The sequence below is a fragment of the Saccharospirillum alexandrii genome, assembly GCF_004000275.1.
GTDB classification, from domain to species: domain Bacteria; phylum Pseudomonadota; class Gammaproteobacteria; order Pseudomonadales; family Natronospirillaceae; genus Saccharospirillum; species Saccharospirillum alexandrii.
Genome location: NZ_RCIP01000001.1, coordinates 1,729,571 through 1,770,238, shown reverse-complemented (window position 1 = coordinate 1,770,238; position 40,668 = coordinate 1,729,571). Strand labels below are relative to the sequence as shown.

Genomic DNA, 40,668 nt, shown 5'->3' with positions numbered 1-40,668 from the left:
AGTAGCAGTTAACTTTTTCAAAAGGAACTGTCAGGGAGTTTTTCTGGTTCTTTTTCCAGAAGCAGACGTTTCCAGTGGTTCTGTCGAAAACTACCCAGGTGTCTTCTCCCCCAGTCCGTGTTTTATACATAGAAATTGATAGGGGTAAAAATACCATGCCAGTCAAGATTGAGAAAAATATCGTTCCTTCGTTTGGGAAAGGTACTAAGCTAAAGAACAAGAATAGCAGGAAGAAGAAAGACGATATAATCCCTGTTGCTTGCCAGACTCCATGTGACGAGTCAGCTTGTATTGCCCATTGCTTTCCATCGGTCTTTACATGAAAGGGTGTATGGAAACTGTATACCGGCTGAGGAGTGACCTGTTCTCCTCTCAGTCTTTTGGCTTTTCGGCTAGCACGGGTTAACTGAGTACTTTCATTTGTGCAGCTCCAGTCTGGGTAACGGTATTTAGTTTTACCCATTAATAAATCTGCATACCACATTAGCATTCGTCTATTCCTCAGGTTGGAGAGGCAATTATTTTGAAACTATGTACAACAGCTCCTTCTGCTATAAGCCAAGAATTTTCTGCCGCTGTTTTTTCGTCTACCACCTCTCCATCGATAGTGGCTCTTCCTAGTTCATCTCGCTTAGGAGCAGGAAGAACATAAGGGGTAAGTGCGCCGGGGAAAATTCTTGCGGCCTCACCTTTGGGGTAAGTTTGAACCCGAACCCGAATATTAGTCTCTGTTGATATGTAGCCAAACCCACCACTGAGCGGTGCACCAAAAGTCTTGATTAGGTCTCGGTGAACTCGAATTTTATACGTGGATCCGTTCGCGGCTATTTGTACATTTCCGGGGTTTGCAGAAACCTTAGCACTCGGGTCGTTGCTTAGTAGCGTAATGGTCTCCCATCGGTCTTCCTTGATGTGCCATGCCTGAATGTCGATTTGATAGACTCCGTCGGTCATTAGACCAGGAGTTTGAATGGCGAGTTCACAATACTCCTCATGCTCTACCCAGGTCTCGGCGAAGTGAACACTGGGTTGCAGAAAGAAGCTTGTGCATTCGTGATAAGCCAGGTCGCGCCTGTTCTTCCAGTGTTGGTAGTCTTCATCTTTAAAAATAAGGCCTCCACCGAAGCGCAAATCTGGGTCTTTTCCGAAGGGGCTGTTCTTTAGTAGAGTTTCGGTGGGGGTGTCGATTAAGAAGTACACCAGTGCGAAGCCAGCAGCAATCAACACAAAACCTACAATGTTCAATGCCAGTGCTGCCGCTTGCATAGCTGGTATGGCTGCAATAGCAGTTAAAGCAAAGCCGACAACCGTCATCCCATAAGCTATAGCCGCGTCTCTATCCCCCAACATCCATCGATTGTAGGCATCAATTGATGAAAGTAGAGCACTCAAAACGCCTGCAACAATGTTAGTTCCCGCTGCTATCCGGGTTACCAGGATGCTTTTTCCGAGAATTTTACCATCTACGGGGAGAGTTTGAATAAACTTCCTTTTAGCTGCATCCTTCAGCCGGCTCTCAATCTGTTTGGTCGTCCCATACTTGCTCTCAAATACATACTGGTATGATGTTGCGATTGTTGCGGCGAAGTCGGTTAGCGCGCTGGCCATGTCAATCCTGGCTCTGGTATTTCCAAAATCGTTCATCAGCCTATTCGCTACACTTGCCAAATTATACGCTTCAAACGCTACCATAGCCCCGTTCAATAAGAACAGCTGGTCCATCCGCTGAGCAAAATGTAACTGGGGTTGGCCACTGGTCAGAGCTTTTTCGTAGCCGACAATTGTGGTCTCCAGGCTTGTAATCTTGGTTTCAGCGTCCTTCATTATCTTGGCCAATTCCAATGCTTCAGCCTTGGTTTTGAAGGTTTTTTGCTCATATTCGTATATATCTTGACCGATGCGCTGTATGTGTTGGTCGGCATCGTTGGCGGCTTGTTGAATCACGTCTGCCAATAGCAGGCGGTTAGCGTTCTCAATAACTTTCACCTCAGCTGCTGATCGGGCCAGGCTGGTCGCTTCCTGAGCGAATACGATCTGGATGATCTTGTTCGCGTTGCGGACCTCAGCGGTATCGAGCGTGCTGTGCATGTAAGTTGAAAGATACTGGTGTAACTGCTGAGTATTTTCCAGCGCAAGGTCGGCAGGTACTCGTACTTTTTTATCCGGCCCCAGTTCAAAGTTTACCCAGGGGCCTTGATGGTTTTTTATGTGTTTCGCGGTTGCCAGCGTGGTCTTCATGCGTTGCATTCGACCTGCGGCTGTCATAGCGACATGGCCTTCGGGGAGGCGGTTGTTCAACAGATCGTCGTGGGTGACTTTCAGTGCTTGCAGGTGCTCCCCGGCCAACAATGAATACAGGTTCACGACTTTGGTGTTGTGTTTGAGCGTGCCACCGCTTAGTACTGTGCCCGAGGCTCGCATTTTATTAAGGTTGTTTTCAATGTTGGCCAGAGCATCTGTTACCTGGGTTCGTTGCTGGCGTAACTGGGCTCTTTCAGCTGTGGCCTCCTCCATATACTGTTCAAGATCGATCAGTTCTTTGTCAATCTGGTCGATTCGAGATACCAGACTGAAGCTCTCCATCTGTTTTCCGAGCTCGCTTTGGTTCTGCAGGATGTTCTGTCTTTCGAGCGTTAACTCCTGTTTTCTGGCTCGGGCTTCTTCTAAATATTGCTCTCTTTGCCTAAGTATGGTCTCTTGTTCGGTTTGCTGTGCCTTCAAATTGTTATGGCGCAATTGTAGCTGATCGTATCTATGCTGTTTGCTGTCTCTATCACTACGAGACTCACCTAGCCCCTGTTCCATTTGTTGAGTAGTGCGAACTCCCTCATACGCATTTTCTTTAACTTTGGCGCCGAAGGCATGGGCAGTATGTCCCGAGAATCGCCAGGACTGAATCAGTGCAGAGGCATCCCCGTTGTCTTCTGTCTCTATTGGAGCAGGCAGCATGGTCAAGGCCAGGGTAAAGGTGTGGATGGCTTGAGCGACGAACTCATGCATATCCACAGGGGTTCCATCTATTATAATAGGTGGCCAGTGGGCGTGGTCCTCGCCGTTTAGTCCATCAATGATGCGCCTTATTTTTACCGGGTTTAGAAGCCGGGCTTCAAGGCCCGGCTCGGTCTCGCTGATGCTGAGTGGGTTTTCCGGGTCGGGCCCGCTTTGTGGGAACAGGATGTCAGCCAGAGGGTGTGGAGTTTTGTATTGGTGGCCACCGGTAAGGCGCAACAGGAAGTCAGCGCCCTGATCCCGATCCAGATAGAGGGCGTAGTCGTCCAAGTTGAAAAAGAGGTCTTTATAGGCGTTGGCCACTGGCTGGTTGAAGCGAGCGATTAGTTGCCCCATGAGTTCGGGCAGTAGAAACCAGTGGGCGTTCTCCAGGGTATGGTAGTCTTCCATGGCGGTCAGGAAGGCCGGAGTGTCCATCAGGTCGATTAGGTCTCTGCGGTAATCCAATGCGCTTTGGATAATTTGCTCACAGCCTTCTTTGTTGAGCTGCTCTTCCATGGCTTGCTGGTCCAGCTCTTCACGGTCCTCCACTCGCTGTTCAAGCACTTCGCGCTCTTTCTCGGTTAGATCTGGTTGTTTTAATTGCTGATCAATCGGGGCGAAAAACTGAGTGTTAAAGAGGGCAGCCAAACGGCTGTCGGCCACGGTTTGTATGTGCTCCATCCGGTCTTCAGCGATGCGGTCGATTGTCCAACCACTCGGGTATTGGTGGTCGGCCTGAAGCATGGTGGTAACAGTGGCATCAAGCAAGTCGATCATATCGGATTGGGTACTAGCTAAATACCGCGCATCACCAATCACATCGGGCAGAATTACGCTGGCAATGCCTTTGTCGAATTTGGTGTTGTAGTGTCGGCGCCTCGGGGCGAGTTCTTCGTTGGTTACCAGGCGGATGTTGCTGTCTTCTGGCATGTCTTCAAAGTTGGATTCGGCCGCGCTGAGATCAACGGGCATTAGCCGTGCGGCGCGGGCCTTGGCTGTGTAGTCTGTGCTGTAGGCCGATTCTACGCGTTCGCCCAGCCATTGGCGTGGGTCTTCCGGGTCTACCCCACCGAGCTGGTCGATTCGCTCCCAGCTCCATTGTTCTTCGGAGAAGGCGATTTCGACGATGCTTTCGCTGCCGTTCATATTCCAGGGGAGCACCAGGGTGCTGTCTTTTTGCACGGTGGCGCGACGGCGGTCCAAGCCTTTCTCATAACTCAGGTTTACGTCAATTAACATGTGGCAGTCAGTATCGTACCGGGCTTCCCGCCATAGGTAGCCGTTAACGTAGATGTATACCCAGCCTTCGCGTAGGGGGCCCAGGCCTTCATCGGGTATGTTCCTCAGAAAGGTCACAGGGACCAGTTTGAGGGCGGGATTACTCATGTCTTCGTTAAAGGCGGTGGTGTCGTCGTAGCCGAGCGGAATTTTGTAGTAGTCGTGATGGTCGTCGGTCAGCATGAGCGACAGCCGCTTTCGCCCGGGGGTAAAGTTCTCAAGAATCAGCTCCCGGTGGCGTTCGGCATTGTTCGGGCCGTCGGGGTGGCCGGGCAGGGCGATGCTGGCTGCAGTCATGTGGTAACTCCTTGCGTGCGAAACCCCCGGCTTTTTGCCAGGGGTCACTCCTTACTGAGTGGTTTGGTTCAATGGCCTTCGGCCGATTAGTCGTCGCTTTCCCCAATCAGAACGCCCATGCCTTCACCGGGGTCGCCCTGAATGATGGCGTTGATGCGGTCTGGTCCTTCGGGTTCCAGTTCATGCGGTGCCGTGGGGCGGGTTGGCAGCGGCGGCATGCCCACCGGCTGCATCAGCGGGGAGGGTGGGGTGTTTTTGTTGTTTGAGACCATCATGTCCAGGGCTCGGGTAACGGCCTGGCCTTCGGCAAAAACATTGGCCGAGGCAGAAACGAAAGACGCTTCGCCTTTTATTTTCCCGGAAACTACACCCTTGCGTCGGCCGGGCTGATCACCGGTGCTTTTTTTAAAGACGGATTTGATATGGCACATGGGGTTGCCGTTTACATACACGCTGCCAGCGGTTTTGTCCGCATCGGCCGAGCGCGCAACGTTTGGGTAGGGGATCGGTACCACGGAATTCCCGCTGGGGGTCAGGCAAACGTCGACAGTGTTGAGCGTTCCCTGGGAGCCGGCGTGAACCGCACTGCGTCCATTAATCAATACGTTGTTAGCCACTGAGACCTCCTTGCTTCGGTTGGGCGGCGGGTGTTGCGGTGTGGGGAGTGGAGTCGAGCTTCAGCAGGGTATATTGCTGGTCCGGTGACTGGTGAAACAGCCATTGAGTATCGACGGGTGGGCAGGGCATTTGCCGGCGCCCCAGAGCACACACCACGGCCAGGCCCGGGCCTGCTGCACCGACATAACCAAACCCACTGGATAGTGAGATATGTTGCAGTGCGTCGAATTCGCTGGCCGGTTTAAAATCGCCCAGCCACTGGTGCCAGTTCGCCTGTTGATCGAGGCTTTGGTCGAGGTGAGTGACCAGCCCGTGGCGATAAGGTTGTACGGCGGCCAGCCTGGCATCGCTTGCCGTCAGGTTGGCCAGCGGTTCCGGGTACAGGGTTAGGCGGGCGGTGCCGTTGGAAGCATCGCTGGTCAACCATAGGGCGGTGGCGGCTTCGCCCAGTATCAGGCCATCTGAAAAGTGTTTTATAGCCACCCGGTCGCCAAGCCGGTCGAGACTGGCCTGGTTAATGAGCGAATCGGTACTGAGCCAGACCAGTGAAGTCTCTGCGGCTATCTGCGCCCGGTCTTCCGGTTTGTCCATTTGATAGACGGTGCATAGGCTGCACCAGTCGACGAGGGCCGGGTCGCCCAACGCCATAAAATTATTAACCAGCAGGTCCTGAAAAACGTCGGCCGGGTCTGAACCCCAGTCTTCCCGGTTGAGGCTGCACACCATGGCCGTTGTGGGGGGAATGGGACCATGCCGGTTCCAGAGCTCCGCCAGGGCTTTGGCGGCCAAACGGGCGCAGCGTGCACGACTGTCGATATCGTAGTCACCGTCGGCCGGGAAGGTGTAACAGGGCAAGTCGAGGTCGTCCACCCTAACCGTCAGGCTCTCGCTTTCACTCAGGCCAGGCTGGTTAATATCGCCCTGACGGGTTACCACCGTCGCGTAAATGGTGGCCGGTGTTTTGCCGCCCTGGGTGTAGGCGCTGGCTGCTTTTACCGTCCATTGCAGTTCATCCATAGGCGGCCTCCGGGGTGGCAGAGGTTTCAGCCAGGTGAATTTCAGCCATTAAGCGTTTGGGCAACTGGGTGAAGGCCTTGCGGTACAAAAGGTGCAGGTGCCGCTTTTGGGTGTCGACGAGTAAGGTGTCGGCCTGCAGTGTGATGGGCTCTTCGGTCGTTCGCGTTTTCCAGCGCAGCGCGAGGCTGGGTATTGTCCAGTGAATCGACAGTGGGTGATGTTCGGGCAGGTCTTTGGTCAGACCGGTTAAAGTCAGTTTTGCCTTGCCATGTAGCGGTCTGTCGAACCACTGGTCCCGGGGCGCGCTGTGGTAAGCGGTATCTGGCAGCGGGCCGCTGAACGGGTATTGGCGGGCGGCGGCCTTGTCTTCGTCCAGCGATTTAAACGCTTCTCTTCGGGGGTGCCAGTGTGAGGAAATCGGGCCATACCCTTGTGGCTCTTTTCGTTCCGACGGTTTTTTCATCGGGTGCCGGGGGTGTTCAATCTGGGGAAGCGGGGCACCGTCTATATCGTTTTTTTTCAAGCCCTCACCCAGGTAGCCGCGCCCTACCGGGTTGGCCATATAGGCGTCGTTTTCTTGCTTCGCATTGCGACCGCCGTACGCATATTCGTAACGAATGGGCAGTTCGGTGATGGGGGTCGGTTCGGTAAAGGCTGTGCCAAACAGGGTGCTCTTCCAGGTTCTTGGCCCTACGACTGAAAGCTTTTTTTGCCAGTGAATGCCGTTTTCGGTGCTCAGACTGGCTTCGACATTGAAGCCGGCTCGCGCAGTGCCGCAGTGGGCGCTGGCAAACAACAGGATTTCCGAGCCGTGCTTGAAGGGCACGGTCTCCCGGCAACACGAGGGTCCGTGCTGCTCCGGGTCGTCTTCCGGATAGTCGTACGACTGAGACAGTGGCTCGCTTTCTGGCAGTGGTTCAACCTTCCCGTCCAGGCCGTACTGGTAACTGGCCTTGGCAATGAAGATGGTGGCTGGCTCGCCCTGCGCTGTCCAGCCTGAGGTCAGTTCCTGTTGATAGTAGGGGTGGGGTTGAAGCTGGATCATGCCCGGGCCTCTTGCAGGCGCTGAGCACGTTGCCAGTGACATTCGGTGGGGCTAAGCAGGGTGCTTCCCCGGGTATCCAGCCAGATTGCAGAGGTAACGGGTTCGGTATCGGCACCGAAAAAGCGCCCCAGCTGTGGCCTGAAGGGCCGGTCTGAATGGTTGTGGCCCAGGCACAGACGGCCCGTTGGCTGGTTTACATCCAGCCATTGGCGAGCCGTGTTGGCATCGGCCAGGCGGTCGCCTTTTTCTTTTTTACCCAGCGTAATAGCGGGTACCCGGGGCAGCCGTTCGCCCGTGAAACCGTACCAGGCCCGTTCGGCCAGAGGGTTGGTGTGGGGTTTGGCAAGCAGGTCAATGCAGAAACCGAGGTGGGCGGCATCGCCATGAACCACCAGCCAGAACGGGGGGATGTGCTCGTCCAGCACAGCTTGTTGCAACGGCTGGATGAATTCGCTTGCTCCGCTGGCTGCCGCGGTGCGCCAGGCGTACCGGGAGCCCGGACTGGCAGTGATCCACCGTTGAATCAAATCGATGGCTGCTGGCTGCTTGCCGGTGGCTAGTAATCCGAGGGCCAGCCAGTGCAAGTCTTCCTGCCGGTCGTCGTTTTGAACGCTGTCACGGGCTTCGGGGATCCAGGTATCGAATAAGGTGTCGGACTTCCAGGCCCGGTTTTTGACCAGGCAGGGAATTTGCCCCGGTATGGCCTGGGACCATGAGACATGGGAAGCGTCGGAATCGACGGCTGGCGGTACTTCGTGCAGTCTGCTTTTTAACCACCAGTGTGTGGGGTCGGTAAGGTCGGTCTGCTCGATCAGCGTGTGCAACAGAGGCTGCCAGTTCTGAGCACCGGTAATGTCGATGGCGGTTTGTAAGTCTTCCAACCAGAGCTCTACGCCGGTTTCCAGTAATTGAGCAGCCAGGTGATCGGGGGCTTCACGGAAATCGGGCCGGAACGCAAAAATGCAGAGATTGAGTGCCCGGTTCTCGTCATCGCTCAGGTCTGGCTCGGCGATGGCTTCCTGGAGGTAGCAAAGGTGGCCATAGAGTTTTTGCTCAATACCAAGCAGCAGGTCATATTCGCAGTGCTTTCGCTGCGTTAACCACAATTCTCGGGTTTTAAGCTGTGCTTGTGCCCAGGCGAGGTGAGCAGTGTCCATGAAGTCGTATCCCTGACGGTTTAGTTAAGATGGATTTCTCTTCCCTGGACTACACAGAGTTCTTCTGCTTCGGTACGGATGTTCTTGCCGTTCAGCTCCAGCTGGGTCTCTGCGGTAACCGTGGCTCGCGGGGCTTTCACATCAACCCCTTGCTGGCCAATTTCCACTGCGCTGCCGCCAACTTCAGTTAGTAAACGGGCAATGTGTTCGGGCAGTACCCACTGGGCTAAATCACCCAGGGTGCTGATATGAGGAATGAATTCGTTGTCACCGGTTGAGACGACGTAAGCGACTCTGGCGGTGCCGTCGTCCATCAGGTCGGCCATCACGAGGTCATCAACACGAACCAGGTTGCGACCGGCTTTCTCGGGTGGAACCGCTACCGTTTGCCCATTGATGGACAGCTTTGTGCATCGGCTTTCATGGGTCTCCAGTACGATGGCTTCACACCGGTCTACGACTCGCGCAGAGTGCCCGGTGTGCAATGTGGGTGCAATGGAACGAGGTGCAGTCATAATAGCTCCCTGTTGACTGTATCTGTTGGCCGAATGATGGGTCTGGTTTTTGTGATGGCTGACGTACAAATGCTCCCGTTGTACAAACCATCGACCACAATGACCAAAGAGGGCGAGGGTAGCCAACCTGAGACGCATTGAGAATGCTTGGCGGGTGAATTAAGCGCCTTTTGCGGGGGTGAATACGAGATTTGTGACCGACATCTCTAATAACAGAGGGTCATCAAACCACCAACGCGCGAGGTGTTGTTAGTGAATAGCCAGAGGAGTGAGTGGGTCAATTTTTGTCATTAAGAAGGGCGTCCGTGCCCGTTTGCAGGTACCGGAGTGGCACCTGCATCCATGGGTGTGCGATCAGTTAAAGGTAAACACCCGGAAGCCGGCGTCATCAAGTTCACCGGTTTCCATGTTGTCGCCCGCCAGTTCTTCGGCTTTGGGAGAGGTTTTGAACACCACTTCGGCGTCGCCCCAGCCGGCAAACTGCCAGTTGCCGTCGGCTGACGGGTTGAAGGTGCCCTGCGACAACAAATAATTGGCGATTACATCGCGGTTTTTATCCGGTGCGTCGATAACGATGGTGCTGCCATCCAGGCCCGGGAAGCTGCCACCGCCGCCGGCGCGGTAGTTGTTGGTCGCGATCAGGAACTGCTGATCCGGGTTGATGGGCTCGCCTTCGAACTGAACATCAACGATGCGGTGCTGGTCGTTTACCACGTCGCCATCGTTGTTGTAACGCGGAGGCACCGTCACATCAATGCGGTAGCTGATGCCATCGATCACATCAAAGTTGTAGGTCGGGAAGCTGTCGTCGACCAGCGGTTGTGCGCCGCTGGCATCCGGGTCGATGGTATTGAACTGGCCAGCAGACCGTTCCAGCCATTCGATGACCTGGTCTCCGGTCAGTTTCACCACTTTCAGGTCATTCGGGTAGATGTAAAGGTCCGCGACGTTTTTCAGCGCAATGTCACCGGCTGGCACATCGGTGAAGTAATCCGGGCCACCCCGGCCACCGGCTTTGAACGGTGCGGCTGCCGATAGGATCGGCAGGTCTTCCAGTTCGGTGCCGCGCACGATGTTTTCGACGTACCAGGTCTGGGCGTTGTTCACCACCTGCACCGAGGGGTCATCCTGAACCACGGCAAAGTAGCTGTTGATGCTGGCGGTGGTTTCGCCAACGCGCTGGGCCATGTAGTCGAGCGTGGCCTGGTGGTCGCTGTCGACCGCATCCAGTATGGATTGAACCGGTTCGACCAGTGCAACGGTCTCCCCATTTTCACGGCTGAAAATGGGCCGTGCTTCACTGCGGCTGCCAGCGACGTGCCAGTTGCCGGCTTCGCCCTCGAGCGTCAGGTCGATGATGCCCAGATGGCTGCCCCAGAACCCGGGCATAACGGCCGGTACACCGAAGATGGTGCCGGACTCGTTGTCGACGTTGTCCATATTGTCGTAAGCCGGGCTGCCCGGAAACACCGCATGGGCGTGGCCGAACATAATGGCATCGATGCCCTCAACCTGGGCCAGGTGCCAGGTGGCGTTCTCGTCCATACCCTGGCGTGCCGCATCCGACAAGCCACTGTGGGGAATGGCGACGATGATGTCGGCGCCCTCGGCTTTCATCTGCGGGACAAAGCGTTCAGCCGTTTCGACCATGTCGTGGGCGACGACCAGGCCTTCGAGGTTGTCTTTATCCCAGTTCATGATTTGCGGTGGTACGAAACCGATGTAGCCAATGCTCAGTTCGTGCGGCTGGCCAGCATTGTCGATGACGGTTTTTTCCTGAATCAGGTAGGGCTGGAAGTAGGGCTGATCACTACCATCACCCAGGTCGACCATGACGTTCGATGAAATGTAGGGAAAATTGGCGCCGTTTAGCGCCTTGATCAGAAAATCCAACCCAAAATTGAATTCGTGGTTGCCGATGTTGCCAACATCGTAGTCGAGCAGGTTCATGGCCTTGTAAGCGGGGTGGATTTCGCCCAAGCGCAGCACGTCGCCTTTGGCGACGAAGTCACCCAGAGGGTTACCTTGAATCAGGTCGCCGTTATCGACCAGCACGCTGTTGCCACGCTCGTTGCGGGCAGCGTTGATCAGGGCGGCGGTTCGGGCGAGCCCGACGGTGACGTTCTGGTTGTCGGTGTAGTAATCGTAATCGACGATGTGCATGTGGAGGTCGGTGGTTTCCATCAAGCGCAACTCAACGGTGGCGGCTGAGGCTGTGGCCGCGGCCAGCGCCGTGGCGCCCAGGCCAACGGTTCCGAGGCCCAGTAGCAGTTTATTCATGGCATGAGTCCTTTTTTGCAGGTTCGACAATAAAATCGAGCATCATCACTTTATTGTTGTAACACGGCGGTTTTATGACAGCTGAGCCATAAACTGACCGCCAGGTCAGTATAGGGGGGCAGGGCAAACGAACAACCTCCAATGAGTCAGGGTGGGATGCCGGTCAAACTCGGAACGCTCAGACAGCCGGGTTATTCTGGTAAAGTAACGACGGTGATTTTCATAACGGGAAGGACGGAATAATGCGCTGCATGGCTGAAACGGGGTGGGGTGAACACCATGCGGGATGATAGGGCGGCCACGGCTGACGAGCGTTTTGTGGGGGCAACACTGGCACGCTGGGCGGGTGAGCAACCCACAGCCGTGGCACTGCAATGCCAGTCTCAGTGTCTGTGCTGGTCGGATTTGCACCGTCAGGTAGAGCACCTGGCTAGCCGTCTGCACACCGAATTGGGCGCCAATCGGGCCATCGCACTGGATGTATCGGACCCGCTGCTGCTCATTCTGGCGTTTCTGGCGGTAAGCCGTTCGGGCAACCGGGCCCTGGTGCTGGATACCGGCTGGCCCGATGCGCAACGCGCGGAAATCGACCGCCAGACCCGGCCAGACCGGGTTCTGGACAATGCCCAACTGATGTCATTGCTGGAAAAGACGGATGAAAAACCGGCTCCCATCCCTGAACCGATGCCGGATCAGGCCTTCTATGTGGGCTTCACTTCGGGTTCGACCGGCATACCCAAGGGATACCGCCGCAGCCACGCCTCCTGGCTGGCCAGTTTCGAGCTGAGCCGGAGGTTGTTCGATCTGCAGCCGGGAGACCGGGTAATGGCACCGGGCAGTCTGGCGACGTCGCTACACCTGTATGGCGTTATTCAGGCCTTGCAGGCCGGTATTGGGGTCGTTCTGGTGCCTCGCTTCCGGCCGCGAACCGTGCTTCAGGCGCTCGGCGAGCAGGGTGTTACAGCACTCTATGGCACGCCGACGCAGATCAAATTGCTGCTGCAAACAGCTCAGCGAGATGGGCTGCCACCCTTGCCGGAGTTGCGTCATTTGATCATCAGCGGGGCCAAGTGGCCCGACGATACGCGCCAGGCCCTGCGTCAGCCGTTTCCGAATGCCGGGCTAACGGAATTTTACGGCACTTCAGAAATGAGCTTTATCGCCCTGCATAACGATGAGACCAGAGCTCCCGAGGGTTCGGTTGGCCGCCCGGTGCCCGGTGTTGAGGTGCGCATCGGCCCTTCGGCGCAAACCCCAGTGGCAACCGGAGAGCGCGGTCGAATCTGGGTGCGCAGTGCACTGGTGTTTGATGGCTATGAGTGCGGTGGCGGCGATGAAATTGCCCGCGATGGCGACTGGTTAACGGTCGGCGATCATGGCTATCTGGATGAGCAGGGGCATCTCTACCTGGTTGGCCGCGAAAAACGCATGATCGTCAGCAGTGGCCTGAACCTCTACCCGGAAGAAGTAGAAGCCTGGCTTCTACAGCACCCGGCGGTGACCCAGGCCGCCCTGCTTGGTTTGCCCGATGCCTTGCGCGGCCACAAGATCGCGGCGGTGGTTCAAGCTGATGATGCCAAAGCGTCGGCGGAGTCGTTGCGCCAGCATTGCCGGCAGCGTTTTCCCGTCTCTCAGATACCGAAGGCCTGGTATTTTCTGGAGCAATGGCCCATGACCCAGAGTGGCAAGACGGACTTCGTCGCGCTGGAGCGCTGGCTAACGGTGGTACAGGCCGGTACCGGCCCGGACAAGGCGATACCCTCATGAACCCGGTGTATCTGGTTGCCGCCCTTAGGACGCCGGTAGCCCCGGTTAACGGGGCGTTCAAAACGCTGAGGGTCAGCGACCTTGCCGTGCCGGTTATTCAGGCGTTGTTGGCGCAAACGGGTTTGAACCCGCGCCAGATCGATCAGGTGATACTGGGCAATGCACTGTACGGTGGTGGCAACCCGGCCCGACTGATTGCGCTGGCCGCGGGGCTTCCAGAGTTGGTTCCGGCCATGACCATCGATACCCAGTGCTGCTCGGGTCTCGACAGTCTGCGTCTGGGCGCCCAGGCCATCGCCAGCGGCCAGGCAGACGTGGTACTCGCCGGAGGCGTGGAAAGCACCAGTCGCCGGGCTCTGCGTGCTCATCGCCCGATCAACAAAGACGATTCGCCCGATTTCTATGAACGCCCGGCCTTCACCCCCTGGCCAGACCGCGACCCGGATATGGCCGACAGCGCTGCGCGTCTGGCCCACGAACACGGCATCAACCTCGATCAGCAAAACGCCTGGGCCATCGACAGCCACGCCAAGGCGTTAGCCGCGCAAGACCGGCTAACCAACGAATGCATACCGCTGGCTGGTTTGAACGTAGATGCCGCCACCCGGCCGCTGTCGGAGCGACTGGCCAACCGCACCCCCAAGGTGGCCCAATGGCAAACAAGCGCGGTCAACGTCGCAGGCACGGCCTTGCAGGCAGACGCAGCCGCCCTATGCCTGCTGGTCAGCGAGCGCATGCTGGCAAAATTACCCGCCGGCACCCGCGCCATGCGCTGGGCAACCGACATCAGCGGCGGCGGCCCCGCAGACGCGCCCCCCTGGGCCATCGTACCCGTCGTTCAACGGCTGTTTGAACGCAACGGACTAAGCGCCAAGCATTTCCACCGCATCGAGCTGATGGAAGCCTACGCCGTGCAGGCCATAGTCAACTCCCACCAGCTGGGTTTGCCGCTCGATAAACTAAACCAGGGCGGTGGCGCTCTGGCTAGAGGCCACCCCATTGGCGCCTCGGGAGCCATTCTTGCGGTCAGGGCTTACCACGAGATGGCGCAGGCCCCCAAAGGTAGTCTCGCCCTGGCGGCTATTGCCGCTGCGGGGGGGTTGGCCAGTGCGGTTGTCCTGGAGGCTTAGTTTGTGTTTGTGGCTTTCGTTCGTGTCGGCCACCGGGTAGTGCTATCCGGGGTCGGCGTGAACCCGTCCATGGGGCCTAGGCTTCGGCATCCATGCCTCAGACTACCCCGGATATCACTACCCGGCAGCCGACACTTGGTTTCGTGCNCAGACTACCCCGGATATCACTACCCGGCAGCCGACACTTGGTTTCGTGCCAACACTAGCTTTAAGTTCAACAGCTAGGAAAATGACCGAAGGCTAAGTCGTAAAAGTAATTTGATATTACAGGGGTGCAGGGCGGTTCCCTGCAGCAGCGGGCAGGACGCCCGCGTCCCGTGAAGTGGCACAAGGATGTGCCTCTGAACGGTGGCAGCAGGGAACCGCCCTGTACCCCGGACTCATGCCACCAGGTAATTCAACCACAGTCGAAAACGACAGCCACCAATAAATTCAACCACAGCCGAAAACGAAAACCCTCAGAACCCAAGGAACCGCGTATATTCGTCGAGTGGAGCGCGAGGCGTTTCGAATTGGTTTTCGGGTGCTGACGGGTCGCCGTAGCCGAGGGCCATGCCGCAGACGACGACTTCGTTGTCGGGGAGGGAGAGTTGCTCGCGAATGATGTGTGGGTAGCTGGCCAGGGCGCCTATACCGCAGCTGTCGACGCCTTCGCCTTTGGCTGCCAGGAAGATGGACTGGATGAACATGCCCAGATCCATGTAGCAGCCTTTGCCCATGGCGCGCTCGATGGTGATGACCAGGCCGACCGGGGCGTCGAAGAAGTGGAAATTGCGCCGGTGTTGGGCCAGGCGGCCGGGAATGTCGCGGCGGGCGATGCCCAGGCTGTTGTAGAGGGCGTAACCGACTTCCCGCTGGCGGGCTTTCAGGTAGGCGGGCATGGGTTGGGGGAAGTAGTCGTATTCTTCCGGTCGGGTGTCGGACTGTTCGAAAGCCTCGCAGAGGCGGTCACTGAGCTGGGTCAGTGGCTCGCCAGCGAGCAAATAGGCGAAGCCCGGTTGCAGGTTAGCGCCGCTGGGAGCGCGCCGGGCGCTGGTCAGAATGCGTTCCAGGGTCGCTTTTTCGATGGGTTTGTCGAGGAAGCGGCGGGTGGATCGTCGGTTTTGCAGTGCATCGAACAGGGCGGTCATATCGGGTCGGCTTTGTTAAATTCAGTGGGTGAAGGCTTCGCGTTTGAGCCCGTATTTCTGCATTTTCTGGTTCAGGGTGCGGCGCGGCAGGTCGAGCACCTCCATCACCGCCTTGATGTTGCCTTGGTGGTGGCTCAGTTCGGCGCTAATTAATGCTTTTTCGACCTGTTCCAACCGGGCCGAGAGTGACCCTTCGCCGCTGTGTGCATTGCCCCGGTTGCTGGAACCCAATTGCAGCAGCTCGGATACCGAGACCTGATTAAAGCTGCGCGTCAGCAGATAGCGCTCGGCGGTGTGCCGCAGTTCGCGCACGTTGCCGGGCCAGTCGTGCAGTTCCAGGGCGACCAGGTCCTCGTAGCTGAGTTCCGGCACGGGTATCTGGTTCTGTTCGCTGGCTTCGTGCATGAAGTGGCTGAACAATACGGGAATGTCGCGCGGGCGTTCGCGCAGTGGCGGTAGCTGGATTTCGGCGACCATCAGCCGGTAATACAAGTCTTCGCGAAAGCGGCCTTCGTTGGCGGCCTTGCGCAGGTCTTCCTTGGTGGCGCTGAGGATGCGCACGTTGAATGGAATCGGTGTATGGGAGCCAACCCGAACGACTTCGCGTTCCTGCAGTACGCGCAACAGCTTGATCTGAAACGCCATCGGCATGCTTTCAATTTCATCGAGAAACAGCGTGCCTTTGTGGGCGGCTTCGAATATGCCCTTGCGTTGTTTCTGGGCACCGGTGAAGGCGCCGGCTTCATGGCCAAAGAGTTCACTTTCGAGCAGGTTTTCGGGAATGGCTGCGACGTTGATGGCGACGAAAGGCGCTTGCTGGCGAATGCTGAGCCGATGCAGGCTACGCGCGACCAGTTCCTTGCCCGTGCCGGTTTCGCCGGAGATGATCACATCGGCGTTTACCCGGGCCAGCGCCTGAATGTGCTGACGCAATGTGCGAATCGGGTCAGAATCCCCAATGATGGTGTCGGCCAGTTCGTCATTGTCGGCCTGGGTATGGTGCGGCTGGGTCGCCAGGTGCACCCGGCGTTGCTCGCTGGCCCGCTGAATCATGTCGATCAGGCGGTCTGGCTTGTAGGGTTTTTCAATAAAGTCGAAGGCACCGAGTTTCATCGCCTCCACCGCCTGGGCGATGCCACCATGGCCGGTGATCAGTATCACCGGGATCGAGGGGTCGACGGCCTTGAGCAGGCTCATGCCATCCATGCCCGGCATGCGGATGTCGCTGACCACGACGCCGCCGAAATCGGGGGTCAGCAGCGGCAGGGCAGCATCGGCACTGGCAAAGGTATGAACCTGCACGTCGGCCAGATCCAGCCATTGTTCCAGTGAGGCCAGAACCTCAGGGTCATCGTCGATGATGACGGCCGTAGTGTCGGAAATCATTTCGTTGCCTCGGATTGCAATACTGCGGGGCTAATGGAGTGCGCAAAGCTCAGATGGAAGACGGTACCTTGCCCTTGCTGGCTGTCGACCGTCAGTTCCGCACCCAGGTCGCTCGCCAGATTGTAACTGATCGCGAGCCCGAGCCCCATGCCATCGCCGACGGCTTTGGTGGTGTAGAAAGGTTCAAAGATATGCACCAGCTTGTCGGCCGGGATACCAGGGCCGGTATCGCGAATCGACAGAGTGAGTGGCGTGTCGTTACCCGATTGCGATGAAGCCGAGGTGGCGTGCTCCAGAGTAATGACAATGCGTCGTTGTCTGGCCTCAGCCAGTGCGTCTATCGCGTTGCTGATCAGGTTCACCACAATTTGCTCCAGCATCATGGTATTGGCCTGTACCAGACGATCAGAGTGTATCGAGAGCTGGCAGTCAATGTTGGCGGCCACCAGTCTCGGCCTCAGCAGTTCCAGCGCGTAGCGTATCGGCCCTTCCAGGGTGACCGGTGTCGCGCCGGTATTGCGCTTGCCGGAAAAGATACGTAGCTGACGAGATAGATTCGACAACCGGGTGACCAGATCTTCAATCTTGCCGAGATTGGTGCCAACGGCGTCGAGCTTGCCGCGTTGCAGCAATAAATGGCTGCTGGCAGCGTAGTTCGACAGAGCCGTGATGGGTTGGTTCAATTCATGGGCAATGGCTGACGACATACGGCCCAGGGCTGCCAGCTTCTGGTTCTGGGCGAGGGCTGCCTGAGCCTGCTGCAAGTCGCGGGTGCGCTCTTCCACACGCTGTTCCAGCGCCATATTGGCCTCTTCCAGGGCTTGCTGGGTCGCGGTCAGTTCGGTGATGTCCTGCACCGTCACAATATATTCCCGAGCCGAGCCAACCCGAATCGGGTTCAGGGTGTAGAGCACCGGAAAGCGGCTGCCATCGGTGCGCAAGCCTTCGGCACGGACCGGGGCTTGGCCGTACTGCCCCGGTTGCCAGGGCGTCAGCAACTGACCGGGCCGGTGATTCAGATCGTTTTCCGACAACGCAAAGAGACGACGCGCCTGCTCATTGATGAACAAGGGGCGAAACTGGTCGTCAAGATTCAGCAGGCCCGCATCGGTATTCTGAATAATGGCGCGCTGATGGTGCTCGCGCTCGGCCGTCAGCCGACTGATGGCGCGCTGAGCCTCGGTGCGGCGCCGGCGCTCCCGGTAGTAGAGCAATGCACCGGCCAGGGTGGCGTAGCCAATCAACACCAGGCTCTGTCGGGCGCGAACGCGGGCCTGGGCTTCGGCCAGAGGCTCACGCAGGTGCATTTGCCAGGGGTAGTCGTCGATGTTGGAGGCAAAGACCAGCTGGGTTCCATCGCTTCCGAGATCAAACGTAGACCAGCGTTCCGACTGCCATTCCGTAACCGGTTGCAATTGCTTCACCGGGTCCTGCCCGAACTGCCGGGTGCGGGCGAGCTGGTCCTGATGCACTTCGCTCAGCGGCCGGGTGGCGAAGTAATGCCAGCGCGGTGCCGACGACAGAAAAATGATGCCTTCCTGATCGGTCACCCAAACACTGTCGCCAGAAGCCTGCCAGCTTTGCTCCAGTGGTTGCAGGTTAATCTTGACCACGATGACGCCCAGGATCGAATTGTCGCTGGCTCGCACCGGTGCCGATAAAAACAGGCCCGGAATACCTGAGGTGGCGCCCACCGCGAAATAGAACCCTGGCTTGCCGTTAATGGCATCGCGAAAATAGGGTCTGAAGGCATAGTTGGACCCGACAAAGCTGAATTCGGTCTCGAAATTACTGGACCACTGAGTCATGCCCGTCGGGTCCATCAGGAAAATCTCATCGGCCCCGGCCTGGCGCTTGATGGTGCGCAACAGAATGGAGGTTTCCGTTGAATTCTCGACAGCCGGTTGCTCCGGGTCTCGTTGTGCCAGGGCAGTAACGATACGCGGGTCGTTGGCCAGAATGTGGGGCAGGTACAGGTGCCGGTCGATAGACGCCGAAAGTGAGGTTTCAAAGGCGCCAAGCCGTTGCTGCGCCCGCTCTGACGCCTGGGCGATGTCCAATTGCATCAGGCTGCGCTGAGCCAATACCAGCACCACCAGAACCAGGCCCAGCCCGGCAATCAGCCAGAACGGCAGCGACTTGGCCCAGCGACCGGGTTGTCCGCGTTTTCGTAACGCCTGAAGGGATGCAGTTAGCGGCATGGGTTTTATCGTTGTAGTGCCTGAAGCCCAAGTGTACCGCAATGCCGGAAGGGCGCGAACCTTCTGGTTTGTGGCTGTTATTGGGACTTAACTCAAGTTTCGGAGTTCGCTGAGGTGACAAGCGGCGGCTGCCGGGGTTGGTCCTGTCGGGTAGTTCGCAGCATGGATGCTGCGATCTAGGCCCGAGACGTCGGACCGCCATGGACGGGTTTACGCCGACCCCACAGGGCCAACCCCGGTAGCCGATGCGGACCAATGCCACCCAGCCGCCTCCGAACTCCGAAACTTGAGTTAACAACGACAGGCATAAAAAAACCGCGCCGGAGCGCGGTTTTTCAGTCTGACGTGTTCGATCAGTCGTCGAGGAAGCTGCGGAGGTGGTCGCTGCGCGTCGGGTGGCGCAGTTTGCGCAACGCCTTGGCCTCTATTTGACGAATCCGCTCGCGGGTCACGTCGAACTGCTTGCCGACCTCTTCGAGGGTGTGGTCGGTGTTCATGTCGATGCCGAACCGCATGCGCAGCACCTTGGCTTCGCGCGCGGTCAGCCCCGCCAGCACTTCGCGGGTCGATTCGCGCAGGCCGGTGACGGTGGCCGAATCGATCGGCATTTCCATGGTGTTGTCTTCGATGAAGTCGCCCAGCGAGCTGTCTTCGTCGTCGCCAATCGGCGTTTCCAGCGAAATCGGCTCTTTGGAGATTTTCAACACCTTGCGGATCTTGTCTTCCGGCATGTCCATCCGTTCCGCCAGTTCTTCCGGCGTCGGCTCACGCCCCATTTCCTGCAGCATCTGGCGGGAAATGCGGTTGAGCTTGTTGATGGTCTCTATCATGTGCACCGGAATCCGGATCGTGCGCGCCTGGTCGGCAATCGACCGGGTAATCGCCTGACGAATCCACCAGGTAGCGTAGGTCGAGAACTTGTAGCCGCGACGGTATTCGAACTTGTCGACCGCTTTCATCAGACCGATGTTGCCTTCCTGGATCAGATCGAGGAACTGCAGACCGCGGTTGGTGTACTTCTTGGCGATCGAGATCACCAGACGCAGGTTGGCTTCGACCATTTCTTTCTTGGCACGGCGGGCCCGGGCTTCACCGATGGAAATGCGACGGTGAATGTCCTTGATCTCGCCCAGAGCGATCTGGCTGTTCTTCTGCACATTGCGCAGCTTACGCTGGGCACGGCGCAGTTCCACGTCGTAGCGGAAGGCTTCTTCAGCGAAACGGCTGTCTTCGAGCAGATTGTTCAGCCACTCCTCCTCGGTCTCGTGACCGACGAACATCTTGATGAACTCTTTGCGCGGCATGTTCAAATGGCGCACGCAGATGTTCAGCAGCTTGCGTTCCTGGTCACGAATCTCATCGACGGTCTTCTTGATGATCACCAGCGACTCTTCAAACTGACGCGGAGCCAGTTTGAAGCAGGAGAACGTCATGCCCATGGCGTCTAGCGCGTCGGTCGCTTCTTTGCTGTAACGACCTTTCTTCTCGATCACCTTGGTCGCGGTTTCGAGTTGCTCGGCCAGCAACGTAAAGCGCTCACGGGCGAGCTCCGGATCCGGGCCGCCTTCGTTCTCGTCATCGGTGGAATCGTCGTCATCGTCGCCCGAGCTGTCATCATCTTCGGCTTTCTCTTCGATGATGGCATCGGGCGAATCGGCTGCGGGCGAGGGGTCGGCTTCGTCCGGATCCTGAAAGCTGGTCAGGATGTCGGACAGGCGACCGCCGTCTTCAGTCTGGGTATGGGCATAGGCCGCCAGAATGTTTTCGACAACACCGGGGAAATAGGCCATGGCTTGCATGACTTCACGGGTGCCTTCCTCGATGCGCTTGGCGATCACGATCTCGCCTTCGCGGGTCAGCAGTTCGACTGTGCCCATTTCACGCATGTACATGCGCACCGGGTCGGTGGTGCGGCCCGTGTCGGTTTCGACCGCCGCCAGTGCCGCCGCCGCTTCCTCGGTGGCGTCATCGTCGTCGGTGCTGCTTTCATCGGTCATCATCAATTGTTCGGCGTCAGGGGCCGATTCAAAGACTTTGATGCCGATGTCGTTGATCATCGCAATGATGTCTTCCACCTGGTCCGGCGAGTTAATCTCTTCCGGAAGATGGTCGTTCACCTCGGCGTAGGTCAGATAGCCCTGCTCTTTACCGCGGGCGATCAATTCCTTGAGGCGCGACTGTTGCTGAGATTTTTCAGCCATAGAAACCCTGTAAGTTCAGTAGTGGATCATGCGAAGGCAAATAGCCCTTTAGTTTACCGTAAATCAAAGGGTTAGCCAATTTTTGATCAATGCGGCCTGTCATTGGCTGCATTGAAAGACCTGAGTCAGGTCGGGTTCGTACGCCCACCAGGGAGCGCCAGCAGGACAATGGGCTGTAGACCCTGGCCGAAGTCAGTTTCTGGTCACAGATTTGCCCTGTCACAGTTTGCGTTTCTTCTGCAGCTCTAAAAAGCGCCGCTTGTCTTCCGGAGTGATGGAAGGGTCTCTTTCGATGATGATGCGCCGTTTGAGTGTTTCGTACTCGGCATCAGGTGCCCTCTTGGTTAGGGCGGTTACCAGTTTTTCAAGCTCTGCGCGGGCTAATGTCATCGGGTCGGTGTCGGATGTGTGTTCCTCCAGCCAAAGATAGTCGGATGCCGCAATGGGCGCCAGCGTGTCGCGCAAGCCGTGCTGACACAGGTAGTCGAAGGCATGATAGATATCGGCCCTGGGGGCTTCCTGCAGCAGTCGCACCACGCGGCTGAGCAGCGCCTTGCCCTCTTGTTCGGGCAAATGTTCCAGTTGCTCCAGATTCAGTTCGTTGGCCAGGTGTGGGTGACGAATCAGCCAGGCCAGGCAGCGATGCACCAGACTGAACTGCACGCCCAAATTGGCCCGGCTGGCCGGTTTGGGTCGACCGGAGCCTGTGGTGTCTCCGGCGTAGTCACCAGAGCCGTACTCGGACTCATAATCGTTCATTGGCCCGTCATAACTGGGCATCCAGTCATCCGGCATCGCCAGGTCAGGGTTCTGGTCTGCCGGCTCGGAGCGGGGTTTTACCGGCTCCGGTATCACGGGTTTAACCGGGGCATGAGTCGTCAGAATCTGCTCAACCGACAGGCCAACCAGGTTCGACAACTGCTGCATCAGCAATTGCCGCAAAATACCCTCGGGCATCGGCTCGATCCAGCCTCTAGCCAGGCTGGCCAGGCGAGCCTTGCCTTCCAGTGTGGTCATGTCGGTCTGGGTCTGCAGATGCTGAAACAGAAAGTCGGCCAGGCTTTGTGACTGCTTGACGCGGCGCTGAAACCCTTCAAACCCCTCGTTGCGTACCAGGGTGTCCGGGTCTTCGCCCTCGGGCAGGAACAGAAACTTGGCCTGCTGGCCGTCCCGCACTTCCGGCAGGGCGTTTTCCAGGGCGCGCAACGCGGCCCGGCGCCCGGCTTCGTCGCCATCAAAACAGAAAATGATTTCCGGGGTCAGCTTGAACAGCCGTTGAATGTGAGTCGAGCTGGTTGCCGTACCCAGGGTCGCGACGGCGTTTTTAACCCCAAACTGTGCCAGGGCGACCACATCCATATAGCCTTCGACGATAATGATGTTGTCGAAGTTGCGCAGCGCCTGACGGGCTTCATAAAGGCCGTAGAGCTCGTTGCCCTTGTGGAAAATCGGCGTTTCCGGGCTGTTCAGGTATTTGGGTTTGTCATCGGGCGTTAGTACCCGACCACCGAAGGCGATGGTGCGGCCGCGAATGTCGCGGATCGGGAACATCAGGCGCTGGCGGAATCGGTCGTACTCGCGGCCCTTGTCATTGCGCACCATCATGCCGGTGGCAAGTAGCTGCTCGGCGCTTTGTTCGGTTCCGGCGAAATGCTGGATCAGGTTTTGCCAGCCAGGCGGCGCGTAGCCGATTTGGTAGCGTTGAATAACCTCTTCGCTCAGGCCTCGGCCAAGAACGTATTGCTGGGCTATACTGGCATCCGGGTGGTTGAACAGCTGATGCGCGAAATACTCAGCGCTGCTGCCCATTAAATCGTAGAGCGTGCGGCGTTTGCGTTGCTGGGCTTGCTGGGCCGGGTTTTGTTCTTCGCGTGGCACCTCGACGCCAGCGGCGCGGGCCAGTTCTTCAACGGCTTCGGGAAAGCTGAGGCGTTCGTATTCCTGCAAAAAGCGCAGCGCCGTGCCGGAGGCACCACAGCCGAAACAGTAATAAAATTGTTTTACCGGGTTAACCGAGAAAGAGGGCGATTTTTCGTTATGGAAGGGGCAGCAGGCCCAGTGGTCCTTGCCTTTCTTCTTCAGCGGCACACGATGACCGATGATCTCGACGATGTCGGTGCGTTCGAGCAGGTCATCGATGAAATCGTTGGGAATTAGGCCAGCCATAGGTTCCTCAAAGGGATGTGCATGCGGCGTATCGGGCAATTATATCGGGCATTGCCGGTCGAGCAGAAGGCGTGGTGGATCCGGTTCAGGTCCAGCCTTGGCGTAGCGTTGCAACCGTCTGTTTCGGTCGTAATCACTTGCTAACCGCTTCAAAGGCCCAATTCAGTGGGGGCTTCTGGTGGTCAGTTGACGCCAGTCAGGGTCGGGAAACCCCGGGATCAGCCCAGCCGGGCTTTGATCAGTTTGCTTACTGCGGCCATATCAGCGCGGCCTTGTAATTGAGGTTTCAGAACCCCCATTACCTTGCCCATGTCTTGCATACCCGCAGCGCCGGTATCGGCGATGGCGGTATCAATCAGGGCATTGATTTCAGCTTCCGAGAGCGCCGCCGGGAGAAACGTGGCAATCACCTCCATTTCTTCTCGCTCGATTGCGGCCAGATCATCGCGTCCGGCAGTCTCGTACTGCGCTATGGAATCGCGACGTTGTTTGTTCATCTTGTCGAGAATCGCCAAAACCCGGGCGTCATCGACGTCTACTCGCTCGTCAACCTCTACGCGTTTGAGCTCAGCCAGAATCAGCCGCACCGTACCCAAACGTACCTTATCTTTGGCACGCATGGCGTCTTTCATGGCTTCGGTGATCTGTTGCTTGAGCTCAGACATGTCAGGTCAACCCACTTTTAAAGCGATACTTCTAAAGCGATATTTCGGCAACATCAGGACGGGCAAACAGTGTTATTTGCTCGCTAACCCTGTGCAGAAATCTTAGTACAGCCGTACCAGACGCTTGTTTTCACGCTGCAATTTCTTGGCGTGACGCTTAACCGCGGCGGCAGCTTTACGCTTGCGAACCCAGGTCGGCTTTTCGTAGTGCTCACGACGACGCACTTCAGACAAAACACCGGCTTTTTCACAGGAACGCTTGAAACGGCGCAGAGCGACGTCGAACGGCTCGTTTTCTCTAACTTTAACTGCTGGCATTAAAAAGACCTTTTCAGTGTGGGTTTGACATCTCGTAGCGGGTTCCGGTCGCAGAACCCCCAAATTCGAGGCGCGTGATTTTACGGCCTGAGCCCCTCTCTGTAAAGCCCTATGACGTTCTGACCGGCGTTGACTGATTTCCTTTATGGCACAGCATTCTTTAAACTCCCGCCTCTTTGACATTCAAGTTCCGGAATTCGGGTCGGTTCGGTGGCAGGGGCCCGCGCCGGCCACCTGGGACACCCCCGTGGGGTCGGCGTAGATCTATCCATGGCGGTCCGACGTTTCGGGCCTAGACCGCAACATCCATGTTGCGGACTACCCCACGGGGGTGCCCCAGGTACCCGTCGCTTACTGATTTGGCGAGCCCCGCAACTTGAGTCTAACAGTCACGACCTGTCTGGCGCCGTCCACATCTATATCAGTCAATGTAGATGATATGGCTTATTAGCGCGCTAGCGTCGTTCATCGGGAGTTCGAATGCGCGTTCTGGGAATTGAAACCTCTTGCGATGAGACCGGCGTCGCCCTGTACGATTCTGAACAGGGTTTGCTAGCTCATACGCTGTTCAGCCAGGTGAAGATGCACGCTGAATTTGGCGGTGTGGTGCCTGAACTGGCCTCGCGGGATCATATTCGCAAGCTGGTGCCGCTGATTCGGCATACCTTTGATCAGGCGGGTTTGCCCATGGGGGCCGTTGACGGCGTTGCCTATACCTCAGGGCCTGGTCTGGTGGGTGCCTTGATGGTGGGTGCCGCCCTCGCGCGGTCGCTGGCATGGACCTGGGAGGTGCCCGCACTGGGTGTGCACCATATGGAAGGGCATCTGCTGGCGCCGATGCTGGAACCCAATGCACCGCCGTTTCCGTTTGTTGCCCTGCTGGTCAGCGGTGGCCATACCTTGCTGGTGGATGTACGCGGCGTTGGCGAATACCGCATTCTGGGCGAAACCCTGGACGATGCTGCCGGAGAAGCCTTCGACAAAACCGCCAAAATGATGGGCTTGCCTTACCCAGGCGGGCCCTTGCTCAGCAAGCTGGCGGATAGCGGCACACCGGGTGTGTTCGAATTTCCACGCCCCATGGTCGACCGGCCGGGTATGGATTTCAGCTTCTCGGGTCTGAAAACGGCGGTGCGTAACACCGTGGCGACTCATGCAGTTGAAGAAGCCGTGCCACCCCAGATAATGGCCGATATAGCCGCCGGCTTCCAGGAAGCCGTGGTTGATACGCTCTCCATTAAATGCCGCCGCGCGCTCAAGGAGACTGGGCACCGGTCGCTGGTTATCGCCGGGGGCGTCAGCGCCAACCGGCGGCTGCGTGAAAAGCTGGAGGCGATGGCGACCGAGCGCCGGTGCAAGCTTTACTACCCGCGCCTTGAGTTTTGTACCGATAACGGGGCCATGATCGCCTATGCGGGCTGGCAGCGGCTGAAGGCCGGCGAAACCAGTCCGCTGGCATTGGATATTCGGGCGCGCTGGTCACTGGATGAGCTGGAGGCTGTGCATGGCTGAGAATAGGACAGTTGCAAACCCGGTATCGGACACGGTTTTTCTTGAAGGCCTGCAGGTTGAAACGGTGATTGGCGCCTATGAATGGGAGCGAACCATTCGCCAGACGCTCTGGCTCGATCTGACGCTGGCGTTCGATTGCCGGCCTGCCGGCACCAGCGACGACCTGGCCAAGGCGCTCGATTACGACGCCCTGAGCAAGCACATTCGCGCCTGGGCCGCTGAGCAATCATTTGAGTTGATAGAAACCTTTGCAGAGCGATTGTGCACCCTGATTTACGAATTCGCCGGCATCCGGGACATCCAGGTGCGCATCAATAAACGCGGTGCCGTGGCAGACTGTGCCGGAGTAGGCATTCAAATCAGACGGACTTTTTAACGTGACTCACTCCTCAAGCCCGAGCAGCGCCTCGCCCGTACCGGTTGCCCTGAGCCTCGGCAGCAACATCAATCGCTATCAGCACATCACCCACGCACTTGATGCCCTGAGCGATGCCTTCGGGGCGTTGGTGTGTTCCCCGGTCTACGAAAGTGAGTCGGTTGGCTTTGATGGCAGTAATTTCCTGAATTCGGTGGTGTTGATAACAACGACACTGGGGCTGGATGACATCGGGCCGATCCTCAAGCAGATTGAGGACGACAATGGTCGCTATCGCAACGGCCCCAAGTTTGGCCCGCGAACCCTGGATATTGATGTGCTGACCTACGGCGACCTGGTCGGAGAGCACCACGGTATAGAGTTGCCGCGCCGGGAAACAGGGCGTAATGCGTTCGTACTAAAACCCATGGCCGATATTCTCCCGGATACCCGGATGCCGGGCTCTGACCTGACTTACGCCCAATTGTGGGCAAACTACCCGAAAGAGAAGCAAAAGCTCTGGGCTGTGCCGTTTGAATGGCGGGGTCGAGTGCTGTCTTGACTGATCACACCGAAGTAGCCCTCCCGAACAATTCGCCGCTTGAGCGTCACTCGTAACTCAAGTTTCGGAGTTCGGCTCAGCTCTGAGGTGTTGGCCCGCACCGGCTACCGGGTATGCCTCTGTGGGGTCGGCGTAAATCCGTCCATGGAGCCTAGGCCGCATGATATGAATCCCATCCATGGGATTCACCCTCCGGGCTCGCTCCGCTCCTGCTAAAACGCTCCAGGCGTTTTAGTCCCTGCTGCGGACTTCCCCACAGAGGCATACCCGGCACCCAGTGCTAGTCTCCCATGCGAACACCGAAACTTGAGTTGTAATCTTTACGTCAAGATGACGTCTGGCCCAGGGCTTCCTGCACCAGCGGCCATACATTATCCAGAATGATCGGTTGGGCTTCATCGGTAGGGTGCAAGCCGTCTTCCTGCATTAACTCGCGGTACTGGGCCACGCCTTCCAGCATAAAAGGCAGGTAAAGCACCTCGTGTTCGTCAGCCAGGGTGGCGTACTGTTCAAAAAAGGGCTCGGTGTAGCGAGAACCGAAGTTGGGGGGCAAGCGTATCCCTAACAGGATGACCCTGGCGCCGGATTGCTGGGCCATGTCGATCATCTCGCTCAGGTTGCGGCTGATTTGCGGAATCTGGAAGCCACGCAGGCCATCGTTGGCGCCGAGCTCCAGAATCATGATATCCGGTTCATACTGATCCAGCAGGGCGGGCAGGCGCTCCAGGCCGCCCCGGGAGGTTTCACCACTGATGCTGGCATTGATGACGCTATAGTCTGCGTCGCCCTGATTGAGTTGTTGCTCCAGCAGGGTCACCCAGGTGGCTTCCGGTGGCATGCCATAGCCGGCGCTGAGGCTGTCTCCCATGACCAGCAGGGTATTTGCCTGAACCGTAGCCAGAACACTGACCGCCGCCAGAGCCAGCAGTCGAGTCGCCTTATGGCGTAACCATTGAATACTCAGAAGAGACTCAAACAGCATGAATGATACGTCCACGATTATGATTGAGACCCGAAAGCTTAAACAGGAAGTCACCAGCGGGGAAGGGGCCCTGGTCATCCTGAAGGGGATCGACATGGCGATTTACGCGGGCGAGAGCGTTGCCATTGTCGGCGTATCGGGTTCCGGCAAGTCTACCCTGCTCGGTATGCTGGCGGGTCTCGACCGGCCCAGTAGCGGCGAAGTTTTCCTCGCAGGCACCGAGATTACGGCGCTGGACGAAGAGCAGAGAGCCCTATTGCGTGGCAAACAAGTGGGTTTCGTGTTCCAGAATTTTCAACTGTTGCCGAGTTTGACCGCACTCGAAAACGTCATGCTGCCGCTGGAAGTAAAGGGTGCGAAAGAACCTCAGGTTCGGGCCGCCCAGTGGCTGGAACGGGTCGGCCTGGCGGGCCGGGCAACGCATTACCCACTCCAATTGAGTGGCGGGGAGCAGCAACGGGTGGCGGTGGCGCGAGCCTTTGCCAGCGAGGCGCCTATCCTGTTTGCCGACGAACCTACCGGTAATCTCGACAGCCGTACCGGTGAAAAAGTGGCTGATCTGCTGTTTTCCCTGAACCGTGAGAGCGGTACCACCCTGGTGCTGGTCACTCACGATCCGAAACTGGCGGCCCGTTGTGACCGGCAGTTGGAAATGGAAGACGGCACCCTGCGTGAGGTGGCGCTGGCATGACCTTGTCTGTGAAATCCGACGCACTTGAATCGGGTGCGAGCCAGAGCCGATCGGCGCGATCACTGGCGCTCAAATTGTTGTGGCGTGACTGGCGCAGTGGTGAGCTGAACATTCTGATCGCCGCGCTGATGGTGGCGGTTACCACGGTCACCAGCATTGGCCTGTTTTCTGACCGTATCCGCAATTCCATTCAGGACGAAGCGGGCTCGCTGCTGGCGGCTGATGCTCAGATTCGCAGCCGCAGTGCCATTCCCATTTCTGCAGAACTGCGGCAGCAAGCCGAGTCTGCGGGGCTTGCGACGGCAGATATTGTCACCTTTCAGGCCATGTCGTTTGGCAACAACGATGCGTTGCAGCTGAGTGCCGTTAAGGCCGTATCGCCCGAGTATCCGTTGAAGGGCGAGTTAGTGATCGCTGACCAGCCTTTTGGCGAGGGGCGTTCTGTGCAGACAGGTCCGCCGCCCGGCGAGGCCTGGATTATTTCACGGCTGTTTCTGTCGTTGGGTGTCGACATTGGCGACACCATCGGCGTCGGTGATGCCAATTTACGGGTTACTGCAGCGCTGATCACCGAACCGGATGAAGCCGGCTCCTTTTTCGATTTTAACCCCCGGGTGATGATCAATACGGCCGATGTGGAACAAACCGGAGCCGTGCAGCTGGGCAGTCGTGCCCGGTACCGCTTGTTGCTCGGCGGGGATGTGGAGCCCTTTAAGGCTCAGGTTGAAGACGGCTTGCGCCCGGAGTACCGCTGGGCCGATGTTCGGGACGCCAACGAAGGGGTGACGTCGGCGCTGGACCGAGCCGAGAGTTTTCTGTTGCTGGCTGGCTCGCTCGGCGTGATGCTGGCCGGGGTAGCCCTGGCGCTGGCGTCACGGCGCTACGCCAGTCGTCAGTTGAGCCATGTCGCCTTGCTTAAAACTCTGGGGCTGACCCCCAATGCCATTGCCCGGTTGTATGCCGGTAATCTGCTGATTCTGGGTGTGATTACCGTGTTCGCCGGCCTGGTAGTGGGCTGGGTGCTGCACTGGGCCTTTCTGGAACTGGCCTCTGGCCTTCTGCCACGGGAGCTTGAGCCAGCGGGCTGGCGCCCGCTCTGGATCGGTCTGCTGACCGGTCTGGTCTGCCTGATGGCTTTTGCGTTTCCGCCGGTTTGGGTGTTGCGTCAGGTCCCCCCGGCCAAGGTGCTGCGTTCGGAACTCGAAGGCGGCACCCTAAGCCAGCGCGTGGTGGTGGCCATTGGCGCTGTTGCGGTGGTTGGGCTGGTCTGGTTTTACAGCGGTGATGTGCTGCTGACCGCGGCTCTGTTGGGCGGCGGGCTTATTGCCCTGGCGGGCGTTTCGTTGATGGCCGCTGTACTGATTCGGGTGGTGCGGCGTTATGGCAGTCGGCTGGGCACGACTTGGCGGCTTGGCCTTTCTAACCTGCAGCGCCACAGTAGGCAGAATGCGTTTCAGATCATGGTGTTTTCGATTGCGCTGATGCTGTTGTTCATTCTGACCTTGCTGCGCTCTTCGCTGATCGGCGAGTGGCAGCAGCAATTGCCGGAAGGCGCCCCCAATAATTTTGCGTTCAATATCTTTGAAGACGAAATCGACGGCTTTCAGGGCATTCTGGATGCCAATGACGTACAGCGCGAGCCGCTGTATCCGATGATTAGGGGCCGGCTGACCGAGGTGAATGATGAAGCCCTCACTGACCGGCTGGACCGGTTGCAACCCAGTGGTGACGATTTCCGGCGCGAACTGAACCTTACCTGGTCCGACACTCTGGCAGACGATAATGCCGTCGTAGAAGGTGACTGGTGGGAGCCGGGTGATGCCGAGCGCAATCTGATCTCGGTAGAGCAGGAATTCGCCGAGCAGCTGGAGGTTGGGCTGGGCGATGCGCTGACGTTCACCATCGGAGGGCAGCAGGTAAACGTCACGGTTAAGAGCATACGCTCCGTGCAATGGGACAGCCTGGCACCGAATTTCTATGTGATATTCAGTGGCCCCATTCTGGACGGTGCCGGTGCGGCCTACATTACCAGCTTCTATCTGGATGCCGATCAGAAGCCCTTGTTGGCCGAGCTGCTGCGCCAGCATCCGACCGTCAGCGTGATTGAGGTCGATGCCATCATCAGGCAGATCCAGGACATTGTTGGCCAGGTGACGGTGGCCGTTGAGTTTATTCTGGGGCTGGTACTGGTGGCCGGTTTTATTGTGCTACTCGCCAGTGTTCAGGCGACGCTTGATGTGCGCCTGGTCGAAAGCGCCATTCTGCGCACCCTGGGTGCCCGGGCTGCGCTGGTGCGGGGCGGTCTCTGGATCGAGTTTGCCTCGCTTGGCGCGCTGGCGGGCTTGCTGGGTGCGCTCGGTGCGGAACTTGCCCTGGCTTATTTCCAGACGGAAATGCTGAACCTGAGCTGGACGCCGCATCCCTTGCTCTGGGTAACAGGCCCGGTGCTCGGGGGCGTGGTCATCGGTGTGATCGGGGTTGTCTCGACCCGGCGGGTGATCAAGGTGCCGCCCATGGTGGTGCTCAGAAGCGTTTAAGTTTGGCTCTAGGGCACAGCGGGCCATTGAAATGGCCCGCTGTGCCCTAATCATACCCGCAAAGGCAATTGTCGAGCGGCCGGGCCTGTGTGCCGGTGTCGCAAATCGAACACTCCCTGAACTGTAATGCGTAACCATTAACTTGGTAGACTGTGGCGCCGCGACATGCTGTTTCTGGCGGTCCGGGCTCAGGGCAGTGGCGCCTGTTATTTCATAACCCTGTATCCATCAACCTTCTCAAGGAGATTTCATGAGCGTATTACTGGGTCGCAAGGCCCCTGATTTCACCGCACCGGCGGTTAAAGGCAACGGCGAAATCGTTGACAACTTCAGCTTGAGCCAGTCCATCGAAGGACGCTATGCGCTGGTTTTCTTTTACCCGCTGGACTTCACCTTTGTATGTCCTTCAGAGCTGATCGCGCTGGACAAGCGTGTTGAGAAGCTGAAAGACATGGGTGTTGAAGTCATTTCCGTATCGATCGACTCGCATTTCACACACAACGCCTGGCGCAACACGCCAGTCAATGAAGGCGGTATTGGCCCGGTGCGTTACACCATGGTTGGCGATATGGACCACAGCATCACCAAGGCCTATGGCGTTGAGTCTGAAGGCGGCGACAGCTATTACCCGCCGGGCGTAGCCTTCCGTGCCTCGTTCGTGATCGACAAGCAGGGCGTGGTTCGTGCCCAGCACATGAACGATGAGCCGATTGGCCGCAACATCGACGAGCTGGTTCGCGTGGTTGAAGCACTGCAGTTCTTTGAAGAGAACGGTCATGTTTGCCCGGCCGGCTGGCAGAAAGGCGACGAAGGCATGGTTAACACGCCCGACGGCGTTGCTAACTACCTGGGTACCAACTCTGACAAGCTCTGATCTATAGAGTTACCTGGGAACCCGGCTTATGCCGGGTTTTTTTTGGCTTGCTCCGTGGCAAGTTGTTGAATTGGACTTGGTGGTGGTAGCCCGCGTCGGCTACCGCGGATGCTCCTGTGGGGTCGGCGTAAATCCGTCCGTGGAGCCTAGGCCCCATGATATGAATCCCATCCATGGGATTCACCCTCCGGGCTCGCTCCGCTCATGCTAAAACGCTCCAGGCGTTTTAGTCCCTGTTGCGGACTACCCCACAGGAGCATCCCCGGCAACCACCGCTTACTTCATTGGCGATTTCAGAATGAAACGCCACTGGGGAGTTAGGCCTCATAAAAGACTATAAAGCCGACCAATATGATTCTGAAAATGGTCCAGAAACAGCTGGGTTTTCAGAGGAAGCTGGCGGCTGCGGTAGACCACAGTCAGTTGCTGAGCGACCGGTTTTCCTTCCAGTGTTACCTCCATCAATGCGCCTCGCCGAACGGCGGGTTCGGCCTGGTAACGGGCCAGGCGGGCGATGCCGAGGCCGCGTACGGCAGCCTGCAGTTGCATGTCCGGGCTGTTCAGCACGAGTCGGCCAAATACGGGTTGAACGGTGAGCGTTTGGCCGGTTCGAAATGCCCACTGGGTTTCACCGGTTTGCAGGATGCAGCGGCATTCGCCGAGTTCAGTCAGGGTGGCTGGCCGTTTTTCGGCGCAGTGAGGGGCGATATAAAGACCCTGGGGAATGCTCATCAGGGAGCGTGCTATCCAGTCGCTGTCGGGCAGGGGGGCGTCGTGCAAGATGAACTGGAGGTCGTGGTCGGGCGAGGGTGAGGGGTATTGGCCGCTGTATTGGGTGCAGCTGAGGCTGATGTCCGGGTAGCGTTGCAGGAATTCGCTGATCAGTTCGCCCATTTGGGTGGTGAACAGTTCCTGAGGCATCTGGATCGATAGGGTGCCCTTGGGTTGGCGCTGGTAGGCCAGTACGGACGATTGAATCTCGGCCAGTTCATCGAGAAAGGGGGCGGCGTTGTTGTACAGGCTCTGGCCGGCCTCGGTCAGGTCCATGCGTCGGGTGGAACGCTCCAGCAGGGTGACGCCCAGCTTTTCTTCAAACTGCCGCAACTGACGGCTGAGGGTCGATTTGGGCATGCCGCGCCGGGCCGCCGCAGCGGTGATACTGCCGGCGTTGACGGTATCGACAAAGAGGGACAGGCCATCCAGTTCCATGGTGGGATTCTCTTACCAGGGTGATTGTTCCAAATATGGCATAAAGATGCTCAAAAATACTGTCTAGTATCGAAAATTAAAGCACTTATGATGGGGTCATCAAAGTCATTGCCCTGAAGGGGAAAACAGAATGTCGAATGTGAAATTGCTGAATGCAGACGAATTTAATGCCAATGTTGAAGGTGGTCAGGGTCTGACGCTGGTGGACTTTTACGCCGACTGGTGTGGCCCCTGTAAGATGATAGCGCCGGTGCTTGAAGACCTGGCCAGCGAATACGAAGGCAAGGTTAACGTAGTGAAGCTCGACGCCGATGCCCATCCGGACGTGTTGTCCAAATACGGCGTTCGCGGGCTGCCCACCCTGATGATGTTTGAAAATGGCAAGCCAGTGGGTACCCGTGTCGGCGCTCAGCCGGCCAGTGCACTGAAAGCCTTTATCGGTGAGCATTCCGCTTAATCGATCTTGTTTTACCCAATACTCTCCTTTTTACCGGGCTCTGCCCGGTTTTTTCATTTCCCGTCCTTTATATTAAAGATTCGTTCCCCTCTGGCAAAAAAGCCCGGAAAGCGGTGCTTTCGATTGGCAACTTGATCAACAAGTCGCTAAGTTTCAAACATGTGTTTTATTATCGGCTCGTCCAGGCGGTTTAAGGTGTAGAGTCTGGGGTGAGGGCACGGTTTTTTTACCGATCGGGAGATCATTATGAACCATTTATTGATTCTGGCGTTGGCGGTGGTCGTCAAGCTTGTGATTTTACGCCGCGAAATGGGCGCCATGGCCCTGGTGGTCGGCTTTGCCATCGTGGGCATCCTTGGCTTCATGTGGAGTAGCCCCTGGTTGGGTGCCCTGTTGATTCTGGCGGCCGCGGGCACGGCCATAGGCGGGTTACCGGCGCTGCGCAGCAGCTGGCTGACGCCAAAGCTGTTTTCTATTTTCAAGCAGGTGGCACCCAAGGTCTCGGATACCGAGCGGGTGGCGCTGGAAGCCGGTACCGTCGGCTGGGATGGTGAATTGTTTTCCGGTCGTCCCGACTGGCGAGTGCTGATGGACAACCGCAACAACGGCCTCACCGATGAAGAGCAGGCCTTTGTCGATCATCAGTGCGGTGTGGTCTCCGGCATGTGCAACGCCTGGGACATTGCCAACGAACGCGCCGATCTACCGGCCGATGCCTGGAATTACCTGAAGAAAGAAGGGTTTTTTGGGATGATCATCCCGAAGGAATACGGCGGGCTTGGGTTTTCGGCCAAGGCGCAATCGGCTGTGTTGCAAAAGTTGTCAGTTAACGAGTCGCTGATGGTGGTGGTTGGGGTGCCCAACTCCCTCGGCCCGGGCGAGTTGCTGCTGAAATACGGCACACAGGAACAAAAAGACCATTATTTGCCGCGCCTGGCCGATGGCCGTGAAATCCCCTGCTTTGGTTTGACTGGCCCACGCGCCGGGTCGGATGCGACCTCGATTCCCGATACTGGCATCGTCTGCAAAGGCATGCATGAGGGTAAGGAAGTTTTGGGTGTACGGCTGAATTTCGAAAAACGCTGGATCACCCTGGCGCCAATCGCCACTGTGGTCGGCCTGGCGTTCCGGATGTTCGACCCCGATAAACTGCTGGGCGATACCGACGACATTGGCATTACCTGTGCGCTGATCCCTCGGGATACCGACGGCATGGAGATTGGCCGTCGTCATGCGCCCATTGGCAGCCCCTTTATGAACGGCCCGATCATCGGCAAGGATGTGTTTATCCCGATGGACTGGCTGATTGGTGGCCCTGATATGGCCGGCCAGGGCTGGCGTATGCTGGTGGAGTGTCTCTCGGTTGGGCGCTGCATTACGCTGCCCTCCGGTGCCAGCGGCTCGGGCCGCTACATGGTTGGTCTGGCCGGTGGTTTTACGCGCATTCGCCGCCAGTTCAATGTGCCCGTTGCGGAGATGGAAGGTGTGCAGGTGCCGTTGGCGCGTATCGCTTCGATGGCATACATCGCACGGGCCACGGTGCGTCATACGGCGAATATGATCGACAGCGGTGAAAAACCGGCCGTACCTTCAGCCATTCTGAAAAGCCAGCTTACCGAGTTCCAGCGCCAGATGGTGACGGACGCCATGGATGTGCATGGCGGTAAAACCGTAACGCTGGGCCCGCGCAACTACCTGGGCATTGGTTACTCGTCGACGGCGGTGTCGATCACGGTTGAAGGCGCGAACATCATGACTCGCAGCCTGATGATCTTTGGTCAGGGGGCGATTCGCTGCCACCCCTGGGTGTTGAAAGAGCTGGAAGCGAAAGACAGCAACGACATCAAGGCCTTCGATAAAGCCATTTTCGGCCACATTGGCATGGCTGCCGGTAACGTGGCGCGCTCACTCACAGCGGCCCTGGGCATCCCCACTGGCGAGACGCCGTTTTATGGCGATGCCGGTCGCTATGCCCGGGCGGTCAACCGGTTCAGCGCCTCCTTCAGCCTGCTAGCCGATGTAGCTATGGGCACGCTTGGTGGTGGCCTGAAGCAGCGGGAAATGCTTTCGGCGCGGCTGGGGGATGTGCTGTCGAACCTCTATATGACCTCCATGGTGCTTAAAGAATGGCACGAGGGCACCAAGGTCGCCGGTGAGGAGGCGTTGATGCGCTACAGCTGTGAGTTCTTGCTGCACCGTGCTGAAATCGCCATCGACGAAATACTCGACAACCTGCCGAACCGTCCGGTCGCTATCGCTGTGCGTCCCGTCGTGCTGCCGCTGGGCAAGCGCTGGGCAATGCCATCCGACAAGCTGGTGGCACGCATCGCCCGCGATGTGTCAACCGATACACCCCTGCGCAGCCATCTGATTGAAGACACCTGGCAGACGCACGAGGAAGGCCAACAGGATAACCCGCTGGCGCGCTACAACGCCCTGTTAAAAGACAATGGCCGAGCAACCGAGCTGTACAAGCTGGTCAACAAGGCTTATGCCAAGGGGCAGTTACCAGCAACGGCATTGCACCCGGAGCAGCGAGCTGAAGAAGCGTTCAAGGCAGAACTGATCAGTGAAGCGGACTTCAACTTCATGGTGGCTTATGAAGCCGATGTGCTCGATATGCTGACCGTTGATGACTTTGCCTTCGACGAGCTGGCGCGCAACAAGAGCAAGATTGTCTGGCACAACGGCCGACCCAAGGCCAAGCGCAAGGCGGCTTCGAAGAAAACTGAGTCGGCTACAGACGAGTAGGGAGGAACCCTGGCCGGGTTTGGATGCCCGGCCAGTGGGTTAGGACAGCCGGTCTTTTACCGAGCCGATTTTGTCATCGAAGGTCTGGTCTTTATCAGTTCGGGTGCCGACCTTGATGGTGGATGACAGGCGGGTGACGCCGCCCTCGTGCAGCTCGGCGTGGCAGGCCTTGATGGCGGCAAAGACGTCGTCCCAGTCGCCGTAGAGGTTGGTGCCATAGGCATGCATTCGGATTTCGATCGGGAAGCGTTGCAGAATGCGCTGGCACTGGGCTATTTCATCAGCGACCGAGACGCCTTCGCCAATGGGGATGACACACAAGTCCGCCATGCATTTCATCCGCCTTGCTCCTGCCGGTCCATAAATTCCTGCTGGGTTTCAAACTCCCCGACTTCTGGCACCAGAGGCCAGCCACCAAGCTGTTTCCAGCGGTTGACCATGTCGCAAAACAGTTCGGCGGTTTTGCGAGTGTCGTACTCGGCACTGTGGGCTTCGCGGTCATTGAATTCAATGCCGGCAGCCTCGCAGGCTTTCTTGAGCACGGTCTGGCCGTAGACCAGGCCGCCCAGAGCCGACGTATCGAAGGTTGAGAACGGATGAAAGGGGTTGCGCTTGATGTCGGCGCGTTCGACCGCGGCCATCAAAAACGAATGGTCGAAGGTCGCGTTGTGGCCGACCAGAATGGCCCGCTTGCACTCTTCGTCCTTGACGCCGTGGCGCACCATTTTGAAAATGCTCTTCAGGGCATCGGCTTCATCAACGGCATCGCGCAGGGGGTTATGCGGGTCGATCCCGGTGAATTCGAGCGCCGCCTTTTCCATATTGGCGCCTTCAAACGGCTTAACATTGAAAAAGAGGGTTTTATCCGGTGACAGCCAGCCTTCTGAGTCCATTTTCAGAGTAACGGCGGCAATTTCGAGCAAGGCATCGGTGCGGGCATTGAAACCTGCTGTTTCGACGTCGATGACAACCGGGTAATAACCACGAAAACGCTGCGATAACAGCCAGTGAGCTTCGGGGTGCGACACGCGCGCTCCAGACCATGAATTTGACGATCATCTTAATGAACTGGTCAGTTATGGCAAGGCGTTTGCTGTGGTTTTATAAATAGGGCGTAAACAGGCCTCTTTTCGGCCAATATTCGGCCGATAACCGGCAAAACACGGGAGATACACAGATGACCGTTCGGCAACGATTCGCCCAGGCACCCCGGGCAGCGGTGATTTTTGGCCGAGATGGCCTGATCGCCCTGGTGCTGGGCTGTTGCCTGCCGGTGGCCTGGGCAGCGGACTACGGTACCGGCCTGTCCGATACCACCTGGCAACTGGAGGCCAGCGAGTATTACTGCAAGTTTTATCAGCCGATTCCGCAATATGGCCTGGCCGTCTTCTTTCATGAGGCGGGTGAAGAGCTTGAATTCTATTTGCAGGCCACCCGCAACCAGATGGCCCTGGGCCAGGCGGCGCTGACTGTAGAGGCGCCAGACTGGCGCTCCAGCGCTCTGACCCACGAGCTGGGCTATGTGCGGGTGCAAGACCGGGACATTCCGCTGCGCGTGGAGCCCGACCGGGCCCGGCGCATCATGGGCGAGCTGGCCAATGGCATGGCACCGACCTTCACTCGCCAGGCACGCTATGGCTCCGAGTCGATTCGCGTGCAGGTGTCGCCGGTTGAATTCAAAAGCTATTACAACGACTACCTGGCCTGTTCGGCCGGGCTGTTGCCGGTCAATTTCAGCCAGGTCGAGCGCACGGTAGTCAATTACCCGAGTGGCGGCGAGCTGCTCGATAATACGGCGCAGTCTGTATTGGATGATCTGGTTGCTTACGTTGCAGCCGATGATCGCATTCTGGCGCTGGAAGTGGTCGGCCACAGCGATAACGTAGGTACCCGCTACGACAACCGCCGGCTGTCCGAGCGCAGGGCTAACCGCGTGACCGATTACCTGGTGGAGCAGGGTGTGGACCCGTCAATTATCCTGACCGATTATCAGGGCGACCGATACCCCATTGCCGATAACAACACGGCCGCTGGGCGCTCTGCCAACCGGCGCACCACCATTTTGGTGGTTCGCGATTCCGGTGATGCAGACGACCCCTTGAACGGCTTGCCGGATTTTGAAGCCCGATGATGTCTCCCTTTCGACGCCAACCCCGCAGCGACGCCGGTTCAGGACCGGCCGTGGTACTGACCGACGATCATCTTGTCTATCAGCGTGCCAGCGGTGCCCGAACGGAACTGGACCTCGCGGATTTGACCCGGGTATCGGTGTTTGCCGACGCCAGTGGCCAGTGTTTCTGGCACATTGAAGGCAAGGGCTGCACGGAAGCCATCGTACCGGTTGATATTCCGGGTGAATCGCTGATTCGCCAGTATCTGAGCCAGTGGCGCGGGTTCGACTACGATGGTCTGGTGCGCTTTGTGAGCGAAGCTCAGCCTCAGGGGCGCAGGCAATTGTGGCCCCTGACGGTCAGCACGGAGCGTTAGCGGAAGCCGTCCTGCTGGAACAACAAGGGCGAGCGACCCTGGTACAAGCCGAAATACAGGGTGCTGGGTGGGCCGGTCATGCCCAGTCCTATATCCCAATCCCACGTAAGCCAATTTGGCACGTCAACCAGAACACCCACAATGCCCGGTGTGGTCGACTCAGCCATAAAGGTGCCGGCACCTTCGTCCAAAACAACCAGCGTGCCATCGGCCGAGTTGGCCACGGCCGCACAATTCAGACCACCTGGTTCGCAAACACCTTGGAAGCTCAGGCCGGGAATGTCGCCAGTGCCGGTTTCGTTGTCGCTCTTAAAGAGGTCAAAACTGACGACGTTGGGGGTTATGCTGCTATCTAGATCGTCGAGCACTTCAACCCACACCGGCAGTTCGGCCATTTCCTGGGTACTGACCTGGCGTTCGGCGTTTAGCCGGGCGTAGTAGAGATCAACTGAATTAAGATTCAGGGTCAGACCCTCGCACGCAGTCCCGTCGCCGTGACACGCCTCGCCATCGCTGAGCTTGTTGGCCTCAATGATCAACTGATTCACCGCCTGCGGGGCATCGTCTACAGTCGGTCCGCCAGCTGAGCGCGGCCAGGACAGTTCGGTTTGACTGAGAGTCAGGGTCACGTCGCCGTCGTAATTTTCTGTGTCTGACAAGGCCCAAGTGACTTGATCGTACGTCAGATCACCGCCTGTATTGTTCAGGCCGGCGGGCTTTTGATACAGGTCATCCGTGTTTAGTGCCAGCTTGAAAAAGTCGCCGTCGTAGTTGGAGATCGCGTTGTTGTTGACATCAAACGCCTCCACTACTAATGGAATCGACGACAGCGTCGCAGTCTGACCCTGATAATGGTAAGGCGTCGAGCCCCAGTTGGCCGGGTTGTTCTGAGTAATGCGCAAATAGGCGGGAATGAAACGACCTACCCGAACGGTATTGGATTCAACCTCCAGGTCTGGCGAGCCCGCCCTGGCGAGGTAACTGTCAATTCTCCCCTTGAGGTCAATGACTCCCAGGTCGGAAAAGCTCAACCCCAGTCCCGTGGCCAGGGTCAGTGTACTGGTATCAAGGGTGCCATCGGACTGTTCGTAAGCTGCCCAGGCACTGCCGGGTGTCGAGCTGCCATCTCCGCCACTCAGTTCGCCCTTTGCGTCCGCATCACCCGGAGCGGCAATGGTGGTCAAAGCGCCCCAGTTGATGTCTGGTAACGTTATCGTGCGGGCAAAGTTGGGAGTGGGGCTTCCCAGGGCATTGAGGGCTTGCACCTCTAACCGGAAGGGCTCGCCGGCCCGGGTGAATACCGGGGCATTAGCGCTGGCGGTTACCGAACCGTCGGTTGCGAGCTCGTCACCGTCGCTGTTGCGAACGCTTAGCAGGCGAAGCTCGCTGGGTTGAACGCGCAGATTGACGCTTTGGCTCAGAGTGGTTGACGAGGGGTTGCCGTCAACATCTGGCAGGGTGTACTCCAGCGTTAAAGGCTGTACACCGACATCGGGTGATTGCAGTGAAAAAACAGCCGTTGAGTCTGCGGAAAATGTCAGCGGCAGTGTGGCCATATCTTCACCCGCAATCTGGTTTTGCGGGTTAGGCAATTCAGTCTCGGTGCCGGCATTGGTTAGACTGACCCGCTGCGACGGGCTGCAATTGGTCGGGTCGCTGCATTCAGTGCCCGCCGTAAAATCAACTGTGCCACCGTCGCTGAACAGACCTTCACAAACACCGGTGGTGGTATTGGTGCGCACTGCCTGTACCGAAAAAGGCCCTTCGGTGGCACCGGCGATCAGATCGAAAAACGCCGTGCTGCTGGTGGTGTTCTCGCTCGGGAAGAAACGCAGACCGACATCGTTAAACGTTACCTGGCAATTTGCTTCAGCGGTCGTTGAGCCACCGACAAAGCACAGATTCTGGGTAAGCGGCACAGTCGAAGGTGTGCTGTTTGGAATGCCCAGGGTATAAGTGCCGGCTGCGTCAGGTAAGAAGCCGATCGACGCTCCCGACACGATATCGGTCACTTCATTGCCGCCCTCCCAGCCGTCAGCCGGGCTCAGGGTAGCGCTGAACGGATCGGTGTATTCCAGGGTGCAGGCTG

General features: G+C 57.8%; 31 protein-coding genes and 1 pseudogene (1 of these 32 running past the window's edge). 12 read left to right on the top strand and 20 right to left on the bottom strand.

Annotated features, from left to right (window positions below; all coding sequences use genetic code 11):
* The 8 genes and pseudogenes from EP166_RS21295 to EP166_RS07800 form a co-directional block, all read right to left on the bottom strand.
* Positions 1-490 (bottom strand): annotated as a pseudogene (locus EP166_RS21295) (hypothetical protein); the annotation flags it as partial.
* A gap of 11 nt (positions 491-501) precedes the next feature.
* Complete coding sequence (locus EP166_RS07830) at positions 502-4,566, bottom strand: hypothetical protein (RefSeq protein ID WP_127556193.1); 4,065 nt, start codon at positions 4,564-4,566, stop codon at positions 502-504.
* A gap of 86 nt (positions 4,567-4,652) precedes the next feature.
* Entirely contained in the window at positions 4,653-5,183 is a 531-nt protein-coding gene (locus EP166_RS07825; RefSeq protein WP_127556192.1) for a DUF4150 domain-containing protein, read from the bottom strand.
* The gene (locus EP166_RS07820) at positions 5,176-6,201 is read right to left on the bottom strand and encodes a hypothetical protein (protein ID WP_127556191.1); all 1,026 of its coding nucleotides are present in this window, start codon (positions 6,199-6,201) and stop codon (positions 5,176-5,178) included. Before EP166_RS07820 ends, EP166_RS07825 begins: the two co-directional genes overlap by 8 nt.
* The gene (locus tag EP166_RS07815; protein ID WP_164743853.1) at positions 6,194-7,246 is read right to left on the bottom strand and encodes a DUF2169 family type VI secretion system accessory protein; all 1,053 of its coding nucleotides are present in this window, start codon (positions 7,244-7,246) and stop codon (positions 6,194-6,196) included. Before EP166_RS07815 ends, EP166_RS07820 begins: the two co-directional genes overlap by 8 nt.
* Complete coding sequence (locus EP166_RS07810; protein WP_127556189.1) at positions 7,243-8,403, bottom strand: hypothetical protein; 1,161 nt, start codon at positions 8,401-8,403, stop codon at positions 7,243-7,245. Before EP166_RS07810 ends, EP166_RS07815 begins: the two co-directional genes overlap by 4 nt.
* Before the next feature lie 20 nt (positions 8,404-8,423).
* Positions 8,424-8,918 (bottom strand): hypothetical protein, encoded by a 495-nt coding sequence (locus EP166_RS07805; RefSeq protein WP_127556188.1) that lies wholly within the window; start codon positions 8,916-8,918, stop codon positions 8,424-8,426.
* Between the two features lie 354 nt (positions 8,919-9,272).
* Positions 9,273-11,198, bottom strand: coding sequence for a bifunctional 2',3'-cyclic-nucleotide 2'-phosphodiesterase/3'-nucleotidase (locus tag EP166_RS07800; RefSeq protein WP_127556187.1), 1,926 nt, complete (start codon positions 11,196-11,198; stop codon positions 9,273-9,275).
* A 279-nt stretch (positions 11,199-11,477) separates the two neighbouring features.
* Between EP166_RS07800 and EP166_RS07795 the strand changes: the two genes are divergently transcribed.
* Both EP166_RS07795 and EP166_RS07790 read left to right on the top strand, forming a co-directional pair.
* Positions 11,478-12,965 (top strand): AMP-binding protein, encoded by a 1,488-nt coding sequence (locus tag EP166_RS07795; protein ID WP_127556186.1) that lies wholly within the window; start codon positions 11,478-11,480, stop codon positions 12,963-12,965.
* Positions 12,962-14,095 (top strand): thiolase family protein, encoded by a 1,134-nt coding sequence (locus EP166_RS07790; protein ID WP_127556185.1) that lies wholly within the window; start codon positions 12,962-12,964, stop codon positions 14,093-14,095. The genes EP166_RS07795 and EP166_RS07790 overlap by 4 nt, the downstream gene beginning before the upstream one ends.
* Positions 14,096-14,553: 458 nt before the next feature.
* Here the strand turns inward: EP166_RS07790 and EP166_RS07785 are convergent, their stop codons facing one another.
* From EP166_RS07785 to rpsU, 7 genes are all read right to left on the bottom strand, one after another.
* Positions 14,554-15,225, bottom strand: a complete 672-nt coding sequence (locus tag EP166_RS07785) for a nitroreductase (RefSeq protein WP_127556184.1) — start codon at positions 15,223-15,225, stop codon at positions 14,554-14,556.
* A gap of 21 nt (positions 15,226-15,246) precedes the next feature.
* Positions 15,247-16,611 (bottom strand): sigma-54-dependent transcriptional regulator, encoded by a 1,365-nt coding sequence (locus EP166_RS07780; RefSeq protein WP_127556183.1) that lies wholly within the window; start codon positions 16,609-16,611, stop codon positions 15,247-15,249.
* Positions 16,608-18,812: a sensor histidine kinase gene (locus tag EP166_RS07775; protein ID WP_127556182.1), complete on the bottom strand. Its 2,205-nt coding sequence runs from the start codon at positions 18,810-18,812 to the stop codon at positions 16,608-16,610. Before EP166_RS07775 ends, EP166_RS07780 begins: the two co-directional genes overlap by 4 nt.
* Before the next feature lie 353 nt (positions 18,813-19,165).
* Positions 19,166-21,013 carry an RNA polymerase sigma factor RpoD gene (gene rpoD / locus EP166_RS07770; RefSeq protein ID WP_127556181.1) on the bottom strand — a complete coding sequence of 616 codons (1,848 nt, stop codon included), beginning with the start codon at positions 21,011-21,013 and terminating at the stop codon, positions 19,166-19,168.
* Positions 21,014-21,232: 219 nt separating this feature from the next.
* On the bottom strand, positions 21,233-23,179 hold the full coding sequence (dnaG, locus tag EP166_RS07765) for a DNA primase (RefSeq protein ID WP_127556180.1): 1,947 nt from the start codon (positions 23,177-23,179) through the stop codon (positions 21,233-21,235).
* Positions 23,180-23,397: 218 nt separating this feature from the next.
* Positions 23,398-23,844, bottom strand: coding sequence for a GatB/YqeY domain-containing protein (locus tag EP166_RS07760; protein WP_127556179.1), 447 nt, complete (start codon positions 23,842-23,844; stop codon positions 23,398-23,400).
* A gap of 102 nt (positions 23,845-23,946) precedes the next feature.
* Positions 23,947-24,162, bottom strand: coding sequence for a 30S ribosomal protein S21 (gene rpsU, locus EP166_RS07755; protein ID WP_028669284.1), 216 nt, complete (start codon positions 24,160-24,162; stop codon positions 23,947-23,949).
* Positions 24,163-24,642: 480 nt separating this feature from the next.
* Between rpsU and tsaD the strand changes: the two genes are divergently transcribed.
* Genes tsaD through folK form a run of 3 tightly spaced genes read left to right on the top strand, consistent with a single transcriptional unit; the run spans position 24,643 to position 26,591 of the window.
* Positions 24,643-25,674: a tRNA (adenosine(37)-N6)-threonylcarbamoyltransferase complex transferase subunit TsaD gene (gene tsaD / locus EP166_RS07750; protein ID WP_127556178.1), complete on the top strand. Its 1,032-nt coding sequence runs from the start codon at positions 24,643-24,645 to the stop codon at positions 25,672-25,674.
* On the top strand, positions 25,667-26,050 hold the full coding sequence (gene folB, locus EP166_RS07745) for a dihydroneopterin aldolase (protein ID WP_127556177.1): 384 nt from the start codon (positions 25,667-25,669) through the stop codon (positions 26,048-26,050). The genes tsaD and folB overlap by 8 nt, the downstream gene beginning before the upstream one ends.
* Before the next feature lies 1 nt (position 26,051).
* The gene (folK, locus tag EP166_RS07740; RefSeq protein ID WP_127556176.1) at positions 26,052-26,591 is read left to right on the top strand and encodes a 2-amino-4-hydroxy-6-hydroxymethyldihydropteridine diphosphokinase; all 540 of its coding nucleotides are present in this window, start codon (positions 26,052-26,054) and stop codon (positions 26,589-26,591) included.
* Positions 26,592-26,916: 325 nt separating this feature from the next.
* On the opposite strand, the gene EP166_RS07735 is transcribed toward folK, so the two are convergent.
* Positions 26,917-27,573 (bottom strand): arylesterase, encoded by a 657-nt coding sequence (locus EP166_RS07735; RefSeq protein WP_127556175.1) that lies wholly within the window; start codon positions 27,571-27,573, stop codon positions 26,917-26,919.
* On the opposite strand from EP166_RS07735, the gene EP166_RS07730 reads away from it, so the two are divergent.
* The 3 genes from EP166_RS07730 (at position 27,572) to EP166_RS07720 (ending at position 31,675) form a co-directional block, all read left to right on the top strand.
* Positions 27,572-28,264: an ABC transporter ATP-binding protein gene (locus EP166_RS07730; protein ID WP_213677101.1), complete on the top strand. Its 693-nt coding sequence runs from the start codon at positions 27,572-27,574 to the stop codon at positions 28,262-28,264. The genes EP166_RS07735 and EP166_RS07730 overlap by 2 nt on opposite strands.
* On the top strand, positions 28,261-30,801 hold the full coding sequence (locus EP166_RS07725) for an ABC transporter permease (protein WP_127556174.1): 2,541 nt from the start codon (positions 28,261-28,263) through the stop codon (positions 30,799-30,801). The genes EP166_RS07730 and EP166_RS07725 overlap by 4 nt, the downstream gene beginning before the upstream one ends.
* Positions 30,802-31,051: 250 nt before the next feature.
* Entirely contained in the window at positions 31,052-31,675 is a 624-nt protein-coding gene (locus tag EP166_RS07720; RefSeq protein ID WP_127556173.1) for a peroxiredoxin, read from the top strand.
* A 324-nt stretch (positions 31,676-31,999) separates the two neighbouring features.
* On the opposite strand, the gene EP166_RS07715 is transcribed toward EP166_RS07720, so the two are convergent.
* Positions 32,000-32,884, bottom strand: coding sequence for a LysR family transcriptional regulator (locus EP166_RS07715; protein ID WP_127556172.1), 885 nt, complete (start codon positions 32,882-32,884; stop codon positions 32,000-32,002).
* 130 nt (positions 32,885-33,014) lie between these two features.
* On the opposite strand from EP166_RS07715, the gene trxA reads away from it, so the two are divergent.
* The gene (gene trxA / locus EP166_RS07710; protein WP_127556171.1) at positions 33,015-33,341 is read left to right on the top strand and encodes a thioredoxin; all 327 of its coding nucleotides are present in this window, start codon (positions 33,015-33,017) and stop codon (positions 33,339-33,341) included.
* A gap of 246 nt (positions 33,342-33,587) precedes the next feature.
* A complete protein-coding gene (locus EP166_RS07705) occupies positions 33,588-36,092 on the top strand; it encodes an acyl-CoA dehydrogenase (protein ID WP_127556170.1) in 2,505 nt (834 codons plus the stop codon).
* Positions 36,093-36,131: 39 nt separating this feature from the next.
* Here EP166_RS07705 and EP166_RS07700 read toward each other — a convergent pair whose 3' ends face one another.
* On the bottom strand, positions 36,132-36,431 hold the full coding sequence (locus EP166_RS07700) for an MTH1187 family thiamine-binding protein (RefSeq protein ID WP_127556169.1): 300 nt from the start codon (positions 36,429-36,431) through the stop codon (positions 36,132-36,134).
* Entirely contained in the window at positions 36,428-37,120 is a 693-nt protein-coding gene (gene rnt, locus EP166_RS07695; protein WP_127556168.1) for a ribonuclease T, read from the bottom strand. The genes EP166_RS07700 and rnt overlap by 4 nt, the downstream gene beginning before the upstream one ends.
* 149 nt (positions 37,121-37,269) lie before the next feature.
* Here rnt and EP166_RS07690 point away from each other — a divergent pair, with 149 nt between their 5' ends.
* On the top strand, positions 37,270-38,223 hold the full coding sequence (locus tag EP166_RS07690; RefSeq protein ID WP_127556167.1) for a flagellar protein MotY: 954 nt from the start codon (positions 37,270-37,272) through the stop codon (positions 38,221-38,223).
* Positions 38,220-38,579, top strand: a complete 360-nt coding sequence (locus tag EP166_RS07685; protein WP_127556166.1) for a hypothetical protein — start codon at positions 38,220-38,222, stop codon at positions 38,577-38,579. Before EP166_RS07690 ends, EP166_RS07685 begins: the two co-directional genes overlap by 4 nt.
* On the opposite strand, the gene EP166_RS07680 is transcribed toward EP166_RS07685, so the two are convergent.
* On the bottom strand, positions 38,576-40,668 hold the 3' portion of the coding sequence (locus EP166_RS07680) for a DUF6701 domain-containing protein (protein WP_164743852.1). It continues 2,890 nt past the right edge of the window; the window shows 2,093 of its 4,983 coding nt (coding positions 2,891-4,983); its start codon lies off the right edge, out of view; its stop codon occupies positions 38,576-38,578. The genes EP166_RS07685 and EP166_RS07680 overlap by 4 nt on opposite strands.

Excerpts from the sequence above, each read along its gene's own strand:
- rpoD (WP_127556181.1), bottom strand. The coding sequence starts at position 21,013 with ATGGCTGAAAAATCTCAGCAACAGTCGCGCCTCAAGGAATTGATCGCC.
- tsaD (WP_127556178.1), top strand. The coding sequence starts at position 24,643 with ATGCGCGTTCTGGGAATTGAAACCTCTTGCGATGAGACCGGCGTCGCC.
- EP166_RS07715 (WP_127556172.1), bottom strand. The coding sequence starts at position 32,884 with ATGGAACTGGATGGCCTGTCCCTCTTTGTCGATACCGTCAACGCCGGC.
- EP166_RS07725 (WP_127556174.1), top strand. The coding sequence starts at position 28,261 with ATGACCTTGTCTGTGAAATCCGACGCACTTGAATCGGGTGCGAGCCAG.
- EP166_RS07830 (WP_127556193.1), bottom strand. The coding sequence starts at position 4,566 with ATGACTGCAGCCAGCATCGCCCTGCCCGGCCACCCCGACGGCCCGAAC.
- EP166_RS07785 (WP_127556184.1), bottom strand. The coding sequence starts at position 15,225 with ATGACCGCCCTGTTCGATGCACTGCAAAACCGACGATCCACCCGCCGC.
- EP166_RS07815 (WP_164743853.1), bottom strand. The coding sequence starts at position 7,246 with ATGATCCAGCTTCAACCCCACCCCTACTATCAACAGGAACTGACCTCA.
- EP166_RS07760 (WP_127556179.1), bottom strand. The coding sequence starts at position 23,844 with ATGTCTGAGCTCAAGCAACAGATCACCGAAGCCATGAAAGACGCCATG.
- EP166_RS07720 (WP_127556173.1), top strand. The coding sequence starts at position 31,052 with ATGAGCGTATTACTGGGTCGCAAGGCCCCTGATTTCACCGCACCGGCG.
- EP166_RS07730 (WP_213677101.1), top strand. The coding sequence starts at position 27,572 with ATGAATGATACGTCCACGATTATGATTGAGACCCGAAAGCTTAAACAG.
- EP166_RS07700 (WP_127556169.1), bottom strand. The coding sequence starts at position 36,431 with ATGAAATGCATGGCGGACTTGTGTGTCATCCCCATTGGCGAAGGCGTC.
- rpsU (WP_028669284.1), bottom strand. The coding sequence starts at position 24,162 with ATGCCAGCAGTTAAAGTTAGAGAAAACGAGCCGTTCGACGTCGCTCTG.
- EP166_RS07810 (WP_127556189.1), bottom strand. The coding sequence starts at position 8,403 with ATGGACACTGCTCACCTCGCCTGGGCACAAGCACAGCTTAAAACCCGA.
- EP166_RS07775 (WP_127556182.1), bottom strand. The coding sequence starts at position 18,812 with ATGCCGCTAACTGCATCCCTTCAGGCGTTACGAAAACGCGGACAACCC.
- EP166_RS07800 (WP_127556187.1), bottom strand. The coding sequence starts at position 11,198 with ATGAATAAACTGCTACTGGGCCTCGGAACCGTTGGCCTGGGCGCCACG.
- EP166_RS07795 (WP_127556186.1), top strand. The coding sequence starts at position 11,478 with ATGCGGGATGATAGGGCGGCCACGGCTGACGAGCGTTTTGTGGGGGCA.
- EP166_RS07780 (WP_127556183.1), bottom strand. The coding sequence starts at position 16,611 with ATGATTTCCGACACTACGGCCGTCATCATCGACGATGACCCTGAGGTT.
- EP166_RS07690 (WP_127556167.1), top strand. The coding sequence starts at position 37,270 with ATGACCGTTCGGCAACGATTCGCCCAGGCACCCCGGGCAGCGGTGATT.
- trxA (WP_127556171.1), top strand. The coding sequence starts at position 33,015 with ATGTCGAATGTGAAATTGCTGAATGCAGACGAATTTAATGCCAATGTT.
- EP166_RS07820 (WP_127556191.1), bottom strand. The coding sequence starts at position 6,201 with ATGGATGAACTGCAATGGACGGTAAAAGCAGCCAGCGCCTACACCCAG.
- folB (WP_127556177.1), top strand. The coding sequence starts at position 25,667 with ATGGCTGAGAATAGGACAGTTGCAAACCCGGTATCGGACACGGTTTTT.
- EP166_RS07790 (WP_127556185.1), top strand. The coding sequence starts at position 12,962 with ATGAACCCGGTGTATCTGGTTGCCGCCCTTAGGACGCCGGTAGCCCCG.
- dnaG (WP_127556180.1), bottom strand. The coding sequence starts at position 23,179 with ATGGCTGGCCTAATTCCCAACGATTTCATCGATGACCTGCTCGAACGC.
- EP166_RS07735 (WP_127556175.1), bottom strand. The coding sequence starts at position 27,573 with ATGCTGTTTGAGTCTCTTCTGAGTATTCAATGGTTACGCCATAAGGCG.
- EP166_RS07705 (WP_127556170.1), top strand. The coding sequence starts at position 33,588 with ATGAACCATTTATTGATTCTGGCGTTGGCGGTGGTCGTCAAGCTTGTG.
- EP166_RS07685 (WP_127556166.1), top strand. The coding sequence starts at position 38,220 with ATGATGTCTCCCTTTCGACGCCAACCCCGCAGCGACGCCGGTTCAGGA.
- EP166_RS07805 (WP_127556188.1), bottom strand. The coding sequence starts at position 8,918 with ATGACTGCACCTCGTTCCATTGCACCCACATTGCACACCGGGCACTCT.